45 protein-coding genes, 4 tRNA genes, 3 rRNA genes and 1 riboswitch (2 of these 53 running past the window's edge) are annotated in these 57,671 nt (G+C 56.2%); of the genes, 33 read left to right on the forward strand and 19 right to left on the reverse strand.

Annotated features, from left to right (window positions below; all coding sequences use genetic code 11):
- From argC to oxyR, 4 genes are all read left to right on the forward strand, one after another.
- A protein-coding gene (argC, locus tag AC4OVS_RS22785; protein ID WP_063135888.1) for an N-acetyl-gamma-glutamyl-phosphate reductase crosses the window boundary here: on the forward strand, positions 1 to 823 show its 3' portion. 182 nt of this gene lie to the left of the window's left edge; the window shows 823 of its 1,005 coding nt (coding positions 183-1,005); its start codon lies beyond the left edge, outside the window; it ends in the stop codon at positions 821 to 823.
- Positions 824 to 829: 6 nt separating this feature from the next.
- A complete protein-coding gene (gene argB / locus AC4OVS_RS22790) occupies positions 830 to 1,606 on the forward strand; it encodes an acetylglutamate kinase (protein ID WP_115504209.1) in 777 nt (258 codons plus the stop codon).
- Between the two features lie 105 nt (positions 1,607 to 1,711).
- Positions 1,712 to 3,085 carry an argininosuccinate lyase gene (argH, locus tag AC4OVS_RS22795; RefSeq protein WP_063850080.1) on the forward strand — a complete coding sequence of 458 codons (1,374 nt, stop codon included), beginning with the start codon at positions 1,712 to 1,714 and terminating at the stop codon, positions 3,083 to 3,085.
- Positions 3,086 to 3,390: 305 nt separating this feature from the next.
- Positions 3,391 to 4,308, forward strand: coding sequence for a DNA-binding transcriptional regulator OxyR (gene oxyR / locus AC4OVS_RS22800; protein WP_022649783.1), 918 nt, complete (start codon positions 3,391 to 3,393; stop codon positions 4,306 to 4,308).
- Here oxyR and sthA read toward each other — a convergent pair.
- Positions 4,291 to 5,691, reverse strand: coding sequence for a Si-specific NAD(P)(+) transhydrogenase (sthA, locus tag AC4OVS_RS22805; RefSeq protein ID WP_003862057.1), 1,401 nt, complete (start codon positions 5,689 to 5,691; stop codon positions 4,291 to 4,293). The two genes, oxyR and sthA, sit on opposite strands and share 18 nt — an antisense overlap.
- Before the next feature lie 196 nt (positions 5,692 to 5,887).
- Between sthA and fabR the strand changes: the two genes are divergently transcribed.
- Together fabR and AC4OVS_RS22815 are read left to right on the forward strand one after the other, a co-directional pair.
- Positions 5,888 to 6,526, forward strand: a complete 639-nt coding sequence (fabR, locus tag AC4OVS_RS22810; protein ID WP_003862059.1) for an HTH-type transcriptional repressor FabR — start codon at positions 5,888 to 5,890, stop codon at positions 6,524 to 6,526.
- Positions 6,527 to 6,535: 9 nt separating this feature from the next.
- Positions 6,536 to 6,895 carry a YijD family membrane protein gene (locus AC4OVS_RS22815; RefSeq protein WP_017383113.1) on the forward strand — a complete coding sequence of 120 codons (360 nt, stop codon included), beginning with the start codon at positions 6,536 to 6,538 and terminating at the stop codon, positions 6,893 to 6,895.
- Between the two features lie 90 nt (positions 6,896 to 6,985).
- Here AC4OVS_RS22815 and trmA read toward each other — a convergent pair whose 3' ends face one another.
- Complete coding sequence (gene trmA / locus AC4OVS_RS22820; protein ID WP_023298887.1) at positions 6,986 to 8,086, reverse strand: tRNA (uridine(54)-C5)-methyltransferase TrmA; 1,101 nt, start codon at positions 8,084 to 8,086, stop codon at positions 6,986 to 6,988.
- A gap of 104 nt (positions 8,087 to 8,190) precedes the next feature.
- Positions 8,191 to 8,366, forward strand: a riboswitch (cobalamin riboswitch).
- Positions 8,367 to 8,432: 66 nt separating this feature from the next.
- Between trmA and btuB the strand changes: the two genes are divergently transcribed.
- The 9 genes from btuB to AC4OVS_RS22865 all read left to right on the forward strand — a co-directional run bounded on the left by btuB (position 8,433) and on the right by AC4OVS_RS22865 (position 16,851).
- Positions 8,433 to 10,280 carry a TonB-dependent vitamin B12 receptor BtuB gene (btuB, locus tag AC4OVS_RS22825; protein WP_491922736.1) on the forward strand — a complete coding sequence of 616 codons (1,848 nt, stop codon included), beginning with the start codon at positions 8,433 to 8,435 and terminating at the stop codon, positions 10,278 to 10,280.
- Positions 10,225 to 11,076, forward strand: a complete 852-nt coding sequence (gene murI, locus AC4OVS_RS22830) for a glutamate racemase (protein ID WP_155019622.1) — start codon at positions 10,225 to 10,227, stop codon at positions 11,074 to 11,076. Before btuB ends, murI begins: the two co-directional genes overlap by 56 nt.
- Positions 11,077 to 11,458: 382 nt before the next feature.
- Positions 11,459 to 13,000 (forward strand): 16S ribosomal RNA (locus AC4OVS_RS22835).
- 70 nt (positions 13,001 to 13,070) lie between these two features.
- Positions 13,071 to 13,147, forward strand: a tRNA-Ile gene (locus tag AC4OVS_RS22840).
- A gap of 105 nt (positions 13,148 to 13,252) precedes the next feature.
- Positions 13,253 to 13,328: transfer RNA gene (locus AC4OVS_RS22845), tRNA-Ala, on the forward strand.
- A gap of 172 nt (positions 13,329 to 13,500) precedes the next feature.
- Positions 13,501 to 16,405 (forward strand): 23S ribosomal RNA (locus AC4OVS_RS22850).
- A gap of 69 nt (positions 16,406 to 16,474) precedes the next feature.
- Positions 16,475 to 16,590, forward strand: a 5S ribosomal RNA gene (gene rrf / locus AC4OVS_RS22855).
- The 16S, 23S and 5S rRNA genes sit together here with 4 tRNA genes alongside, the layout of an rRNA operon.
- A gap of 55 nt (positions 16,591 to 16,645) precedes the next feature.
- Positions 16,646 to 16,722: transfer RNA gene (locus tag AC4OVS_RS22860), tRNA-Asp, on the forward strand.
- Positions 16,723 to 16,775: 53 nt separating this feature from the next.
- Positions 16,776 to 16,851 (forward strand) — tRNA-Trp (locus AC4OVS_RS22865).
- Positions 16,852 to 16,951: 100 nt separating this feature from the next.
- On the opposite strand, the gene hdfR is transcribed toward AC4OVS_RS22865, so the two are convergent.
- Complete coding sequence (gene hdfR / locus AC4OVS_RS22870) at positions 16,952 to 17,773, reverse strand: HTH-type transcriptional regulator HdfR (protein ID WP_022649779.1); 822 nt, start codon at positions 17,771 to 17,773, stop codon at positions 16,952 to 16,954.
- Between the two features lie 118 nt (positions 17,774 to 17,891).
- On the opposite strand from hdfR, the gene AC4OVS_RS22875 reads away from it, so the two are divergent.
- A complete protein-coding gene (locus AC4OVS_RS22875) occupies positions 17,892 to 18,230 on the forward strand; it encodes a MaoP family protein (protein ID WP_006808641.1) in 339 nt (112 codons plus the stop codon).
- 27 nt (positions 18,231 to 18,257) lie between these two features.
- Here AC4OVS_RS22875 and AC4OVS_RS22880 read toward each other — a convergent pair whose 3' ends face one another.
- The gene (locus AC4OVS_RS22880; protein WP_491922737.1) at positions 18,258 to 19,778 is read right to left on the reverse strand and encodes a YifB family Mg chelatase-like AAA ATPase; all 1,521 of its coding nucleotides are present in this window, start codon (positions 19,776 to 19,778) and stop codon (positions 18,258 to 18,260) included.
- Between the two features lie 341 nt (positions 19,779 to 20,119).
- Between AC4OVS_RS22880 and ilvL the strand changes: the two genes are divergently transcribed.
- The 7 genes from ilvL to ilvA all read left to right on the forward strand — a co-directional run bounded on the left by ilvL (position 20,120) and on the right by ilvA (position 26,670).
- On the forward strand, positions 20,120 to 20,218 hold the full coding sequence (gene ilvL, locus AC4OVS_RS22885; RefSeq protein WP_001311244.1) for an ilv operon leader peptide: 99 nt from the start codon (positions 20,120 to 20,122) through the stop codon (positions 20,216 to 20,218).
- Between the two features lie 86 nt (positions 20,219 to 20,304).
- A complete protein-coding gene (ilvX, locus tag AC4OVS_RS22890; RefSeq protein WP_166792073.1) occupies positions 20,305 to 20,355 on the forward strand; it encodes a peptide IlvX in 51 nt (16 codons plus the stop codon).
- 2 nt (positions 20,356 to 20,357) lie between these two features.
- Entirely contained in the window at positions 20,358 to 22,004 is a 1,647-nt protein-coding gene (gene ilvG, locus AC4OVS_RS22895) for an acetolactate synthase 2 catalytic subunit (protein WP_023298882.1), read from the forward strand.
- Positions 22,001 to 22,264 (forward strand): acetolactate synthase 2 small subunit, encoded by a 264-nt coding sequence (gene ilvM, locus AC4OVS_RS22900; RefSeq protein WP_003860184.1) that lies wholly within the window; start codon positions 22,001 to 22,003, stop codon positions 22,262 to 22,264. Before ilvG ends, ilvM begins: the two co-directional genes overlap by 4 nt.
- An 18-nt stretch (positions 22,265 to 22,282) precedes the next feature.
- Positions 22,283 to 23,212 (forward strand): branched-chain-amino-acid transaminase, encoded by a 930-nt coding sequence (ilvE, locus tag AC4OVS_RS22905; RefSeq protein ID WP_003860182.1) that lies wholly within the window; start codon positions 22,283 to 22,285, stop codon positions 23,210 to 23,212.
- A gap of 60 nt (positions 23,213 to 23,272) precedes the next feature.
- The gene (gene ilvD / locus AC4OVS_RS22910; RefSeq protein ID WP_022649775.1) at positions 23,273 to 25,123 is read left to right on the forward strand and encodes a dihydroxy-acid dehydratase; all 1,851 of its coding nucleotides are present in this window, start codon (positions 23,273 to 23,275) and stop codon (positions 25,121 to 25,123) included.
- A 2-nt stretch (positions 25,124 to 25,125) separates the two neighbouring features.
- Complete coding sequence (gene ilvA / locus AC4OVS_RS22915) at positions 25,126 to 26,670, forward strand: threonine ammonia-lyase, biosynthetic (RefSeq protein WP_491922769.1); 1,545 nt, start codon at positions 25,126 to 25,128, stop codon at positions 26,668 to 26,670.
- 45 nt (positions 26,671 to 26,715) lie between these two features.
- Here ilvA and ilvY read toward each other — a convergent pair whose 3' ends face one another.
- On the reverse strand, positions 26,716 to 27,606 hold the full coding sequence (gene ilvY / locus AC4OVS_RS22920; protein WP_199009129.1) for an HTH-type transcriptional activator IlvY: 891 nt from the start codon (positions 27,604 to 27,606) through the stop codon (positions 26,716 to 26,718).
- 152 nt (positions 27,607 to 27,758) lie between these two features.
- On the opposite strand from ilvY, the gene ilvC reads away from it, so the two are divergent.
- Complete coding sequence (ilvC, locus tag AC4OVS_RS22925) at positions 27,759 to 29,234, forward strand: ketol-acid reductoisomerase (protein WP_022649773.1); 1,476 nt, start codon at positions 27,759 to 27,761, stop codon at positions 29,232 to 29,234.
- A gap of 36 nt (positions 29,235 to 29,270) precedes the next feature.
- Here the strand turns inward: ilvC and trmL are convergent, their stop codons facing one another.
- The 5 genes from trmL to lldP form a co-directional block, all read right to left on the reverse strand.
- On the reverse strand, positions 29,271 to 29,744 hold the full coding sequence (gene trmL / locus AC4OVS_RS22930; protein ID WP_022649772.1) for a tRNA (uridine(34)/cytosine(34)/5-carboxymethylaminomethyluridine(34)-2'-O)-methyltransferase TrmL: 474 nt from the start codon (positions 29,742 to 29,744) through the stop codon (positions 29,271 to 29,273).
- 46 nt (positions 29,745 to 29,790) lie between these two features.
- Positions 29,791 to 31,131, reverse strand: a complete 1,341-nt coding sequence (locus AC4OVS_RS22935) for an MFS transporter (RefSeq protein WP_491922738.1) — start codon at positions 31,129 to 31,131, stop codon at positions 29,791 to 29,793.
- A 179-nt stretch (positions 31,132 to 31,310) separates the two neighbouring features.
- Positions 31,311 to 32,498: an FMN-dependent L-lactate dehydrogenase LldD gene (gene lldD, locus AC4OVS_RS22940; protein WP_022649770.1), complete on the reverse strand. Its 1,188-nt coding sequence runs from the start codon at positions 32,496 to 32,498 to the stop codon at positions 31,311 to 31,313.
- Positions 32,495 to 33,268, reverse strand: coding sequence for a transcriptional regulator LldR (gene lldR / locus AC4OVS_RS22945; RefSeq protein ID WP_023298877.1), 774 nt, complete (start codon positions 33,266 to 33,268; stop codon positions 32,495 to 32,497). Before lldR ends, lldD begins: the two co-directional genes overlap by 4 nt.
- Positions 33,265 to 34,920, reverse strand: a complete 1,656-nt coding sequence (gene lldP / locus AC4OVS_RS22950; protein ID WP_003860175.1) for an L-lactate permease — start codon at positions 34,918 to 34,920, stop codon at positions 33,265 to 33,267. The genes lldR and lldP overlap by 4 nt, the downstream gene beginning before the upstream one ends.
- Positions 34,921 to 36,019: 1,099 nt before the next feature.
- Here lldP and AC4OVS_RS22955 point away from each other — a divergent pair.
- Genes AC4OVS_RS22955 through AC4OVS_RS22970 form a run of 4 tightly spaced genes read left to right on the forward strand, consistent with a single transcriptional unit; the run spans position 36,020 to position 40,895 of the window.
- Entirely contained in the window at positions 36,020 to 36,601 is a 582-nt protein-coding gene (locus AC4OVS_RS22955) for a fimbrial protein (protein WP_032621994.1), read from the forward strand.
- Positions 36,602 to 36,631: 30 nt separating this feature from the next.
- Positions 36,632 to 37,306: a fimbrial biogenesis chaperone gene (locus tag AC4OVS_RS22960; protein ID WP_022649767.1), complete on the forward strand. Its 675-nt coding sequence runs from the start codon at positions 36,632 to 36,634 to the stop codon at positions 37,304 to 37,306.
- A gap of 4 nt (positions 37,307 to 37,310) precedes the next feature.
- Positions 37,311 to 39,791, forward strand: coding sequence for a fimbria/pilus outer membrane usher protein (locus tag AC4OVS_RS22965; protein ID WP_491922770.1), 2,481 nt, complete (start codon positions 37,311 to 37,313; stop codon positions 39,789 to 39,791).
- A 9-nt stretch (positions 39,792 to 39,800) separates the two neighbouring features.
- Positions 39,801 to 40,895: a fimbrial protein gene (locus tag AC4OVS_RS22970; protein ID WP_199009121.1), complete on the forward strand. Its 1,095-nt coding sequence runs from the start codon at positions 39,801 to 39,803 to the stop codon at positions 40,893 to 40,895.
- A gap of 31 nt (positions 40,896 to 40,926) precedes the next feature.
- Here the strand turns inward: AC4OVS_RS22970 and AC4OVS_RS22975 are convergent, their stop codons facing one another.
- From AC4OVS_RS22975 to AC4OVS_RS22990, 4 genes are all read right to left on the reverse strand, one after another.
- Positions 40,927 to 41,289 (reverse strand): YibL family ribosome-associated protein, encoded by a 363-nt coding sequence (locus AC4OVS_RS22975; RefSeq protein ID WP_022649764.1) that lies wholly within the window; start codon positions 41,287 to 41,289, stop codon positions 40,927 to 40,929.
- Positions 41,290 to 41,347: 58 nt separating this feature from the next.
- The gene (gene mtlR, locus AC4OVS_RS22980) at positions 41,348 to 41,938 is read right to left on the reverse strand and encodes a mannitol operon repressor MtlR (RefSeq protein WP_023298873.1); all 591 of its coding nucleotides are present in this window, start codon (positions 41,936 to 41,938) and stop codon (positions 41,348 to 41,350) included.
- Positions 41,935 to 43,083, reverse strand: coding sequence for a mannitol-1-phosphate 5-dehydrogenase (gene mtlD / locus AC4OVS_RS22985; protein ID WP_491922739.1), 1,149 nt, complete (start codon positions 43,081 to 43,083; stop codon positions 41,935 to 41,937). Before mtlD ends, mtlR begins: the two co-directional genes overlap by 4 nt.
- Positions 43,084 to 43,185: 102 nt before the next feature.
- Positions 43,186 to 45,093 (reverse strand): PTS mannitol transporter subunit IICBA, encoded by a 1,908-nt coding sequence (locus tag AC4OVS_RS22990; RefSeq protein WP_022649761.1) that lies wholly within the window; start codon positions 45,091 to 45,093, stop codon positions 43,186 to 43,188.
- A gap of 436 nt (positions 45,094 to 45,529) precedes the next feature.
- Between AC4OVS_RS22990 and AC4OVS_RS22995 the strand changes: the two genes are divergently transcribed.
- From AC4OVS_RS22995 to selB, 3 genes are all read left to right on the forward strand, one after another.
- Positions 45,530 to 46,138, forward strand: coding sequence for a glutathione S-transferase (locus AC4OVS_RS22995; RefSeq protein ID WP_048966144.1), 609 nt, complete (start codon positions 45,530 to 45,532; stop codon positions 46,136 to 46,138).
- Positions 46,139 to 46,241: 103 nt separating this feature from the next.
- Positions 46,242 to 47,627 (forward strand): L-seryl-tRNA(Sec) selenium transferase, encoded by a 1,386-nt coding sequence (gene selA / locus AC4OVS_RS23000; protein ID WP_491922740.1) that lies wholly within the window; start codon positions 46,242 to 46,244, stop codon positions 47,625 to 47,627.
- Entirely contained in the window at positions 47,624 to 49,462 is a 1,839-nt protein-coding gene (gene selB, locus AC4OVS_RS23005; RefSeq protein ID WP_491922741.1) for a selenocysteine-specific translation elongation factor, read from the forward strand. Before selA ends, selB begins: the two co-directional genes overlap by 4 nt.
- 3 nt (positions 49,463 to 49,465) lie before the next feature.
- Here selB and AC4OVS_RS23010 read toward each other — a convergent pair whose 3' ends face one another.
- Positions 49,466 to 50,350, reverse strand: coding sequence for an ROK family protein (locus AC4OVS_RS23010; RefSeq protein ID WP_023298868.1), 885 nt, complete (start codon positions 50,348 to 50,350; stop codon positions 49,466 to 49,468).
- Between the two features lie 166 nt (positions 50,351 to 50,516).
- Here AC4OVS_RS23010 and aldB point away from each other — a divergent pair, with 166 nt between their 5' ends.
- A complete protein-coding gene (aldB, locus tag AC4OVS_RS23015) occupies positions 50,517 to 52,055 on the forward strand; it encodes an aldehyde dehydrogenase AldB (RefSeq protein WP_491922742.1) in 1,539 nt (512 codons plus the stop codon).
- A 117-nt stretch (positions 52,056 to 52,172) separates the two neighbouring features.
- Here the strand turns inward: aldB and AC4OVS_RS23020 are convergent, their stop codons facing one another.
- Positions 52,173 to 54,122 carry a glycoside hydrolase family 127 protein gene (locus AC4OVS_RS23020; RefSeq protein WP_063201718.1) on the reverse strand — a complete coding sequence of 650 codons (1,950 nt, stop codon included), beginning with the start codon at positions 54,120 to 54,122 and terminating at the stop codon, positions 52,173 to 52,175.
- A gap of 10 nt (positions 54,123 to 54,132) precedes the next feature.
- The gene (locus AC4OVS_RS23025) at positions 54,133 to 55,533 is read right to left on the reverse strand and encodes an MFS transporter (protein ID WP_022649754.1); all 1,401 of its coding nucleotides are present in this window, start codon (positions 55,531 to 55,533) and stop codon (positions 54,133 to 54,135) included.
- Positions 55,534 to 55,758: 225 nt separating this feature from the next.
- Here AC4OVS_RS23025 and AC4OVS_RS23030 point away from each other — a divergent pair, with 225 nt between their 5' ends.
- Positions 55,759 to 56,577, forward strand: coding sequence for an AraC family transcriptional regulator (locus tag AC4OVS_RS23030; RefSeq protein ID WP_022649753.1), 819 nt, complete (start codon positions 55,759 to 55,761; stop codon positions 56,575 to 56,577).
- Here the strand turns inward: AC4OVS_RS23030 and araD are convergent, their stop codons facing one another.
- Positions 56,578 to 57,273 carry an L-ribulose-5-phosphate 4-epimerase gene (gene araD, locus AC4OVS_RS23035; RefSeq protein ID WP_038416909.1) on the reverse strand — a complete coding sequence of 232 codons (696 nt, stop codon included), beginning with the start codon at positions 57,271 to 57,273 and terminating at the stop codon, positions 56,578 to 56,580. It abuts the gene before it with no gap.
- Positions 57,267 to 57,671, reverse strand: partial view of an L-ribulose-5-phosphate 3-epimerase gene (locus AC4OVS_RS23040; protein WP_023298863.1) — the 3' end only. 456 nt of this gene lie beyond the right edge of the window; 405 of the gene's 861 nt are visible here — the last part of the coding sequence; its start codon lies off the right edge, out of view; it ends in the stop codon at positions 57,267 to 57,269. Before AC4OVS_RS23040 ends, araD begins: the two co-directional genes overlap by 7 nt.

The raw sequence follows: 57,671 nt of genomic DNA on the forward strand, positions 1-57,671 counted from the left end.
GGCCATGTCTGACATCAGCGAGTTTACCGACGGCGTTGACGTGGTGTTTTTAGCCACCGCACACGAGGTCAGTCACGACCTGGCGCCGCAGTTTCTGGCAGCCGGTTGCGTGGTCTTCGATCTCTCCGGCGCGTTTCGCGTTAACGACAGCGCGTTCTACGAAAAATATTACGGTTTCACCCATCAGCACCCGGATCTGCTCGAAAAAGCGGTGTACGGCCTGGCGGAGTGGAGCGCAGATAAACTGAAAGAAGCGAATCTGATTGCCGTGCCTGGCTGTTACCCGACGGCGGCGCAGCTCTCCCTTAAGCCGCTGATCGACGCGGGTCTGCTGGATCTTGACCAGTGGCCGGTGATCAACGCCACCAGCGGCGTGAGCGGCGCCGGGCGCAAGGCCGCGATCTCCAACAGCTTCTGCGAAGTGAGCCTTCAGCCGTATGGCGTGTTTAATCACCGTCATCACCCTGAAATCACCACCCATCTGGGCGCGGAGGTGATCTTCACCCCGCACCTCGGTAGCTTCCCGCGCGGGATCCTTGAAACCATTACCTGTCGCCTGAAGCCGGGCGTGACCAAAGACCAGGTGAGCGAAGTCTTCACGCAGGCGTATGCGAATAAACCACTGGTGCGTCTGTATGACAAAGGCGTACCAGCGCTGAAAAACGTGGTCGGCCTGCCGTTCTGCGACATCGGCTTTGCCGTGCAGGGCGAGCACCTGATTGTGGTCGCCGCGGAAGATAACTTACTCAAAGGCGCTGCCGCACAGGCAATGCAGTGTGCAAATATTCGTTTCGGCTTCCCTGAAACGCAGGCTCTTATTTAAGGTGTGATGATGAATCCATTAATTATCAAACTCGGTGGTGTACTGCTGGACAGCGAAGAAGCGCTGGAGCGCCTGTTTACCGCGCTGGTGAACTATCGTGAATCACATCAACGTCCGCTGGTGATTGTCCACGGCGGCGGCTGTGTGGTGGACGAGCTGATGAAAGGGCTCAACCTGCCGGTGATTAAGAAAAATGGCCTGCGCGTCACGCCTGCCGACCAGATTGACATTATTACTGGTGCGCTGGCGGGGACGGCGAACAAAACGCTGCTGGCGTGGGCGAAGAAGCACCACATCGCGTCCGTTGGCCTCTGTCTTGGCGATGGCGATAGCGTGAAAGTGACCCAGCTCGACGAAGCGCTTGGCCATGTTGGACTGGCGCAGCCAGGTTCGCCTAAGCTGATTAACACCCTGCTGGAAGGTGGTTTTCTGCCGGTGGTGAGCTCAATCGGCGTGACCGAAGAGGGCGAGCTGATGAACGTCAATGCGGACCAGGCGGCGACGGCGCTGGCGGCCACGCTGGGCGCAGACCTGATCCTGCTCTCCGACGTGAGCGGCATTCTGGACGGCAAAGGCCAGCGTATAGCGGAAATGACCGCCACAAAAGCCGAACAGCTGATCGATCAGGGCATTATCACCGACGGCATGATCGTTAAGGTGAACGCGGCGCTGGATGCTGCGCGCACGCTGGGTCGTCCGGTGGATATCGCCTCCTGGCGTCACGCGGAGCAACTCCCGGCGCTGTTTAACGGTACGCCGATTGGTACGCGTATTCTGGCTTAAGATTCTGTGCCGGATGGCGCTTCACTTATCCGGCCTACGTGAATTTTGTAGGCCCGGTAAGCGCAGCGCCACCGGGCAAAAATATCATCATTAAGGAAATTCGTTATGGCACTTTGGGGTGGGCGTTTTACACAGGCAGCGGATCAGCGGTTCAAACAGTTCAACGACTCTTTGCGCTTCGACTACCGCCTGGCCGAACAGGATATTGTCGGCTCTGTGGCCTGGTCCAAAGCGCTGGTGACCGTGGGCGTGCTGACCGCAGAGGAACAGCAGCAGCTGGAAGAGGCGCTGAATAATCTGCTGGAAGAGGTGCGTCTGGATCCGCAGCAAATCCTCCAGAGCGATGCCGAAGATATTCACAGTTGGGTGGAAGGCAAACTGATCGACAAAGTCGGCCAGCTGGGTAAAAAGCTCCATACCGGGCGTAGCCGTAATGACCAGGTGGCGACCGACCTGAAGCTGTGGTGTAAAGAGACCGTCGGCGAACTGCTGGCGGCGAATCGTCAGCTGCAGAGCGCGCTGGTGGACACTGCGCAGAACAATCAGGATGCGGTGATGCCGGGTTATACCCACCTGCAACGCGCACAGCCGGTGACCTTTGCGCACTGGTGTCTGGCCTACGTTGAGATGCTGGCGCGTGATGAGAGCCGTTTACAGGATACCTTAACGCGTCTGGACGTCAGCCCGCTGGGCAGCGGCGCGCTGGCCGGTACGGCTTATGAAATCGACCGTGAGCAGCTGGCAGGCTGGCTGGGTTTTGCTTCCGCCACCCGCAACAGCCTGGACAGCGTCTCTGACCGTGACCACGTGCTGGAGCTGCTGTCGAATGCCTCTATCGGGATGGTGCACCTGTCGCGCTTTGCCGAAGACCTGATCTTCTTTAACTCTGGCGAAGCGGGCTTCGTCGAGCTGTCCGACCGCGTGACATCCGGCTCCTCCCTGATGCCGCAAAAGAAAAACCCGGATGCGCTGGAGCTGATCCGCGGTAAGTGTGGCCGCGTGCAGGGCGCGCTGACCGGCATGATGATGACCCTGAAAGGGCTGCCGCTGGCATACAACAAAGATATGCAGGAAGACAAAGAGGGGCTGTTCGACGCGCTCGACACCTGGCTGGACTGTCTGCATATGGGCGCGCTGGTGCTGGACGGTATTCAGGTGAAACGTCCGCGCTGTCAGGAAGCGGCGCAGCAGGGATATGCTAACTCAACTGAGCTGGCGGATTACCTGGTGGCGAAAGGCGTACCGTTCCGCGAGGCGCACCATATTGTGGGTGAAGCGGTAGTGGAAGCGATTCGTCAGGGTAAAGCCCTTGAAGAGCTGGCGCTTGCCGACCTGCAGAAATTCAGTGCGGTTATTGAGGAGGATGTCTACCCGATTCTGGCCCTGCAATCCTGCCTGGATAAGCGTGCGGCGAAAGGTGGAGTCTCGCCGAAGCAGGTAGCGCAGGCGATTGCGGACGCGAAAAACCGGTTGGTTTGATTTGTGCGGGCTGGTGCCCTCACCCCGGCCCTCTTCCACAGGGAGAGGGAGAAAAACGGAGCCTGGCTTAGTGCCGGGCTTTTTTATACGCAAAAAAAAGCGGACCACGGGGTCCGCAAAAGTTCACGTTGGCTTTAGTTTTTCGAGTTTTGAGAGAAACTCGCTGACGGTGCGGGGTCGTTTTGGGTCAAACACGTGCCGCCTCGTCTATGTGATGTATTATTCAACAGAATGCTTGATAGGGATAATCGTTCGTTGCTATGCTATCTATCGCCATGAACTATCGTGGCGACGGAGGATGAATAATGAATATTCGTGATCTTGAATACCTGGTAGCGTTAGCTGAGCATCGCCATTTTCGCCGCGCGGCAGACTCCTGCCATGTCAGCCAGCCAACGCTGAGCGGTCAGATCCGCAAGCTGGAAGATGAGCTGGGCGTGATGCTGCTGGAGCGCACCAGTCGTAAGGTACTGTTCACGCAGGCAGGTCTGCTGCTGGTGGATCAGGCGCGCACCGTACTGCGCGAGGTCAAAGTGCTCAAGGAAATGGCAAGCCAGCAGGGGGAGGCGATGTCCGGCCCGCTGCATATTGGCCTGATCCCAACCGTTGGCCCGTATCTGTTGCCGCAAATCATTCCGCTGCTGCACCAGACGTTCCCGAAACTCGAAATGTACCTGCATGAAGCGCAAACCCATCAGCTGCTGGCGCAGTTAGACAGCGGCAAGCTCGACTGCGCGATCCTGGCGCTGGTCAAAGAGAGTGAAGCCTTTATTGAAGTACCGCTGTTCGATGAGCCGATGATGCTGGCGATCTATGAAGATCACCCGTGGGCGAACCGCGATCGCGTGCCGATGGCCGATCTGGCCGGAGAAAAGCTGCTGATGCTGGAAGACGGCCACTGTCTGCGCGATCAGGCGATGGGCTTCTGCTTCGAAGCGGGTGCAGATGAAGATACCCATTTCCGCGCAACCAGCCTGGAAACGCTGCGTAACATGGTCGCGGCGGGAAGTGGCATTACGCTGCTGCCTGCGCTGGCCGTGCCGCGCGAGCGTAAGCGTGATGGCGTGGTCTATCTGCCGTGTATTAAGCCAGAGCCGCGTCGCACGATCGGCCTGGTTTATCGTCCGGGTTCACCGCTGCGCAGCCGCTATGAGCAGCTGGCAGAGGCCATCCGTGGTGCAATGGATGGCCATTTCGACAATGCGTTAAAACAGGCGGTTTAAGCCGTTCAGCGCAGCTACCCGATAGGCTTCCGCCATGGTCGGGTAGTTAAAGGTGGTGTTAACGAAGTACTCGATGGTGTTGCCACCACCTTTTTGCTCCATGATCGCCTGGCCGATATGAATGATTTCCGCGGCACGTTCACCAAAGCAGTGAATACCGAGGATCTCTTTCGTCTCGCGATGGAACAGGATCTTCAGCGTACCCACGCTCATCCCCACAATTTGTGCGCGCGCCAGGTGTTTAAACTGGGCACGACCCACCTCGTAAGGCACCTTCATGGCCGTCAACTGCTGCTCGGTTTTGCCGACAGAACTGATTTCCGGGATGGTGTAGATGCCCGTCGGGATGTCCTCGATCAGATGCGCCGTCGCTTCACCTTTCACCAGCGCCTGTGCGGCGATGCGGCCCTGATCGTAAGCAGCGGAGGCCAGACTTGGGTAACCAATAACGTCGCCGACCGCGTAAACGTGCGGCAGCGCAGTCTGGTACATGCTGTTGACCTTGAGCTGACCGCGGCTGTCGGTTTCAAGCCCGATATTCTCCAGCTGCAATGAATCCGTGTTGCCGGTACGGCCGTTGGCGTACAGCAGGCAGTCCGCCTTCAGCTTTTTACCAGATTTCAGGTGCATGATCACACCGTCGTCGCAGCCTTCGATTTTCTCGTACTCTTCGTTGTGGCGAATCACCACGCCACTGTTCCAGAAGTGGTAGGAGAGGGAATCTGACATCTCCTGATCGAGGAACGCCAGCAGCCGGTCGCGGGTGTTGATCAAATCAACTTTGACCTCCATTCCCCGGAAAATCGACGCATATTCACAGCCAATCACGCCCGCGCCATAGATGATCACATGGCGTGGCTCGTGGTGCAGGCTGAGGATGGAGTCGCTGTCGTAAATGCGTGGATGAGAGAAGTCCACGTCTGCCGGATGATATGGGCGCGATCCGCAGGCGATCACAAATTTTTCAGCGGTGAGCGTCTCAACCGAACCGTCGTGGCACTCCAGCGCCAGGGTGTGTTCATCTACAAAATGCGCGTTACCCTGCAGAATTTCACAGTGGTTGCGCTCATAGAAACCCTGACGCATGCGCGTCTGCTGGTTAATGACCGTGTCTGCGTGATTCAGGATATCGGCAAAGGAAGAACGAAGAAGTCGGGAGTGGTCGCTGTAAAGAGGGTTCTGGTTAAATTCGATAATGCGGCTAACGGCGTGGCGGAGGGCTTTCGAAGGGATGGTGCCCCAGTGGGTGCAACCGCCGCCGACATTATGGTAGCGCTCAATAACCGCTACTCTGGCTCCCTGTTTTACCAGACCCATAGCAGCACCTTCGCCGCCGGGGCCGGAACCAATAACTATTGCGTCGTAATCGTAGGAATGTGGCATGGCAAGGCTTACCTGTTCTTATACATAAAAGCAACAGAATCATAACATCATTGCCTGGGTAACCCAATTATCGTTGTGCTTTTTTCGGGCAGTGGAGCACAAACCGCGCGTAAACAATCATTCACAAAGCCAGGTAAACAGATTAATTTTATTCTCTGGTATAGTGCCAACGGGCCTTTGGAAGGATTCAACTATCGTGATGGGCGTAAGAGCACAACAAAAAGAGAAAACCCGGCGTTCGCTGGTGGAAGCCGCATTCAGTCAACTGAGTGCTGAGCGGAGTTTTGCCAGTTTAAGCCTGCGCGAAGTGGCGCGCGAGGCCGGGATTGCGCCAACGTCCTTCTATCGTCATTTCCGTGATGTGGATGAACTGGGCCTGACCATGGTCGACGAGAGCGGTTTGATGCTGCGCCAGCTTATGCGTCAGGCGCGTCAGCGTATTGCCAAAGGCGGCAGCGTGATCCGTACCTCCGTGTCGACATTTATGGAATTTATCGGCAATAACCCTAACGCGTTTCGCCTTTTGCTGCGCGAGCGCTCTGGCACGTCGGCGGCGTTTCGTGCCGCCGTCGCGCGTGAAATTCAGCATTTCATCGCGGAACTTGCCGACTATCTTGAACTCGAAAACCATATGCCGCGTGCGTTTACTGAAGCACAGGCCGAGGCGATGGTGACCATTGTTTTCAGTGCGGGTGCCGAAGCGCTGGATGTCAGCATTGAACAACGTAAGCAACTCGAAGAGCGACTGGTATTGCAACTGCGGATGATTTCTAAAGGTGCGTACTACTGGTATCGCCGTGAACAAGAGAAGTTGGCACATCAAAACGATGAGTGAAGGTGAGTAATGAAACAGTCAGGTCAGGATAAAGGAACGCTGTTGCTGGCATTGATCGCTGGCTTATCCATTAACGGTACGTTTGCGGCGGTTTTCAGCTCAATTGTACCGTTCTCGATTTTCCCGATTATCGCGCTGGTGCTGACGGTGTATTGCCTGCATCAACGTTATCTGAACCGCACCATGCCGGTTGGGTTACCGGGGCTGGCCGCAGCCTGTTTTATTCTGGGTGTATTGTTGTACAGCACCGTGGTGCGTGCAGAGTATCCGGATATCGGTTCTAACTTCCTGCCTGCGGTGCTGTCTGTGGCGCTGGTGTTCTGGATTGGCTCGCGCATGCGTAGCCGCAAGAGCCAGTTACCAGAGTAAAGGGTTTTGTCATTGTAGGCCGGATAAGCGAAGCGCCATCCGGCTTTTTTGGCAGGTGGCGCTTCGCTTACCTGCCCTACAAGGCCCACATTACTTCGCCGTGAGCAGTACGCCGCACTCCATATGGTGCGTATATGGGAACTGATCGAACAGCGCCAGACGTTCAACCTTGTGCGTCTGGCTTAATGTTTCCAGATTCTTGCACAGCGTCTCCGGGTTACAGGAGATGTACAAAATACGCGGGTACGCCTGCACCATCTTCTCGGTTTCGCTGTCCAGGCCACTGCGCGGCGGATCGACAAAAATTGTCTCACACTGGTAGCTCTTCAAATCAATCCCTTGCAGGCGGTTAAACTCACGTACGCCGTTCATCGCCTGGGTAAACTCTTCTGCCGCCATACGAATGATCTGCACATTATCAATATGGTTAGCGGCGATGTTGTACTGCGCGGCGGCCACCGACGGTTTGGCGATTTCCGTCGCCAGCACGCGTTCGAAGTTACGCGCCAGCGCCAGCGAGAAGTTGCCGTTACCGCAGTAGAGCTCCAGCAGATCGCCCGTCGACCCTTCCGTCGCATTCAGCGCCCACTCCAGCATCTGCACGTTCATTGCCGCATTCGGCTGGGTGAAGCTGTTCTCCACCTGACGGTAAACCATCTCTTTTCCTGCCACCGGCAAACGCTCGTCGATGTAATCCTGGTCCAGCATGATTTTGGTTTTGGTCGCGCGGCCAATCAGGTGCACGTTGATGTTCTGCGCGCGCAGCGCATCGCGCAGGGCTTCTGCCTGCTCGCGCCACTCGTCGGTCAGCGCTTTGTGATAGAGCAGAGAGACAATGGCCTGATTGCTTTGGGTGGTCAGGTAGTCAATCTGGAACAGCTTGTTGCGCAGCACCGGATTAGTGCGCACACCGTCGATCATCAGCGTCATTAGCTGGTTGATAAGCTCACTCGCCGCCGGGAAACTGTCTACGCGAATCCGGGATTTCGTCTGCTGATCGAAAATGATGTGGTACAGGTCATCGCCATCGTGCCAGATGCGAAACTCAGCGCGCATACGGTAGTGGCTGACCGGAGAACGAAACACCTCGGGAACGGGCGCGTTGAAAGGCGTCATCATACTTTGCAGGCGGACAACTTTTTCTGCCAGCTGTGCGTCGTACTGTTCTGTCGGGAGGTGTTCGGGGGTCATGATGCGTCCTGAGTGATAAAGAATTACGCGGGGATTGTAGGGATTGTGCAGTGGATGTCCAGATTTAATGGCTAATAGCTATCTGGACATCTATACGTGTCTAATTGTAGCATTCTGTTTCCGGTCTCCTGAGAGTGAAAAGGGAATCCAGTGCAAATCTGGAGCTGACGCGCAGCGGTAAAGACTGGCGGGATGAGAGTTGTAGACACTGTGAAAACGGGAAGTCTTCATCCGTATAACGCCACCCAGCCCGAAGACCTGCCGGGATCACGTCGCATTTGGTTTCATCATCGCGTGCTATCGATGAGGCCTGCGGCATCCTTCTTATATTGTGGATGCTTTAACAATGATTAAAAAAGTATCGCTGTTGACGGCGTTTTCCGTCACGGCATTTTCGGGCTGGGCGCAGGAAAGCGCCGACTCGTTGGTGGTGACAGCAAACCGTTTCGAACAACCTGAAAAATCTGTTCTGGCTGCGACTTCTGTCGTGACGCGGGCCGATATCGACCGCTGGCAATCCACCACGGTTCTGGATGTCATGCGTCGCCTGCCTGGCGTAGATACGGCACAAAATGGCGGGATAGGGCAGCTCTCTTCTCTCTTTATACGCGGTACGAACTCCAGCCATGTCCTGATTCTCGTCGACGGGATCCGCCTTAACCAGGCGGGCGTCACGGGGTCGTCCGATCTCAGCCAGTTTCCGATCTCCCTGGTGCAGCGCATCGAATATCTTCGTGGACCGCGTTCGGCGGTGTACGGCTCGGATGCGATCGGTGGTGTAGTCAACATTATCACTACGCGTGCGAAGGATGGCACAACGCTGAATGCTGGCGTTGGGACACACGGCTTCCAGAATTATGGTGGCAGCACCCAGCAAACATTGGGTGAAAGTACGCGCGTTACGCTGGCGGGGGATTACACCTACACAAAAGGCTTTGACGTCGTTGCTGACGGTAATAACGGCGGCCTTGCCCAGACCGATCGCGACGGCTTTATGAATAAAACGCTCTACGGCGCACTGGAGCATGCTTTCTCTGAGCAATGGAGTGGTTTCGTTCGCGGCTATGGTTACAGCAACCGTACCGCCTATGACGGCTATTACAGTTCATTTACCCCTGATGTGCTGGTTAATACCCGCCAACTCTATAGCCAGACCTGGGATGCCGGATTGCGGTTTAACCGGGATGTTTTCCATTCACAGTTGCTCTCCAGCTACAGTCACAGCAAAGACTACAATTACGATCCGCACCTTGGACGCTATGACTCCACAGCAACCCTGGATGAAATCAAACAGTACAATGTTCAGTGGACCAACTCAGTTGACGTGGGACATGGCAACATCGGCGCGGGCGTTGACTGGCAGAAACAGAGCACCGAGCCGGGTACCAACTACGTAACCAACGCCTATGACCTGCGTAACACTGGCGTCTACCTGACTGGGTTGCAGCAGTTTGGAGATTTCACTCTGGAGGCGGCGGCCCGCAGTGATGACAACTCTCAGTTTGGTCGCCATGGTACCTGGCAAAGTAGCGCAGCCTGGGAGTTCGTTGACGGTTACCGCTTCATAGCCTCTTATGGCACGGCCTATAAAGCGCCGAATCTGGGTCAGCTCTATGGCTTCTACGGCAATACCCATCTTGATCCTGAAGAGAGCAAACAGTGGGAAGGGGCGTTTGAAGGCCTGACGGCAGGCGTAAGCTGGCGCGTATCCGGCTATCGTAATGACGTTGATAATCTCATCGACTTCAACAATAACCTGCAGCAATATTACAATGTCGGCAAAGCACGCATTAAAGGTGTAGAAGCGACAGCGTCGTTTGATACGGGTCCGTTGACGCATACTGTGGGCTACGACTATGTGGATGCCCGCAATGCGGCAACCAATCAACTTCTGGACCGTCGTGCTAAACAGCAGGTGAAATATCAGCTTGATACGCAGATCTATGATGTTGACTGGAGCCTGACGTATCACTATCTCGGCACGCGCTACGACACCGACTTTGGAACCTATCCGTCAGAGAAAGTTAAAATGGGCGGCGTCAGCCTGTGGGACGTCGCGGTTTCATATCCTGTCACCTCACATCTCACAGTTCGTGGTAAAATAGCCAACCTGTTCGATAAAGATTACGAGACAGTTTATGGCTACCAAACTGCAGGACGGGAATACACCTTGTCTGGCAGCTACACCTTCTGATCCGCGTCCCACCGTGCTGGTGTTTGATTCCGGCGTCGGTGGGCTTTCGGTCTATGATGAGATTCGGCAGCTCCTGCCGGATCTCCATTACATCTACGCCTTCGATAACGTCGCGTTCCCGTATGGGGAAAAGAGTGAAGACTTTATCGTTGAGCGTGTGATTGAAATCGTCACTGCGGTACAAAAGCGCTATCCCCTGGCGCTGGCGGTTATTGCCTGTAATACGGCAAGCACGGTCTCTCTTCCTGCCCTGCGCGAAAAATTCCCGTTCCCGGTTGTGGGCGTTGTCCCGGCAATCAAACCTGCGGCGCGTCTGACGGCGAACGGTATCGTGGGGTTGCTGGCGACACGCGGTACGGTAAAACGTCCTTATACGCGTGAGCTTATTGAGCGCTTTGCCAATGAATGCCAGATCGCCATGCTCGGCTCCGCGGAGCTGGTGGAAATGGCGGAAGCGAAACTGCACGGCGAGACGGTATCGCTTGAAGAGCTGCGTCGCATTCTGCGTCCATGGCTGCGGATGCAGGAACCACCGGATACGGTTGTTCTCGGCTGCACCCATTTCCCGCTATTACAGGAAGAGATGTTAAAGGTTTTGCCTGAAGGGACCCGGCTGGTGGATTCCGGTGCTGCGATTGCGCGTCGGACCGCCTGGCTACTGGAGCACGAGGCGCCGGATGCGAAATCAGCGGATGCGAACATCGCTTTCTGTATGGCGATAACAAAAGAAACCGAACAACTTTTGCCCGTTTTACGTCGTTATGGCTTCGAAACGCTCGAAAAACTGGCGCTGTAGCACGGTTTTGAGCAAAAAAGAGACGGTTGAACGTTTTTTTTCAAAGAGGGGTTGTCAACGTCTGAGAACTCCCTATAATGCGCCTCCACTGACACGGAACAACGGCTTACAAGCCGCCGGGACAGCGGGGTTCAGAGATGAACGCCAACAGAGAAAAGTGAAAATAATTGCTTGACTCTGAATGAGGAAAACGTAATATACGGGACCTCGCAACGGTGAGCGAAAGCCGCGTTGCACTGCTCTTTAACAATTTATCAGACAATCTGTGTGGGCACTCAAAGTGACATGGATTCTTAATGTCCTCGGACACTAAATGAATACCAAGTCTCAACGAGTGAACACGTAATTCATTACGAAGTTTAATTCATTGAGCATCAAACTTAAATTGAAGAGTTTGATCATGGCTCAGATTGAACGCTGGCGGCAGGCCTAACACATGCAAGTCGAACGGTAACAGGAAGCAGCTTGCTGCTTTGCTGACGAGTGGCGGACGGGTGAGTAATGTCTGGGAAACTGCCTGATGGAGGGGGATAACTACTGGAAACGGTAGCTAATACCGCATAACGTCGCAAGACCAAAGAGGGGGACCTTCGGGCCTCTTGCCATCGGATGTGCCCAGATGGGATTAGCTAGTAGGTGGGGTAACGGCTCACCTAGGCGACGATCCCTAGCTGGTCTGAGAGGATGACCAGCCACACTGGAACTGAGACACGGTCCAGACTCCTACGGGAGGCAGCAGTGGGGAATATTGCACAATGGGCGCAAGCCTGATGCAGCCATGCCGCGTGTATGAAGAAGGCCTTCGGGTTGTAAAGTACTTTCAGCGGGGAGGAAGGCGACAGGGTTAATAACCCTGTCGATTGACGTTACCCGCAGAAGAAGCACCGGCTAACTCCGTGCCAGCAGCCGCGGTAATACGGAGGGTGCAAGCGTTAATCGGAATTACTGGGCGTAAAGCGCACGCAGGCGGTCTGTCAAGTCGGATGTGAAATCCCCGGGCTCAACCTGGGAACTGCATTCGAAACTGGCAGGCTAGAGTCTTGTAGAGGGGGGTAGAATTCCAGGTGTAGCGGTGAAATGCGTAGAGATCTGGAGGAATACCGGTGGCGAAGGCGGCCCCCTGGACAAAGACTGACGCTCAGGTGCGAAAGCGTGGGGAGCAAACAGGATTAGATACCCTGGTAGTCCACGCCGTAAACGATGTCGACTTGGAGGTTGTGCCCTTGAGGCGTGGCTTCCGGAGCTAACGCGTTAAGTCGACCGCCTGGGGAGTACGGCCGCAAGGTTAAAACTCAAATGAATTGACGGGGGCCCGCACAAGCGGTGGAGCATGTGGTTTAATTCGATGCAACGCGAAGAACCTTACCTACTCTTGACATCCAGAGAACTTAGCAGAGATGCTTTGGTGCCTTCGGGAACTCTGAGACAGGTGCTGCATGGCTGTCGTCAGCTCGTGTTGTGAAATGTTGGGTTAAGTCCCGCAACGAGCGCAACCCTTATCCTTTGTTGCCAGCGGTCCGGCCGGGAACTCAAAGGAGACTGCCAGTGATAAACTGGAGGAAGGTGGGGATGACGTCAAGTCATCATGGCCCTTACGAGTAGGGCTACACACGTGCTACAATGGCGCATACAAAGAGAAGCGACCTCGCGAGAGCAAGCGGACCTCATAAAGTGCGTCGTAGTCCGGATTGGAGTCTGCAACTCGACTCCATGAAGTCGGAATCGCTAGTAATCGTGGATCAGAATGCCACGGTGAATACGTTCCCGGGCCTTGTACACACCGCCCGTCACACCATGGGAGTGGGTTGCAAAAGAAGTAGGTAGCTTAACCTTCGGGAGGGCGCTTACCACTTTGTGATTCATGACTGGGGTGAAGTCGTAACAAGGTAACCGTAGGGGAACCTGCGGTTGGATCACCTCCTTACCTTAAAGAACCTGCCTTTGTAGTGCTCACACAGATTGTCTGATGAAAAACAGCAGTAAAAAATCTCTGCAGGCTTGTAGCTCAGGTGGTTAGAGCGCACCCCTGATAAGGGTGAGGTCGGTGGTTCAAGTCCACTCAGGCCTACCAAATTTTTGCTGATGCTGCGTTGCGGCGACACTCACATACCTGAGTATGCTTCGTGTCACCACGCCTTGCCTCAACAAAAATTACCGGTAGAGAGATAACTACGATGGGGCTATAGCTCAGCTGGGAGAGCGCCTGCCTTGCACGCAGGAGGTCTGCGGTTCGATCCCGCATAGCTCCACCATCCTTTACTGCGAACACAAGAAAACTTCAGAGTGAACCTGAAAAGGTGCACTGCGAAGTTTTGCTCTTTAAAAATCTGGATCAAGCTGAAAATTGAAACGACACATCTTTAATGGTGTGTTCGAGTCTCTCAAATTTTCGCAATCATGAAGTGAAACATCTTCGGGTTGTGAGGTTAAGCGACTAAGCGTACACGGTGGATGCCCTGGCAGTCAGAGGCGATGAAGGACGTGCTAATCTGCGAAAAGCGCCGGCGAGGTGATATGAACCTTTGACCCGGCGATGTCCGAATGGGGAAACCCAGTGCAATCCGTTGCACTATCGTTAACTGAATACATAGGTTAACGAGGCGAACCGGGGGAACTGAAACATCTAAGTACCCCGAGGAAAAGAAATCAACCGAGATTCCCCCAGTAGCGGCGAGCGAACGGGGAGCAGCCCGGAGTCTGAATCAGCTTGTGTGTTAGTGGAACGGTCTGGAAAGTCCGACGGTACAGGGTGATAGTCCCGTACACGAAAGCACACATGCTGTGAACTCGAAGAGTAGGGCGGGACACGTGGTATCCTGTCTGAATATGGGGGGACCATCCTCCAAGGCTAAATACTCCTGACTGACCGATAGTGAACCAGTACCGTGAGGGAAAGGCGAAAAGAACCCCGGCGAGGGGAGTGAAAAAGAACCTGAAACCGTGTACGTACAAGCAGTGGGAGCCTCTTTATGGGGTGACTGCGTACCTTTTGTATAATGGGTCAGCGACTTATATTCTGTAGCAAGGTTAACCGTATAGGGGAGCCGAAGGGAAACCGAGTCTTAACTGGGCGTTAAGTTGCAGGGTATAGACCCGAAACCCGGTGATCTAGCCATGGGCAGGTTGAAGGTTGGGTAACACTAACTGGAGGACCGAACCGACTAATGTTGAAAAATTAGCGGATGACCTGTGGCTGGGGGTGAAAGGCCAATCAAACCGGGAGATAGCTGGTTCTCCCCGAAAGCTATTTAGGTAGCGCCTCGTGAATTCATCTTCGGGGGTAGAGCACTGTTTCGGCTAGGGGGCCATCCCGGCTTACCAACCCGATGCAAACTACGAATACCGAAGAATGTTATCACGGGAGACACACGGCGGGTGCTAACGTCCGTCGTGAAGAGGGAAACAACCCAGACCGCCAGCTAAGGTCCCAAAGTCATGGTTAAGTGGGAAACGATGTGGGAAGGCACAGACAGCCAGGATGTTGGCTTAGAAGCAGCCATCATTTAAAGAAAGCGTAATAGCTCACTGGTCGAGTCGGCCTGCGCGGAAGATGTAACGGGGCTAAACCATGCACCGAAGCTGCGGCAGCGACACTATGTGTTGTTGGGTAGGGGAGCGTTCTGTAAGCCGTTGAAGGTGTGCTGTGAGGCATGCTGGAGGTATCAGAAGTGCGAATGCTGACATAAGTAACGATAAAGCGGGTGAAAAGCCCGCTCGCCGGAAGACCAAGGGTTCCTGTCCAACGTTAATCGGGGCAGGGTGAGTCGACCCCTAAGGCGAGGCCGAAAGGCGTAGTCGATGGGAAACAGGTTAATATTCCTGTACTTGGTGTTACTGCGAAGGGGGGACGGAGAAGGCTATGTCAGCCGGGCGACGGTTGTCCCGGTTTAAGCATGTAGGCGGAGGTTCCAGGTAAATCCGGTACCTTGTTAACGCTGAGGTGTGATGACGAGGCACTACGGTGCTGAAGTGATAAATGCCCTGCTTCCAGGAAAAGCCTCTAAGCATCAGGTAACACGAAATCGTACCCCAAACCGACACAGGTGGTCAGGTAGAGAATACCAAGGCGCTTGAGAGAACTCGGGTGAAGGAACTAGGCAAAATGGTGCCGTAACTTCGGGAGAAGGCACGCTGATATGTAGGTGAGGTCCCTGCGGACGGAGCTGAAATCAGTCGAAGATACCAGCTGGCTGCAACTGTTTATTAAAAACACAGCACTGTGCAAACACGAAAGTGGACGTATACGGTGTGACGCCTGCCCGGTGCCGGAAGGTTAATTGATGGGGTCAGCGGCAACGCGAAGCTCTTGATCGAAGCCCCGGTAAACGGCGGCCGTAACTATAACGGTCCTAAGGTAGCGAAATTCCTTGTCGGGTAAGTTCCGACCTGCACGAATGGCGTAATGATGGCCAGGCTGTCTCCACCCGAGACTCAGTGAAATTGAACTCGCTGTGAAGATGCAGTGTACCCGCGGCAAGACGGAAAGACCCCGTGAACCTTTACTATAGCTTGACACTGAACACTGGTCCTTGATGTGTAGGATAGGTGGGAGGCTTTGAAGCGTGGACGCCAGTCTGCGTGGAGCCAACCTTGAAATACCACCCTTTAATGGCTGGTGTTCTAACGTAGACCCGTAATCCGGGTTGCGGACAGTGTCTGGTGGGTAGTTTGACTGGGGCGGTCTCCTCCCAAAGAGTAACGGAGGAGCACGAAGGTTGGCTAATCCTGGTCGGACATCAGGAGGTTAGTGCAATGGCATAAGCCAGCTTGACTGCGAGCGTGACGGCGCGAGCAGGTGCGAAAGCAGGTCATAGTGATCCGGTGGTTCTGAATGGAAGGGCCATCGCTCAACGGATAAAAGGTACTCCGGGGATAACAGGCTGATACCGCCCAAGAGTTCATATCGACGGCGGTGTTTGGCACCTCGATGTCGGCTCATCACATCCTGGGGCTGAAGTAGGTCCCAAGGGTATGGCTGTTCGCCATTTAAAGTGGTACGCGAGCTGGGTTTAGAACGTCGTGAGACAGTTCGGTCCCTATCTGCCGTGGGCGCTGGAGAATTGAGGGGGGCTGCTCCTAGTACGAGAGGACCGGAGTGGACGCATCACTGGTGTTCGGGTTGTCATGCCAATGGCACTGCCCGGTAGCTAAATGCGGAAGAGATAAGTGCTGAAAGCATCTAAGCACGAAACTTGCCCCGAGATGAGTTCTCCCTGAGACCTTGAGTCTCCTGAAGGAACGTTGAAGACGACGACGTTGATAGGTCGGGTGTGTAAGCGCAGCGATGCGTTGAGCTAACCGATACTAATGAACCGTGAGGCTTAACCTTACAACGCCGAAGCTGTTTCGGCGAAGAGACAGACACGATTTTCAGCCTGATACAGATTAACAGAATTTGCCTGGCGGCTTTAGCGCGGTGGTCCCACCTGACCCCATGCCGAACTCAGAAGTGAAACGCCGTAGCGCCGATGGTAGTGTGGGGTCTCCCCATGTGAGAGTAGGGAACTGCCAGGCATCAAATTAAGTAGTAAGCCGGTGCATTAATCCGGTGGTTACAGAAGTATTCGGTGGAGCGGTAGTTCAGTCGGTTAGAATACCTGCCTGTCACGCAGGGGGTCGCGGGTTCGAGTCCCGTCCGTTCCGCCACTTATTAAGACATTAAGCCTGCCCAAAGGGCAGGCTTAATGGCAAAAAAATTTAGGGGCGTAGCTCAGTTGGTAGAGCACCGGTCTCCAAAACCGGGTGTCGCGAGTTCGAGTCTCTCCGCCCCTGCCATATAGAATCCTTTGCTTCGGCAAAGGATTTTTTTTTGCCTGCAAAACGACTCAACACCTTCCTGAAGAATAAGCAGCCTGCGTTTCCGCAGGCTTTTGCGTTAATCCAGTATGCTGGTTTTTAACAGATCTTTTATCTGCGACTGCTTATCGCTGTTTTGCAGCCAAATGGCATACAGCGGCCTGGAGAGCGTTGTTGAATCGGTGACAACATGGAGTGCAGGTTTATTATCCGCCCAGCGAACAGGTAACCATGTACAGCCTTTCAGTGTGGGAAGATGCTGGCATGCGATCTCCGCAGAGCTTGTCGTGAGTTGCGGGATATCATCGCTGGCAATTAACCCCGTCTCGTGCTGCTGAAAATCAGGCCCCCATTCCAGGCGTAAATAATTCAGGTCGGCCTTCATCATTGCAGGCTCGGATGCATAGAGCGCCAGGCTAAACTGTCCAACAATCTGGCTGCTAAATTCATCCATCTTGGGGGCTTCTGTGGTGATCAGCAGATCAAGCTGCCGCTCGTGGAGTTGCTTAACCAGCGACTGGCGTTGCGCAATCCTCGCCTCAAATTGCAGATGGTTGTGTGTGCGATATAGCCGCATAAGCCACTGGCTGAGCATGCATTCCCATAGTGAAGCGCTGGCACCGATCGAGAATTCATTATGCCGGGATGTGTGCGCAACCTCCTTTCGCGCTGCCTGCCAGGTATTCATCAGGGTTTCTGCATAAGGCAATAGCTTTTCACCGGCCGGGGTTAGACGAATATTGTTGCGATGGCGGGTAAAAAGGTTCACACCCAGTTGATTTTCCAGCTGTCGAATACGAAAACTGACTGCTGACTGCGTCAGGTAGAGGGCTTCAGCTGCTCGCCCAAAGTGTCGCGTTCTGCTCACTTCGAGGAAAGTTTTTAGCAATTCCGTATCCACATCTTTCTCCACAAAATTATTTGTCGTTATGATTTAAATGTTTTGTTTTACACTCTGTCAAGCGTAACTAATACTCCGCGCCATAAATAGCTCGGCCAAAGAATTAGGAGCGTGTAGGATGGCGGAAAGCTTTACGACGACTAATCGTTTTTTCGATAATAAACATTATCCGCGCGGGTTCTCTCGTCACGGCGATTTCACTATCAAAGAAGCTCAACTTCTTGAGCGCCATGGTTATGCCTTTAACGAGCTGGATCTGGGTAAGCGCGAACCGGCAACCGAAGATGAAAAACAATTTGTCTCTGTTTGTCGTGGTGAGCGTGAGCCGCAGTCTGATGCAGAACGTGTATGGATCAAGTATATGGCTCGCATTAAGCGTCCTAAGCGTTTCCATACGCTGTCTGGCGGCAAGCCGCAGATGGAAGGTGCAGAAGACTACACCGAGTCTGACGATTAAGAAGAGAAGGGGCTACGGCCCCTTTTTTTATGCCAGCATTTTTTGCAGATGCAACAGCAGCCGATCGATCGCACGGTAGCTTAATGCCTCCTGCAAATGTCGCCTCTCTATTCCGGGGCAGCCCTCCACGTCAGCGACCGTGCGCGCAACTTTCAACAAACGCTGCCACGCGCGAATGGATAACCCAAACCGCGTCAGTGTCTCTTCCAGCCAGCCTGCATCTTCGGCGTTGAGAGAGCAAAACTGTCGGATCCCGCTGTTATCCAGCCGGGCATTCAGCCTGTTCTGACGAGCATACTGCCGCGCCTGAGCCGCAATAACCCGTTCTCGCACCGCTGCTGAGCTTTCGCCTTTGATACCGGTTTGCCTCAGCAGACCGGGCGGTGGCAGGGGGATCTCGAGAGATAAATCAAAACGGTCGAGGAAGGGGCCGGACAGCTTACTCAGATAGCGCAGCGTCTGCTCCGGCGTACAGCGGTTATGGTTGCCCTGATAATGGCCCGTTGGGCTAGGGTTCATCGCGGCGACCAGCTGAAACTGCGCAGGGTAGCTTATTTTGGCGCGTGTACGAGACAGATGGATTTCGCCGGATTCAATCGGCTCCCGCAACGCATCCAGCACGCGGCGTTCAAACTCTGGCAATTCATCCAGGAACAGAATGCCGTTGTGTGCCAGTGAGATTTCACCAGGTCCGGGAATTGAGCCCCCGCCCACCATCGCGGTAAGAGACGCACTGTGGTGTGGCGAGCGGAAAGGACGGCGGCGCCACTGTTTATGCAGCGATATTGAACTGACCAGGCTAAATATCGCGGCGCTTTCCAGCGCTTCGTGATTATTGAGGGGGGGCAGCAGGCCGCTCAACCTGCTCGCCAGCATCGTTTTCCCCGTGCCTGGTGGACCTATCAGTAGCAGGTTATGCCCACCCGCGGCCGTTATTTCTAACGCCCGCTTACCCTGTTCCTGACCCATAATATCGCTGAGGTCATCGGGAGAATCTGACACTACCTCCTCATTCTCCTGCGGCTCGGCAAGCTCGTGTCGGCCTTCCAGCCAGGCGCAAACCTCCTGCAAATGTCCCGCGACAAGACACCCCTTTTCGGCGATAAGGCTGACTTCAGAGGCATTTTCATTGGCCACAATGATTTGCCTTCCCGCGCGTATGGCTTCAAGCGCACCCGAGATTGCTCCGGGAACGCCTCTTAACGCGCCTGTAAGCGCTAATTCACCCACGAACTCGCACGAGCTTAACCCTGGCGTATTGAGCTGTTCAGAAGCCGCGAGAAGCGCTATAGCAATAGGTAAATCATATCGCCCTCCCTCCTTTGGCAAATCGGCGGGCGCAAGGTTGATGGTGATCTTCTTCGCCGGAAAAGCATAACCGCTATTAATAATTGCGCTGCGCACGCGATCCCTGGCCTCCTTAACGGTCGTTTCGGGTAAGCCGACCAGCGTCAGTCCGGGCAGTCCATTACTTAAATGAACCTCTACAGAAATAAGCGGTGCCTTCACGCCGATGGCCGCGCGTGTATAAACAACTGACAGTGACATAAGCCCCTCCTTGGCGGTAACTATGCCAGCATCATTTTTTCCTGTTTAGCGCTAATTCACTGAAATACGGCGCTCGTTCCAGCCTTTTAGCGGCTAAATGTAATCATTACATGTCGGTGGAATCGGCCTCGCAGAAAAGAAATCATGCGCGCCTTGCCTGATGAAACAGGACAAAAAAATGAAAAATCTTCATTTCTATTTTTTCCCTATATAAAACAACGATTTTGAAAGAAATAGTTCGCCTGCTACAGAAATGGGTCATAAAAAAATCTTGTGTCAGATGAAATATCTGTGGTAACTCTTTAGGTATTCCTTCGAACAAGATGCAAAAAGAACTGAAAATGACAGCCCTTCTACGAGTGATTAGCCTGGTCGTGATTAGCGTGGTGGTGATTATTATCCCACCGTGCGGGGCTGCACTTGGACGAGGAAAGGCTTAGAAATCAAGCCTTAACGAACTAAGACCCCCGCACCGAAAGGTCCGGGGGTTTTTTTATGACTAAAAAACTTAAATGAGGAGCAGAGAATGACGACTAGCACAAAATTCTGTTTCTCCAGATTTATGACGGGGAACTAACTATGAATGGGGCACAATGGGTAGTACATGCGTTGCGCGCGCAGGGAGTCGAAACCGTATTCGGTTATCCGGGTGGCGCAATTATGCCGATTTACGATGCACTGTATGACGGCGGCGTGGAACACCTCTTGTGCCGACACGAGCAGGGCGCAGCGATGGCCGCCATCGGTTATGCCCGTGCGACCGGTAAAACCGGCGTCTGTATGGCCACCTCCGGTCCGGGCGCAACGAACCTGATCACCGGCCTGGCTGACGCGCTGCTCGATTCCGTACCCGTGGTGGCGATTACCGGCCAGGTGGCCTCTCCGTTCATCGGCACCGATGCTTTCCAGGAAGTGGATGTGCTCGGTTTATCGCTTGCCTGCACCAAACACAGCTTCCTCGTTCAGTCTCTTGAAGAGCTGCCGCGCGTGATGGCCGAAGCGTTCGAGGTTGCCAGCTCTGGCCGTCCTGGCCCGGTTCTGGTAGATATCCCGAAAGATATTCAGGTTGCACTCGGCGATCTGGAACCGCACTTCTCCACCGTTGAAAGCGACGACGTGTTTCCCCATGCGGAGGTTGAAGAGGCTCGCCAGATGCTGGCGCAGGCGAAACAGCCGATGCTGTATGTAGGCGGCGGCGTGGGCATGGCGCAGGCCGTTCCTGCCCTGCGCGAATTTATCGCAGTAACGCAAATGCCCGCCACCTGCACGCTGAAAGGATTGGGCGCGGTCGACGCGGACTATCCATACTATTTGGGCATGTTAGGGATGCACGGCACCAAAGCGGCAAACCTGGCAGTGCAGGAGTGTGACCTGCTCATCGCCGTCGGCGCCCGTTTTGACGACCGCGTCACCGGCAAGCTGAATACCTTTGCGCCGAACGCCAAAGTGATCCATATGGACATCGACCCGGCGGAGATGAACAAACTGCGTCAGGCGCATGTCGCGTTGCAGGGCGATCTCAACGCGCTGTTACCGGCGCTGGAGCAGCCGCTGGATATCAACCCATGGCGTCAGCACACCGCCGATATGCGCGCTGAACACGCCTGGCGTTACGACCACCCCGGCGAGGCCATCTATGCGCCGCTATTGTTGAAACAGTTGTCCGACCGCAAACCCGCAGACAGCGTGGTGACGACGGATGTCGGCCAGCATCAGATGTGGTCAGCCCAGCACATGACCTACACCCGCCCGGAGAACTTCATCACCTCGAGCGGCTTAGGCACGATGGGCTTCGGCCTGCCCGCTGCCGTGGGCGCACAGGTTGCCCGCCCGAACGATACCGTTATCTGTATCTCCGGTGACGGCTCCTTCATGATGAACGTCCAGGAGCTCGGCACCGTGAAGCGTAAGCAGTTACCGCTGAAAATCGTTTTGCTCGATAACCAGCGTTTGGGCATGGTTCGCCAGTGGCAGCAGCTGTTCTTCCAGGAGCGTTACAGCGAAACGACCCTGACCGACAACCCCGATTTCCTCACCCTGGCCAGCGCCTTCGGCATTCCTGGCCAGCACATCACCCGTAAAGACCAGGTTGAAGCGGCACTCGACACCATGCTGTCAAGCGAAGGGCCATACCTGCTTCATGTCTCAATCGACGAGCTTGAGAACGTCTGGCCGTTGGTACCGCCCGGTGCCAGTAACTCACAAATGCTGGAGAAATTATCATGATGCAACATCAGGTCGCCGTGCAGGCTCGCTTCAACCCGGAAACGTTAGAACGCGTATTGCGTGTGGTCCGTCACCGTGGTTTTCAGATTTGCTCTATGAATATGGAAACGGCCACGGATGCACAAAATATCAGTATCGAATTAACCGTTGCCAGCCCGCGGCCGGTCGACTTACTGTTTAGTCAGTTATCAAAACTGGTAGACGTTGCCCATGTTGCCATCTGCCAGAGCACAACCACATCACAACAAATCCGCGCTTAAGCGTGACAGGACGAAAAAATGACGACAAAAAAAGCTGATTACATTTGGTTCAATGGTGAGATGGTTCGCTGGGAAGACGCGAAAGTTCACGTGATGTCCCACGCGCTGCACTACGGCACCTCCGTGTTTGAAGGCATCCGTTGCTACGATTCTCACAAAGGACCAGTGGTGTTCCGCCATCGCGAACACATGCAGCGTCTGCATGACTCAGCCAAAATTTATCGTTTCCCGGTCTCCCAAAGCGTTGATGAGCTGATGGAAGCCTGCCGCGAGGTGATCCGCCAGAACAAACTGACCAGTGCCTATATTCGTCCGCTGGTCTTCGTGGGTGATGTCGGCATGGGTGTCAATCCGCCCGCTGGCTATAACACCGATGTGATCATTGCTGCGTTCCCGTGGGGCGCCTACCTGGGCGCGGAAGCACTGGATCAGGGGATCGACGCAATGGTTTCTTCCTGGAACCGCGTGGCACCAAACACTATCCCGACCGCGGCTAAAGCGGGCGGTAACTACCTCTCCTCACTGCTGGTTGGCAGCGAAGCGCGCCGTCACGGTTACCAGGAAGGTATCGCGCTCGATGTAAATGGCTACATCTCCGAAGGTGCGGGCGAAAACCTGTTTGAAGTGAAAGACGGCATTCTGTTCACCCCGCCGTTCACCTCGTCCGCGCTGCCGGGCATCACCCGCGACGCCATCATCAAGCTGGCAAAAGATCTGGGTATCGAAGTACGCGAGCAGGTGCTGTCCCGCGAATCCCTGTACCTGGCTGACGAAGTGTTCATGTCCGGTACCGCGGCTGAAATTACACCGGTGCGTAGCGTCGACGGCATTCAGGTGGGCGAAGGCCGCTGTGGTCCGGTCACCAAACGCATTCAGCAAGCCTTCTTCGGCCTGTTCACCGGCGAAACAGAAGACAAATACGGCTGGTTGGATCAGGTTAATCACTAAATATAAATTTGGGACGGCACGCACCGTCCCATTTAATAGTCAGACGGGAGTAAATAAAGCATGCCTAAGTATCGTTCAGCCACCACCACCCACGGCCGTAATATGGCGGGTGCCCGCGCACTGTGGCGCGCCACCGGAATGACCGACGCCGATTTCGGCAAGCCAATTATCGCCGTGGTGAACTCCTTCACCCAGTTTGTGCCGGGCCACGTGCACCTGCGCGATCTCGGTAAGCTGGTTGCCGAGCAAATCGAAGCCTCCGGCGGCGTGGCGAAAGAGTTCAACACCATTGCGGTGGATGACGGTATCGCAATGGGCCACGGGGGGATGCTCTATTCACTGCCGTCGCGCGAGCTGATCGCCGACTCGGTGGAGTACATGGTTAACGCCCACTGCGCCGATGCGATGGTCTGTATCTCCAACTGCGACAAAATCACCCCGGGGATGCTGATGGCCTCCCTGCGCCTGAACATTCCGGTGATCTTCGTTTCCGGCGGCCCGATGGAAGCGGGTAAAACCAAGCTTTCCGACAAAATCATCAAGCTCGACCTGGTCGATGCCATGATCCAGGGCGCGGACCCGAAAGTCTCTGACGAGCAGAGCGACCAGGTGGAACGCTCCGCGTGTCCGACCTGCGGCTCCTGTTCCGGGATGTTCACCGCCAACTCCATGAACTGCCTGACCGAAGCGCTGGGCCTTTCTCAGCCGGGTAACGGCTCGTTGCTGGCGACCCACGCCGACCGTAAGCAGCTGTTCCTTAACGCGGGCAAGCGCATCGTTGAGCTGACCAAACGCTACTACGAGCAGGACGACGCCAGCGCGCTGCCGCGCAACATCGCCAGTAAAGCGGCGTTCGAAAACGCCATGACGCTGGATATCGCCATGGGCGGTTCCACCAACACCGTTCTGCACCTGCTGGCCGCCGCGCAGGAAGCCGAAATCGACTTCACCATGAGCGACATCGACAAGCTCTCCCGCAAAGTGCCGCAGCTGTGTAAAGTCGCGCCGAGTACCCAGAAGTACCATATGGAAGACGTGCATCGTGCTGGTGGTGTCATCGGTATCCTCGGCGAGCTGGATCGCGCAGGGCTGCTGAACCGCAACGTGAAAAATGTGCTCGGCCTGACGCTGCCGGAGTCGCTGGACCAGTACGACGTGATGCTGACCAAAGACGACGCGGTGAAAAAGATGTTCCGCGCCGGTCCGGCAGGTATTCGCACCACGCAGGCGTTCTCGCAGGATTGCCGCTGGGACACGCTGGATGACGATCGCGCCGAAGGCTGCATCCGCTCGCTGGAACATGCCTACAGCAAAGACGGCGGTCTGGCCGTGCTGTACGGTAACTTTGCGGAAAACGGCTGCATCGTGAAAACCGCAGGCGTGGACGACAGCATTCTCAAATTCACCGGTCCGGCAAAAGTGTATGAAAGCCAGGACGAGGCGGTAGACGCTATCCTCGGTGGCAAAGTGGTGGAAGGCGACGTGGTGGTCATTCGCTACGAAGGGCCGAAAGGCGGTCCGGGCATGCAGGAGATGCTCTACCCGACTACCTTCCTGAAATCGATGGGCCTCGGCAAAGCCTGCGCGCTGATCACCGACGGTCGTTTCTCTGGCGGCACGTCAGGCCTCTCCATTGGCCACGTCTCCCCGGAAGCGGCAAGCGGCGGCAATATCGCGATCATCGAAGATGGCGACCTGATCGAAATCGACATTCCGAACCGCGGCATTCAGCTGAAGCTGAGTGACCAGGAGATTGCGGCCCGTCGTGAAGCGCAGGAAGCCCGCGGCGACAAAGCCTGGACGCCGAAAGACCGCCAGCGCGAAGTCTCCTTCGCCCTGCGTGCCTACGCGAGTCTTGCCACCAGTGCAGATAAAGGCGCGGTGCGCGATAAATCTAAACTTGGGGGCTAATGATGGCCGAGTCACAACCCTTATCCGCCGCCCCCGAGGGGGCGGAATACCTGAGAGCGGTGCTGCGCGCGCCGGTCTATGAAGCCGTGCAGGTCACGCCCCTGCAAAAAATGGACAAACTCTCCTCGCGCCTCGACAACGTCATTCTGGTGAAGCGCGAAGACAGGCAGCCGGTGCACAGCTTCAAGCTGCGCGGCGCCTACGCGATGATGGCCGGGCTGACGGATGAGGAGAAAGCGCGCGGCGTCATTACCGCGTCGGCGGGCAACCACGCGCAGGGCGTGGCGTTCTCCGCGGCCCGTTTAGGGCTGAAAGCGCTGATCGTGATGCCGGTTGCCACGGCGGATATCAAAGTCGACGCGGTGCGCGGTTTTGGCGGGGAAGTGCTGCTCCACGGCGCGAATTTTGACGAAGCGAAAGCCAAAGCGATTGAGCTGGCGCAGCAGCAGGGCTTCACCTGGGTCCCGCCGTTCGATCACCCGATGGTGATTGCCGGGCAGGGTACGCTGGCGCTGGAACTGTTGCAGCAGGATGCCCATCTCGACCGCGTTTTCGTTCCGGTGGGCGGCGGTGGCTTAGCCGCTGGTGTGGCGGTGCTGATCAAACAGCTAATGCCGCAGATCAAAGTGATTGCGGTTGAAGCGGAAGACTCCGCTTGCCTGAAGGCGGCGCTGGACGCCGGACATCCGGTGGATCTGCCGCGCGTCGGGCTGTTTGCCGAGGGCGTGGCGGTGAAGCGCATTGGCGACGAAACCTTCCGCCTGTGCCGGGAATATCTCGACGATATCGTCACCGTCGACAGCGACGCTATCTGCGCGGCGATGAAAGATCTGTTCGAAGACGTTCGGGCGGTGGCGGAACCGTCCGGCGCGCTGGCGCTGGCGGGGATGAAGAAATACATCGCCCAGCACAACATTCGCGGCGAGCGTCTGGCGCACGTGCTTTCCGGTGCCAACGTGAACTTCCACGGCCTGCGCTACGTGTCCGAGCGTTGCGAGCTCGGCGAACAGCGTGAAGCGCTGCTGGCGGTGACCATTCCGGAAGAGAAGGGCAGCTTCCTGAAGTTCTGTCAGCTGCTGGGCGGTCGTTCGGTGACGGAGTTTAACTACCGCTTTGCCGATGCCAAAGACGCCTGCATTTTTGTCGGCGTGCGTCTGAGCCGCGGCGTGGAGGAGCGCAAAGAGATCCTCAACCTGCTGCATGAGGGCGGCTATAGCGTGGTCGATCTCTCCGACGACGAGATGGCGAAGCTGCACGTGCGTTACATGGTCGGCGGCCGTCCTTCGAAGCCGCTCAGGGAACGCCTGTTCAGCTTTGAGTTCCCGGAATCGCCGGGCGCGTTGCTCAAGTTCCTGCACACGCTGGGCACGCACTGGAACATCTCCCTGTTCCACTACCGCAGCCACGGTACCGACTACGGCCGCGTGCTGGCGGCGTTTGAACTGGGCGAGCACGAGCCGGATTTCGAAACGCGGTTGAACGAGCTGGGCTATGAGTGTCACGATGAAACCCACAACCCGGCGTTCCGCTTCTTCCTGGCAGGCTAAGGGTTGAGCGGCAAGTAGGCCGGGTAAGCGCAGCGCCACCCGGCTTTAGTGGTTCGGCAATATCGTCCAGAACGCATCAATAAGCGGCTCATGCAGCCGCTTTTTTTGTGCGCACACGCCAAGCTCAAACGGCGTTTTCTCGTCGCTGCGCTCTAAAATCATCACGCGATTGCGCACCGGCTCCGGGCTGTTGTCCAGCACCACTTCCGGCAGCAGCGCCACGCCGCAGCCCAGCGCCACCATCGACACCATCGCCTCATGGCCGCTGACGGTGGCGTAAATCGACGGGTTGCTGATTTTCTGACGGCGGAACCACAGCTCTATGCGGCGACGCACCGGGCCCTGATCGGCCATGATAAACGGCACCGTCGACCAGTCCGGTTTCTCCACCGAGACCTGGTTGCGCACAGGGCAGGGCAGCGCCGGGGCAATCAGTACTACCGCCAGATTCTCCAGCATTGAGAACGCTACCGCGCCCGGCAGGGTTTCCGGCTTCCCGGCAATCGCGAGATCCGCTTCGCCCGTGACCACTTTTTCCATCGCGTCGGCGGCATCGCCGGTGGTGAGCTTAATTTCAACCGACGGATGTTCCGCGCGGAAGCGGTCGAGAATGGGGGGAAGATGGCTGTAGGCGGCGGTCACGGAGCAGAAAATATGCAGCTCGCCGGAAAGCGACGGCCCCTGCTGGTCGATGGTGTGCCGCAGCTGCTGGTACTGCAACAAGGTTTGCTGGGCAAAGATGCGCAGCTCTTCACCGGCTTCCGTGAGGGTGACGGTGCGGTTATCGCGCACGAACAGCGGCTGGCCGAGGTCTTCCTCAAGGCGCTGGATCTGGCGCGACAGCGTGGAAGGGCTGACGTGCATCGCCCGGGCGCTGCGGCCAAAGTGACGGCTTTCCGCCAGATGCAGGAACATTTTCAGATCGCGTAAATCCACCGATTCCACTCCCTCTTTTTACATTGCATAAATTGCAATGTGACGTTGTGAATATATCAATTTCCGCAATAAATTTCCTGTTGTAATGTGGGTACATTCTCGCTGAAACGCGAACCGAACAATAAGACACACAACATCACGAGGTATCACCCATGGCTAACTACTTTAATACACTGAACTTGCGCCAGCAGCTGGCGCAGCTGGGCAAATGCCGCTTCATGGCGCGCGATGAATTTGCCGATGGCGCGAGCTACCTTCAGGGTAAAAAAGTGGTCATTGTTGGCTGTGGCGCACAGGGTCTGAACCAGGGTCTGAACATGCGTGACTCCGGGCTGGATATCTCCTACGCCCTGCGCAAAGAAGCGATTGCCGAGAAGCGCGCTTCCTGGCGTAAAGCGACCGAAAACGGCTTCAAAGTAGGTACCTACGAAGAGCTGATCCCGCAGGCGGACCTGGTGGTTAACCTGACGCCAGACAAGCAGCACTCAGACGTTGTGCGTTCCGTACAGCCGCTGATGAAAGACGGCGCCGCGCTGGGTTACTCCCACGGCTTCAACATCGTTGAAGTGGGCGAGCAGATCCGTAAAGACATCACCGTAGTGATGGTGGCACCGAAGTGCCCGGGCACCGAAGTGCGCGAAGAGTACAAACGTGGTTTCGGCGTACCGACGCTGATCGCCGTTCACCCGGAAAACGATCCGAAAGGCGAAGGCATGGCGATTGCCAAAGCCTGGGCAGCGGCCACCGGCGGCCATCGTGCGGGCGTACTGGAATCTTCCTTCGTTGCGGAAGTGAAATCTGACCTGATGGGCGAGCAGACCATTCTGTGCGGCATGCTCCAGGCTGGCTCCCTGCTGTGCTTCGACAAGCTGGTGGAAGAGGGCACCGACCCGGCATACGCGGAAAAACTGATTCAGTTCGGCTGGGAAACCATCACCGAAGCGCTGAAGCAGGGCGGTATTACGCTGATGATGGACCGTCTGTCCAATCCGGCAAAACTGCGCGCGTTCGCACTCTCTGAACAGCTGAAAACCATCATGGCACCGCTGTTCCAGAAACACATGGACGACATCATCTCCGGCGAGTTCTCTTCCGGCATGATGGCGGACTGGGCGAATGACGATAAGAAACTGCTGACCTGGCGCGAAGAGACCGGTAAAACCGCGTTCGAAACGGCACCACAGTTCGAGGGTAAAATCAGCGAGCAGGAGTACTTCGATAAAGGCGTACTGATGATCGCGATGGTGAAAGCGGGCGTTGAGCTGGCGTTCGAAACCATGGTGGATTCCGGCATCATTGAAGAATCTGCGTACTACGAATCGCTGCACGAGCTGCCGCTGATCGCAAACACCATCGCCCGTAAGCGTCTGTATGAGATGAACGTGGTGATCTCCGATACCGCCGAGTACGGTAACTATCTGTTCTCTTACGCCTGCGTACCGCTGCTGAAAGAGTTCATGACTACCCTGCAAGCAGGCGATCTGGGTAAAGCGATTGCGGAAGGTGCGGTTGATAACGCGCAGCTGCGTGACGTAAACGAAGCGATTCGCAGCCACGAAATCGAGAAAGTGGGCCAGAAACTGCGTGGCTACATGACCGATATGAAACGTATCGCAGTAGCAGACTAAAAAGACAATCGGGTGGCGCAAGCCACCCGAACTGTTTTAGCTACGCAGTATCGCGCCGGGATAACCCAGCTGGCGCCACGCCTCATACACCACCACCGACACCGCATTCGACAGGTTCATGCTGCGGCTGTCCGGCATCATCGGAATACGAATTTTTTGCTCAGCGGGCAGGGCATCCAGAATGGTGGCCGGCAGGCCGCGGGTTTCCGGACCAAACATCAGATAATCCCCGTCCTGATAGCTTACGGCACTGTGCGCTGGCGTGCCTTTGGTGGTCAGGGCGAACATGCGCTGCGGCTTCTCTGCGTCCAGAAACGCGGCGTAATCGTGATGACGAACGACGGCAGTAAACTCATGGTAGTCCAGCCCCGCGCGGCGCAGACGTTTGTCGTCCCACGTAAAGCCCATCGGCTCAATGATGTGCAGACGAAAACCGGTGTTGGCGCACAGGCGGATGATATTGCCGGTATTGGGTGGGATTTCTGGTTCGAATAAGACGATGTTAAGCATGCTGCCCCCTTAATTGCGGGGGGCAGAATAGCAGAAAAGAGAGGGACTAGGCGACGCCCGGCTCCTGCGAGCGGCTATACTGCATTTTGTAGACGGTTGCCGCCGCGGCCACGAGAGCAGGCACGCTGAGGATCATCAAAATACTGTCCGCCTGCCACTGCAAGGAGAGAAGCTGGGCGCTGGTCATGGTGCCCGCCACGCCGCCGAAGCGGCCGATCCCCTGCATCCAGGCGATACCCGTCGCACGGCACTCGGTAGGGTAAAAGGTGGCGGCCAGGGTCTGCATCCCCGACTGCGCGCCGTTCATCGCGATCCCCATCAGGAAGATTAACCCGCCAAACAGGGCGATATGATTATGCTCAATGCCGAGTAAAAGAATCAGGCCCATCGTCAGCACGAAACCACACGCGACCACCTTGTGCGCTTCCCAGCGGTCCATCATCCAGCCCGCGAGCAGAATGCCAGCGGTGCCGCCGAAGGTGAACAGCGAGGTGAGCCAGGCGGATTCCGCCAGCGCATACCCCATCCCCTGCATCAGCGTTGGCATCCAGCTCAGCAGGACGTAATAAATCACCAGTCCCATAAAGTAGGTGACCCACAGCATCAGGGTGCCGGGCAGCCAGGGCATGGAAAACAGCTGCGACACGCTGCCTTTTTTCGACGCGACCTTCTCCTCCGCCAGGAAAAAGCCTGTGACGCTATCCAGCGTGCTGCGGGCGAACCGGCTGGCGATGCGGCGAACCTGCGCGACGTCTTTCCCGCGCTGCACCAGAAACTTCACCGACTCCGGCAACAGCAGCGCCAGCAGCACCGTTAAAATCAGCGGCGCAATCGCGCCGGTCAGCAGCACGCTTCGCCAGCCATGGTGAGGGATAAGCCAGGACGAGATCGCCCCGCCGCCCGCCGCACCCAGCGGAAAGCCGCAGTACATGGTGTTAATTGCCATGGCGCGGCAGCGCTGGGGGGCAAACTCTGAGATCAGCGTGATGGCGTTAGGCATCGCGGCGCCCAGCCCGAGACCGGTCAGAAATCGCCACAGCGTCAGGGTATTCAGACTTTGCGCCCAGGCCGTGCCCAGGCTCGCCAGGCCGAAGAACAGGCATGAAAAGACCAGTACGCGCTTGCGTCCCATACGGTCCGATACCGGACCTGCAATAAGAGCTCCCAGCGACAGCCCCAGTAGCGCCGCACTCAACACCGGCCCCAGATCCTGTTTATGTATTCCCCACTCCGCCGACAGCGTAGGCGCAATGTAACCCATCGCGGCGGTATCGAAACCATCGATCGCCAGCACCAGAAAGCCCAGCACAATAAGAAGCCAGTGAAACCCTGAAAAAGGACTCTCATCGATCACCTGCTGAATATCCACCCGACCTGAATACGTCATACGTTCCCCTCCGATGTGATGTTGTTTTTGTGTTCTTGTATTTGCTTGTCTATACAATTGCGGAGGGCGGATTGTGTCAAATTTTCTTATCCAAAATGTTACGCAGGTGTTATTTTCAACAAAAAAAGCGCCCGAGGGTAAAGCCGGGCGCGGAAGAAGGGGAGGCTAACCGGGGGAGATCAGGCCGCGTTTCCCTGAGAAAGGGGGGCCAGCGCCGCAGGCAGCTTACTGAGCTCCTGCACCAGAGAGTCTTTGCTGATTTCACCGATTGTTTTCGCACCGGTCAGGGTCATCGCCACCTTCATCTCTTTCTCGATCAGGTTCAGCAGATTCGCCACGCCCGCCTGGCCGCTGGTGGCCAGCGCGTACAGGTAAGCACGGCCCAGCAGCACACTGTCTGCGCCCAGGGCAATCATGCGCACCACGTCCAGCCCGTTACGGATGCCGCTGTCGGCCAGAATCGCAATATCGCCTTTCACCGCATCGGCAATGGCTGGCAGGGCGCGGGCGGAGGAGAGCACCCCGTCAAGCTGGCGGCCACCATGGTTAGAGACCACGATCCCATCGGCGCCAAAACGCACCGCGTCGCGGGCATCTTCCGGATCGAGGATCCCTTTGATCACCATCGGGCCGTCCCAGAATTCGCGGATCCACTCCAGGTCTTTCCAGGAGATGGATGGATCGAAGTTGTTCGCCAGCCAGCCGATGTAATCTTCCAGCCCGGTCGGTTTACCCAGGTAGGCCGAAATATTGCCCAGATCGTGCGGACGGCCATTCACGCCGACATCCCACGCCCACTGCGGGTGCGTCACCGCCTGCCAGTAGCGGCGCATCGCGGCGTTCGGACCGCTCATGCCGGAGTGCGCATCACGGTAGCGTGCGCCGGGCGTCGGCATATCGACGGTAAAGACCAGCGTTGAGCAGCCTGCCGCTTTGGCGCGCTCCAGCGCGTTACGCATAAAGCCGCGATCGCGCAGGACGTACAGCTGGAACCACATCGGGCGCTTGATGGTCGGCGCGACCTCTTCAATCGGGCAGACGGACACGGTGGAAAGGGTAAACGGAATGCCTTTGGCATCTGCTGCGGCGGCGGCCTGCACTTCACCCCGGCGGGCATACATGCCACATAAACCGACAGGTGCGAGCGCTACCGGCATGGAGAGCGTCTCGTTAAACAGCTTCGTCTCAAGGCTCAGGTCAGACATATTCTTCAGCACGCGCTGGCGCAGGGCCACTTCCGACAGGTCCTCCACGTTGCGGCGCAGGGTATATTCGGCGTACGCCCCGCCGTCAATGTAGTGGAACAGGAATGGCGGCAAAATGCGCTGTGCCGCGGCGCGATAGTCACTGGCTGCGGAAATAATCATGCTTTGTTCTCCCTGGAAATATCACTCTCGCCAGGCAGACGGGTAATACGCGCCTGTCGGGCCTGATCTTCATCGAATCGTTTAATGGTGGTATGCACGAAGCCGAGATGCGCCATCATCGCCTTGCGCGCGGCCTCGGCATCACCGGCCAGAATGGCGTTGAGCACCGCCTCGTGCTGTTCGGTCAGTTGGGCAAATACCGGCGGCACCAGATACATGCGCTGGCGGCTCTGCTTCACGGAGGATTGCAGCAGGTCGAAGAACCCGCGCATGGTTTGCAGCAGAACCACGTTGTGCGAGGCCTCGGCAATCGCGAGGTGAAAACGCACGTCCGCCTGGGAGGCGATGTCCGGATCGCTGCTTTGCGTGGCCTCAAAGCAGGCTTTGAGCTTCTCTTTGTCGGCCTCGGTTGCCCGCATCGCCGCATGCCACGCGGTGCTGGTTTCGATGGCGTGGCGCGCTTCGAGGATGTCAAAGCTGTAGTCCGGGTCGTTTTCCATCAGCGTCTTAAGCGGCTGCACGATGTTTTGTTCGGACCAGTCGTCATGCTGCCAGCGCACGAAGGTGCCGCCGCCTCGACGGCTCAGCAGCACCCCTTCGCTGACCAGCGTCGCCAGCGCCTCGCGCAGTGAATTGCGCGACACGCCAAGCTGGGCGGCAAGCTGACGCTCGGCGGGCAATCTCATGCCCGCTTCCAGCTGTTGTTCTTCTATCAGCGCCCGTACGCGAGTGGCAATCTCGTCGGACAGGCGTCTGGGCATCACTATCATGGAATCATCCAGGTTAAGACATAGGCCTGCAATGTGGTGATCACGCCCACCATGCAGGTAAATATCAGGCTGTGTTTAACGGTAAAGCGGAACAGATCCGACTCTTTGCCTACCAGCCCCACCGCGGCACAGGCAATGGCGATGGACTGCGGTGAGATCATCTTCCCGGTCACGCCGCCGGTGGTGTTCGCGGCGACGAGCAGCACGTCCGAGACGCCAATCTGCTGCGCGGCTGTGGCCTGTAGGGCGGCAAACAGGGCGTTAGATGACGTATCTGAACCGGTCAGGAACACCCCCAGCCAGCCGAGGAACGGCGAGAAGAAGGTAAACGCGTGGCCGGTATGCGCCAGCGCTAACGCCAGCGTCGACGACAGGCCGGAGTAGTTCGAAATAAACGCGAACGCCAGCACCATGCCGATGGAGTAAATCGGCAGCATCAGCTCTTTAATCGTCGCCGCAAAGGTCTGCACCGCGGCGGCAGGCTTCATGCGCAGCCACACTACGGAAAGGATAGCGGCAAACAGGATCGCCGTGCCGGTGGCTGAGAACCAGTCGAACTTAAACACTGCCGCATACGGCGTGGCGTCGTGTACCACCGGCGGCATACGAGCGACCATCTTGTCGAGGAACGGCACGGAGATATTAATCACCATGTCGTACAGCGCGCCGCCCGGGGCGAACAGGGCCTTAAACGGCGGAATGCTCCACAGCGTCACGGTGGCGGTCAGGAACAGGAACGGTGACCATGCGCGTACAATCTGTCCGGCGGTATAGCCGGTGCGCGCCAGCGTCTGATCCACGTGTGATGCGCCCATGTCAGCAAAGCGGAAGATACGTACCGGCTGCCAGCGTTTCAGGAACAGCGTCAGACAGACCAGCGACACCAGGGAAGAGATGATGTCCGGCAGTTCCGGGCCGAGGAAGTTGGAGCTGAGATACTGGGCAATGGCGAACGAACCGCCCGCTACCATCACCGCAGGCCAGGTCTCCTTCACGCCGCGCCAGCCGTCCATAATCGCCATGATCCAGAACAGCACGATAATGGTCAGGAACGGCAGCTGGCGGCCCACCATCTGGCCGATCTCGAAGCTGTCCAGCCCGGTCACCTGGCCCGCCACCAGAATAGGAATGCCCATCGCGCCAAACGCCACCGGGGCGGTATTCACAATCAGGCACAGGCCAGCGGCATACAGCGGGTTAAAGCCCAGACCGACCAGCAGGGCGGCGGTGATGGCCACCGGTGCGCCGAATCCTGCCGCCCCTTCCAGAAATGCTCCGAAGGAGAAGCCGACGATCAGCATCTGCAAACGCTGGTCCGGCGTGATGGAGAGAATCGACGAGCGAATAATGTCGAACTGCCCGGTTTTGACCGAGATTTTGTAGACAAAGACGGCGGCGATGATGATCCACGCAATCGGCCACAGGCCGTAGAAGAAGCCATAGACGACGGAGGCCAGCGCGCGATCGACCGGCATTTTGTAGAAAAACAGCGCCACAAGCAGGGCGATGGCAACGGTGTACGTTGCGGCAAGGTAGCCCTTCAGCTTGAGCTTAATCAGCGCAAAGAAGAAAAACAGTATCGGTAGCGATGCGATCAGGCTCGACAGCCAGATATTTCCGGCCGGATCGTAGTTTTGTTGCCAGAGGCTCATGCAGGTCTCCTGAGGACCACACAGGTGTTCGTCGGGTGAGTCTCTGCTCATCTCTGCGTCACACTTAGTGTAAAAGTGGTCCTTCCAATATTGTGATGTAGGGTTAATGACAACAAATGGTTAACCAAGTGTTGCTATTCAGCAATTGTTTTGTGAAGTGGAGCATCGAAATTGTGAACGATGGATAGCTTTGTACGTGATTGGTAGGACCAAACCCGCAAAATCAAATCACCGTGTGCGTTGGGAGCGGTGGTCAGGTGGAGAGCCTTACATTCGCCTTTTAAGCAGATACGGCGCGTAAAAGAGGTTATATAAAAAGGAGAGGTGATAATGTTTCGTGAATTTAATGAGGTTTGTTTGTTTTATTTGTGTTTTTGAGAAGCTGTATATGTGTGAGCAGAGTGATATATTTCCTATAAATAAAAATTTTTTTTGGTTAAAAATGCGAAATCTAAGCTGTAGCAAAAAATTTTAATTAAGGTAAATTTCACATATAGATTTTAACAGTGTATTACAAACGATCAATTGATGATCGATAAGGAAATATCCTGTTCAATTGCGGTTTTTCAGGATAAAGGGTAAGAATTTTGCGCTGAACAGACATTTTTTGGCTAATAATATTCTGAAATAAATTGATCAAACAATGATCAGTTAACTCTCTTGTAATTTAGTTGCGGTATTAAAAGCAGATTAATAATTATTATGGCAATCGAAACGGGTTAAATTTGTTAGTTGAGTGTTAATTTCTGAGTGTTTACAGACGCGGCATAGTGCTTTTCAATGCGTAGACGTTAAAAGGCATTTGATTTACTATTTATTCAGAAGCAACGTAACAGAAGATTTTAAATTTATTACTAACCACAACGTATTCAGTGTTATTTTCGGCCAGAAGTCATTCCTCAGTTGAAGGATATCTGTGTATGGCCTTCTGAAAATATACGGATTATCACCATGGGATGGACCCTGCTTTATTCTATAAGGTCGCGTCACCCATTCTGCTAAAAACCTTTCGGTGGCGTTTTTAAATCCTTATAGCGGTTATTGTACATGGTACAACAAGTCTATATCTGTTTAATTTACAGAGGGGAAAGTGTTCCAAATGAAAATCAAAAATGTGGCGCTGGCGATTGCCGCGGCGGGGCTGCTGTTATCTTCTCAATCAGTACTGGCAAGCAGTGATTCTGGCGTTAATGCTTCTCTGGATACCGGTGCGGGTTCGCAAAGTACGGGCGGGGTGATCAATTTTACCGGGAAGATTACCCTTATTTCCTGTGATATTACTCCGGCCTCTAAAAACAAAACGGTAGACCTTGGGGCGTGGGCAAAAAGCTACTTTGACGATCACAACGAAACGACGCCGCGCGAGTTCAAAATCAACGTGGAAAACTGCCCGGAGACGGTTGAATCGGTTGCGGTACTGTTTGACGGAACCAAAGATACGGTGAATGACACACTGCTTCAGGTTACGCCGGGTGAAGGTATGGCGACGGGTGTCGGCGTGAAGCTTTATAACAGCGATCGCAGCACCGCGATTAAACCGGGTACGGTATCTGAAACAACCGCACCGGATGATCAAGGCAATGCTGAATTAACTTTCTATGCCGCACTTGACAAAGATGGCACGGAAATCAACGCCGGCGATGTTAACGCCGTATCCAACTTCCTGATGGTTTATAACTGATTTCACTGTCAGCCACCTCCAGAGATAATAATGATGAAACGTTTATCGTATATTATGCTCACTGCATTAATGGTTAGTTCTGCGTCAGTTTCCGCTGGCGTTGTAATGGGGGGAACACGGATCGTATACCCGCAAAACAGCAAGGAGGTGGCATTTTCTGTTTCTAATATGGAAAGTGCGGTTCCCTATCTTATTCAGTCGTGGGTTGAAGGCGATGGGCCGGATAAAAATAACGCTGCGCCATTTATTGTCACACCACCTCTGTTCAGACTTGATCCGGAGCAGACCAACACGCTGCGTATTCAATATACCGGCGCTCCGCTGCCCACAGATCGTGAATCTGTATTCTGGCTCGATATTAAAGCGATAGCGCCAAAGCCAAAAGAGAGCAGCAACGAATTACAGGTAAACGTCAAATCGAAATTTAAAATATTCTACCGCCCGGACAACCTGAAAGGGGACGCCGCCACGGCCTGGCAGAAAATAACGTTTTCGCGAACGGGAAAAGGGCTTAAGGCCGCTAACCCGACGCCATACTACGTCTCTTTTTATCGTCTGACCGTTGGCGGGCATAAAATTGAGCAGCCGGGCATGATCGGTCCAGGGGAAACCCGGGAATGGCCTGTGTCCGCCTCCGGGGGCGTAAGCTGGTCGGCTATTAATGATTTTGGTGCCATCACCGCCACCCACACCCAGCCTCTTTAAGACCATGCCTTTTCGCCTGTTTCGTTACGCGCCGCTTTCGGTGTTGCTGCTTAGCTTCAGCCGCGCGGGGATGGCCGAGGATTACTTTGATCCCGCCGCGCTGGAGCTTTCCTCTACTGAACAGAAAACGGCGGATCTGCACTATTTCTCTGGAAAGGGCGGGCAGATGCCAGGCACCTGGCTCGTGACGCTGGAGATTAACGGCCGCGAGGAGCGGCATCAGGAGATCACCTTCGTCAATGAGAAAGGCAGCCTGCAACCCGTTTTTAGCGTATCGCTGCTGGAAGCGCTTGGCGTAAATGTAAGGGCCATTCCTGCATTCTCCCGGTTGCAGGAGGGAGAAACGTTCACGCACCTCGAGGATTTTATTCCGGCAGCGCGAACTTCTTATGATTTCAACCAGCAGCGTCTCTTTCTCAGCCTGCCGCAGGCGGCAATGAAACACCGCAGCCGTGGCTACGTGCCGCAGTCGCAGTGGGACGATGGTATCCCGGCGGCATTTACTGATTACAGTCTGTCGGGCGGTCAGGCCCGTCATCAGAGCGGGGTCACGACATCCAGCTATCTGAGCCTGCGTAACGGCATCAATCTGGGGGCGTGGCGGCTGCGTAACACCTCGGCCTGGAGCTACAGCGACGCGGGCGGCGACCATTTTCAGTCGCAAAGTAGCTGGCTGACCCGGGATATTCGCCGTCTTAACAGCCAGCTACGGATCGGCGATGCCTGGACCGCAGGCGACGTCTTCGATAGCGTGGCGTTTCGCGGGGTACAGCTCTCATCAAGCGAAAGCATGTTGCCCGACAGCCAGCGCGGCTTCGCACCAACCATCCGCGGCGTCGCACACAGCTTCGCTAAAGTCTCCGTTTCGCAAAATGGCTATGTGATCTATGAAACCTGGGTGGCCGCCGGGCCATTTATCATTAACGATCTGTTCCCGGGCGCACAAAGTGGCGATCTACAGGTTACGGTCACGGAAAGTGACGGCTCAACGCGCGTCTTTACCCAGCCCTATTCTGCGGTGCCGTTTATGCGACGCCAGGGCAGCCTGAAATACAGTCTCAATGCAGGACGATTTCACTCCGGCTCCGGTGATGCGCGTTCGCCCGAATTTGTTGAAGGCGCTTTCTTCTACGGTCTGCTCTCCAGGATGACGGTGTATGGCGGCTTTCGTACGGCGAGCAACTATCAGGCCGGTGCAATTGGCGTAGGCAGAGGGTTTGGCGCATTTGGCTCGCTGGGTATTGATGATACGCTGGCAAAAAGCCGTTTACCCGACGGCAAAAGCGCGATGGGGCAGGCGTGGCGCATTCAGTACCAGAAAGATTTCAGCGCTACCGGCACCGCCTTCAACCTGGCGAGCTATCGCTATGCCTCGCGCAATTACTACGAATTTAGTGAACTGAATCAGTCTGACAGCCAACAGCTGCAACTCAATAATCGCCGTAGCCGCTCGCAGGTCACTTTTTCACAGACGCTGGGTCAGTTCGGCAGCCTCAGCGTCTCGGCATGGATGCAGGATTACTGGCATACGTCCGGGCAGGATAAAACCATCCACATTGGCTGGTACACCAGCTGGCGGGGTATTTCCTGGGGCGCGGGGTATGACTACACCGACTCAGCGCTTGAGCAGCATCCCGATCGCACCGTGTCGTTTAACGTCAATGTTCCGCTTGGCAACTGGCTGCCGGGCAGTTCGGTCAGTTACTACGCCAACCACAACAATCGTGGGATGACCACGCAGCAGGTGTCACTCAACGGCAGCGCGCTGGCGAACCGCAACCTGAATTACAGCGTTCAGCAGAGTAAGACCAGTGAGGGAGAGGCCGACAGCACCAGTCTGGCGCTGCAATACAATGGTGGCTACGGCAACGTCAGCCTCGGTTATGACCACAGCCGAAACGGTAGCAACGCGAGTCTTGGACTCGCCGGAGGCGTTATCGCCACGCAGTATGGCGTCACGCTTAGCCAGCCGCTGGGCGATACCGTCGCCCTGCTGCGCGTGCCCGGCGCGGCGAACGTTGAGCCGGAGGGCTACAACGGGATCCATACCGACAGCCGCGGCTATGCGGTCATGCCAACGCTCTCGGCGTATCGCAAAAATACCGTCAGCCTTGATACGGCGACGCTGGGTGAGAACGTCGACATTGAGCAAAGCGGTCTGACGCTCATTCCCACCAGCGGCGCGGTGGTGCTGGCCAATTACACAACCCACATTGGTTATCGCGTTCTGTTTTCCCTGCGCTACCACGGCGAACCGTTGCCGTTTGGCGCGCAGGCTGAAGTGGTGGAGCAGAACCGCCATTCTGCAAACCGAAGCATGGTCGCTGACGGCGGTCAGGCCTACCTGAGTGGAGTACCAGAGCGCGGCACCCTGCGCGTCACCTGGTATGAAAACGGGGAGCAGCAGCAATGCCAGACACCTTTCAGACTGGGGAAAGCTCATATGGCCCCCGGTATCGCCACGCTGTCCGTTGAGTGCCATTAGAGGAATATCATGCGTCGTTTTATTCACTGGTTTTTCTATCTGAGCCTTCTTTCGCTTTTTGGCATGCTGAGTTTTCATGCCCATGCTCAGACTTCACCTTGCCGCACCACGCGCGATCAGTGGGTCGTTCAGGTGCCTTATGCCATTGGGTATGCGCCCGGCACGGCTGACTGGACGCCGATATCTGCGCCGATACAGTCTACCGGGGCAGATTTCTACAGCTGTGATGGCGGGAATGATGCCTGGCGTAGTATCGGCTTTGTCGACGTGGATAACCCCGTCGGCACCGTGGTGGGTGAAGACGGTGCGTCGCGGCACGTCTACAAAACCCAGATTGACGGCATCGGCTACGCGCTCGGGTTTCGCGAGCAGCAGTACTGCGGCGCCGATGTGATACGTTATATTGACGGCACAAGTCAGGTGAATGGCAATGAGTCCCGGCGCATTTGCGACGCATCGCAAAACCCCGCCTTTGCCAGCGCCTCAACGTACAAAATGCAGTTCTGGGTGGTGTTTTACAAAATCCCGACGACCAGCGCCATGCCTGACGATAACGCCAATTCCCAGGAGCAAAATGTCGGCTCGCTGATATTGCAGGCGGGAGAAAATCAAGCCAGCGCCACCAACGTGGCGACACCAGTACAGATTCATCTCGCCAGCTTCACCGTCAGGCGTACCAGCTGCTCAGTGGGCTCTCGCAGCATTCTTGTTCCCATGGGGAGCGTGAGCCAGCGTGAATTTCACGGCATCGGCTCCCGCGCCGGAGGCGGACGCTTCAGCATTCCGGTGACCTGTGAAAATAACACGGCGGTTAAGATGGGTTTCTTTGGCGATACCACGCCGGGCAACGATCGGGCGCTGGCGTTGACGAAGCAGGAGGATAGCGCCAGCGGTGTCGGGATCGAACTGCTTTACGGTGACAATACCGGTTCGGTTCAGGGGCAGGTGGTATCGTGGAACACCCCGCAGGTGTCAGCGCTTGGCCAGGTGGGGGATAACCAGACGCAGACCTTCTGGTTTGATGCGCATTACCTTCAGACGGAAGAGAACGTAACGGCGGGAAAAGCGGATGCGATGGCCACGTTTAACCTGATTTACAACTGAGTTTCCCCTGCGCAGCGGCAGGGGAGAGCGATCAGAACGCGGTCTTACTAAAACCCGTCATCTCTTTCAGGCCCATTTCGCGGCCAAGCTCAGTCATCGGGTGCACCACCACCAGGCCACGGACGCTTTTCTTCAGCTTGCCCATGTCGGCCTGCTCTTTTTTGGTGATCGCGCGGCGATGCGGCATGTTCATCAGCTTCTGCGCCTCTTTACTCAGCTTCTGGCCTTTCACATCGCGCAGGCGCTCAATTTCCGCCTCCAGCTTCACGGACTCTTTTTCCAGCTCGGCATATTTCTCGGCGGAATCAACAAGGGAGAGGCCAGCCATCTGATGGCGGATCAGATCCAGACGGTCGCTCAGGCGTTTAATTTCGTTCTTTTCGACTTCTTTCATGACAAATAACTCTGAAAACGGGGAATTTACAAGGAAGGATACACCAATGTGTGCGGGCTTACTTCTGAAACGCTTTTTTTAAGCTGATTTTAGAAATCAGCTCAGTCAGGGAAAGCACCATGGTGGAGCGGACAACTTGTTGATAACGCAGCTTTTGCATCATGTACAGCTCAGGGTCGCTGTCATCAAACTGAGGTGCGGGAGGGAGCGCGGCTACGCAGTGCAGTTCGCCGAAGGGCCCCAGGATCTCATCATCGGTGAAGGTGTACTCATTGCCGTCATGATTGAGCTCTTCGCGCAGCGCCATTAACAGCTCGGCGTCTTCATACTCCTGACGGTTGAGCACGCCAAGACCGTAAATCAGCTTCAGCCGTACCGATAAATCGCCCAGCGGTCCGTCTCCGTCCAGTAACGGTTCTACAGCATACTTTACCGCGTAGTCGTCTTTGCGAAACACCTGAAGCACCAGAATGTTCACCGCCTCGGTTAACAGCTCGACGGCGGCGATCAGGAAACTTCGTACGGTTTTGCCAGCATTCAGACGCTCAAGCACACGATTTTCAAAGGCCTGGGTTTGTTCCATTATTGCCTGCATATCTGACAATCTGTTATTCGGGCGCAGGCTAACCTGCGCCGGACTCTGCATCATTTGGTTGCGTTGTATGCGCTGACCGCCTCCGCAACCACGTCACTGTTGGCATCCAGACCGGAAATCTGCGCCAGCGCAGCCTGTGCGCCTTTGTCATCAATCAGCTGAGCCAGCTCAATCGCCTGCGGGTCCTGCTCGCTGCGGTAGTGCATCGCGGCAGCTATCCCTTTCACCAGGTTAGCGTGCGGCAGACCGTATTCCAGCGTGCCCAGCAGCGGTTTAATCAGGCGGTCGCCCGCGCTCAGTTTACGCAGCGGCTGACGACCCACGCGCTCAACGTCATCTTTCAGATACGGGTTTTCAAAACGACCGAGGATTTTCTGGATGTATGCTGCGTGTTTATCAGCATCAAAACCGTAGCGTTTGATCAGCACCGCGCCGCTCTCTTCCATTGCCCCTTTGACCACCGCACGGATGTTCTCATCGAGGATCGCGTCACGAATCGTCTGATGACCGGCCAATTTCCCGAGGTACGCGGTTATAGCATGCCCGGTGTTCAGCGTGAAGAGTTTACGTTCGACAAATGCCATCAGATTATCGGTTAATTCCATTCCCGGAATGGTCGGCAGCGCGCCTTTAAACTGAGTTTTATCAACGATCCATTCGCTGAAGGTTTCCACCGTCACTTCCAGCGGGTCGTTGGTGGCGGATTCTGATGGCGGAACGATGCGGTCAACGGCGGAATCCACAAAACCAACGTGCGCTTCAACCCAGGCTTTATCTTCCTCAGCCACAGCGGCCAGAACGTGGCCTTTCAGCTGCGTGGTGCCGCGCACCATGTTTTCACAGGCGATGATGTTCAGCGGCGTTTCAACGCCTTGTGCTTTACGCTTCGCCAGGCCTTTCGCGACCGCCGGGGCGATACGCTCAAGCACCACCGGACCCACGGCTGTGGTGACCAGATCAACGCTCGCGATGAGGTCAATCACGTCGTCGCCAATGCTGCTTACCGCGTTGACGCCAGAGACCGTTTCAACCTGTTCGTTTTCACCCACCACGTGAACCTGATAGCTATGACGGGCATTCAGGGCATCCAGAACCACCTGATTCACATCGGCGAATGTCAGGGTAATGCTCGCGTCTGCCAGCAGTTTACCGATAAAGCCACGACCGATATTACCTGCGCCAAAATGTAATGCTTTCATAGTGTTAACCTTCATCAATGTTTTTACCCGAGAGGGCTGGGGTGAGGAACGTTTTCCCCTCACCCTAGCCCTCTCCCCGGGGGGGAGAGGGAAGAGGCGCTGTTACTTGTTAAGCAGAGCCAGAACTTCTTCAACGCTGGTGGTATTGGCCAGACGCTCAATAACCGTTTCGTCATCCAGCGCGTTGGTCAGGCTGGTAATCACCTGGATATGCTCGTTATTGCGAGCGGCGATACCAATCACCAGACGGGCGATGTCGTCCTCTTCTTCACCGAAGCGCACGCCGTCAGGATACTGACAGAACACCACGCCGGTTTTCAGCACGCGGTCTTTGGCTTCAACCGTACCGTGCGGAACCGCGATGGATTCACCCAGGTAGGTTGGGGTCAGCTTTTCACGCTCCAGCATCGCCTCAACGTATTCCGGCTGAACGTAGCCGCCTTTCACCAGCTGCTCACCGGCGAAGCGAATGGCCTCTTCTTTATTGGTCGCCGTGCGGCCAAGGAAGATGTTTTCTGCGCCCAGTTTGAACAGATGCGCGTTGCTCTCGTCGAAGCTGTCTTGCAGGCTGGTGCGCACCTTCACTTCGTTATCTTCATGGCGCTGGGCCGCAACCAGACGTTCAGTCAGGCTGGTGTACAGGCCGCTGTCGAGGAAGTTGGTCAGGGAAATGTGCTGCGCCTGCGGCACCTGACGCATGGCGCGCTCGGTCAGATCGCGGTGCGTGATCACCAGGTCAACGTCCGGCGGCAGGTTGTTAATCGCGCTGTTGGTCACGGAGATGTTGGTCAGACCCGCATCCTGCACTTTCTTACGCAGCACGCCCGCACCCATTGCGCTGGAACCCATACCGGCATCACAGGCCACGATAATTTTACGCACGTGGCTCAGGTCGTTAGAGACATCACCCGCCGCCAGCGGCGTTGCGCCTTTGGATTCGGCTTTCATGTCATGCATACGACGGGTTGCCGCTTCGATATCGTCGTCTTCTTTCACCTTGCTGGTTTTCAGCAGGATAGCGGAGACCACGAAGGAGACGGCCATGGCCGCACAGATCGCCGCGATGTTCGCGAAGTAGGCGCCTTTCGGGGTCATCGCCAGCACCGCCAGAATGGAGCCTGGAGAAGCAGGAGACACCAGACCACCGCCCAGTACGCTCAGGGTGAACACGCCGGTCATACCGCCAAGGATAACGGCCAGGATCAGACGTGGGTTCATCAGCACATACGGGAAGTAAATTTCGTGAATACCGCCCAGGAAGTGAATGATCGCCGCGCCGCCAGCAGACTGTTTCGCGCTGCCGCGACCAAAGAACATGTACGCCAGCAGAACGCCCATACCCGGACCCGGGTTCGCTTCAATCAGGAAGAAGATGGACTTGCCGAGATCGTGTGACTGCTGGATACCCAGCGGTGAGAAGATACCGTGGTTGATGGCGTTGTTCAGGAACAGGATTTTCGCCGGTTCAACGAAGATAGACGCCAGCGGCAGCATGTCGTGCGCCACCATGAAGTTAACGCCCGCCGCCAGCAGCTTGGAGAGCACTTCAACCGCAGGGCCAATGCCGAGGAACGCCAGAATCGCGAGGATCATCCCGATGATGCCCGCGGAGAAGTTGTTCACCAGCATTTCGAAGCCGGATTTGATCTTGCCATCAACCCAGACGTCAAATTTCTTGATCGCCCAGCCGCCCAGAGGACCGGCAATCATCGCACCGAGGAACATCGGCATATCCGCACCGACAATCACCCCCATGGTTGTGATGGCACCCACGACACCACCACGGTCACCGCCCACCAGACGACCACCGGTATAACCGATGAGCAGCGGCAGCAGGTACGTAATCATTGGGCCAACAAGTTTCGCCAGCGTTTCGTTAGGCAACCACCCTGTCGGAATAAATAATGCGGTGATAATACCCCACGCGATAAACGCGCCGATATTTGGCATCACCATGTTGCTGAGGAAACGACCAAAGCTTTGCACTTTGATCTTGAAATCGGATGACATAAAACACCCCTTCTTATGTTTACGCTTAGGCTTGTGGCCCGAGGTTTATCGTTAATGTGCGGCGGCAGAGGTAGCCGGGCCCTGTTCTGATGCTGTGAAATCTGGCACTGAATCGTTCAACTGTCCAGACAGCGGAATTTTGTGTGATCTGAATCACATGAATGTAGGGGGTGAGGATATTAATGAAGTGATCGCGATCACATAATGGGTGTGTAAAAAAAATACATTGCTCAGAATTACGCCAAAATGAGGGCTATTTTGTGATTAATATCACAATGTTAAGTTGGCTGTTTGTTTCCAGATTGTGATTTGATTCACAAAATATTTTTATGCAGATTTCTCCCGTATCCCCTCACGGCAGGAATGCGATACGTACACCTGCCTTTTTTCACGGCTTGATCCATACTGACCTCTTTATGGGCATTAAGGATAAGCAATGAAACTCATCGGCAGTTATACCAGTCCTTTCGTGCGTAAGATTTCGATTCTCCTGCTGGAGAAAGGGATTGAATTTGAATTCGTAAATGAACAACCGTACCACGCAGAGAACGGCGTTGCGCAGTACAACCCGCTGGGGAAAGTCCCGGCGCTGGTAACGGACGAGGGCGACTACTGGTTTGATTCCCCGATCATTGCGGAGTACATCGAGCTGCTTGGCGTTGCGCCAGCCATGCTGCCGGCGGATCCAAAAGCAGCGCTGGCGATGAAGCAAATTGAAGCCCTGGCGGATGGCATTATGGATGCGGCATTAACGTCCGTACGCGAGCAGGCAAGGCCCGCCGCCCAGCAGTCAGAAAATGAGCTGCTGCGCCAGCGCGAAAAAATCAGCCGCAGCCTGGATATGTGCGAACAGCTGATCCGCGAGGGGAAAATTCAGAGCGATAGCCTGAATCTGGCGACGATCGCCATCGCCTGCGCCATTGGCTACCTTAATTTCCGCCGCGTCTCGCCGGGCTGGTGCGTGGATCGTCCGCTGCTGGTCAAACTGGCGGAGACGCTCTTCCAGCGCGAAAGTTTCGCCCGGACTGAACCACCAAAGGCTTGATGCGGGTTATAACACTTCCTGGCGGGAGGCGGTACAATCCCCCCACATGTTAACTCCCTCTCCCGTCGGGAGGGGGGAAGATATTTACTCGCCAGGCGCATTCATGACTACTCATCATTCCCTCTACAGCCAGATCCCCGCTACCGATCGTCTGCTTCGTGATCCGCGCATCACTGCGGTGCTGGAGCAGTTTGGCCATACTGCAACGGTCGACATGCTACGCCAGCTTCAGGACGATGCGCGTCGCCATATTCAGGCTGAAAACGCGCTACCCGGCTGGTGCGAGGCATGGGCGCAGGAAGTTGAATGGAGGCTGAGCAAGCACGCGCAAAGCGCGTTGCGCCCGGTTATTAACCTGACGGGCACGGTTCTGCACACCAATCTGGGCCGGGCACAGCAGGCAGAAGAAGCAATAGAGGCCGTCACCCGGGCCATGCGCTCGCCGGTGACGCTGGAGTACGATCTGGACGGCGCCGGGCGCGGGCATCGCGATCGCGCACTGGCGGATCTTCTCTGCCAGATCACCGGCGCGGAAGATGCCTGCATTGTGAATAACAACGCGGCGGCGGTGCTGTTAATGCTGGCGGCCACCGCGAGCGGAAAAGAGGTTGTCGTCTCTCGCGGCGAGCTGGTGGAGATCGGCGGGGCGTTTCGTATTCCGGATGTCATGCGCCAGGCGGGCTGCACGCTGCATGAAGTGGGCACAACCAACCGTACCCATGCAAAAGATTATCGCGCGGCGGTGAATGAAAACACCGCCCTGCTGATGAAAGTGCATACCAGCAATTACCACATTGAGGGGTTCACCAAAACGGTGGAAGAGGCCGAACTGGCCGCCATCGGGCGCGAGCTAAACGTGCCGGTGATTGCCGATCTCGGCAGCGGGTCGCTGGTGGATATGCGCCAGTACGGTCTGCCGAAAGAGCCAATGGTGCAGGAAATAGTTGCTGCGGGCGTAAGCCTGGTCAGTTTCTCCGGCGATAAACTGCTGGGCGGGCCGCAGGCGGGGATTATCGTCGGCAAGCGCGAGCTGATTGCGCAGCTACAGCAGCACCCACTGAAGCGTGCCCTGCGTGCCGATAAAATGACGCTGGCCGCGCTGGAAGCCACGCTGCGGCTCTATCTCCACCCGGAGAAACTGGCTGACCGCCTGCCCACGTTGCGTTTGCTGAGCCGTGATGAAGCCTCTGTTCGCGCGCGGGCGGAAGCGCTACTGCCGCAGGTTGCTCCTCATTACCCTGAGTTTGAAGTTCGTATCGAGCCTTGCCTGTCGCAAATTGGCAGCGGCTCGCTGCCCGTGGACAGGTTACCGAGCGAAGCGCTGACGTTCACCCCGCGCGACGGACGCGGAAGCCAGCTTGAGGCGCTGTCGGCGCGCTGGCGTGCATTACCGACGCCAGTGATTGGCCGGATCGGTGATGGTCGTATGTGGCTGGATTTACGCTGCCTGGAAGATGAAGGGCGGTTTCTGGAGATGATGTTGAAATGATTATTGCCACCGCCGGTCACGTTGACCACGGCAAAACCACGTTATTGCAGGCCATTACGGGCGTGAATGCCGATCGCCTGCCGGAAGAGAAAAAGCGCGGCATGACCATTGACCTGGGTTACGCCTACTGGCCACAGCCCGACGGTCGCGTGCTGGGCTTTATCGATGTGCCCGGCCACGAGAAGTTTCTTTCCAATATGCTCGCGGGCGTGGGCGGGATCGATCACGCTCTGCTGGTTGTCGCGTGCGATGACGGGGTGATGGCGCAAACGCGCGAGCATCTGGCGATCCTGCAACTGACGGGAAACCCGCGGTTGACCGTCGCCCTTACCAAAGCGGACCGTGTGGATGAGGCGCGTATCAACGAGGTGCGTGAAGAGGTACTGGCGGCGCTGAGTGAATATGGTTTTAAGGATGCCGCTCTGTTTGTCACCGTGGCGACAGAAGGCCGCGGTGTCGACGCTCTTCGCGACCATTTGCAGCAGATCCCGTCTCGTGAGCATGCCAGCCATCACCGCTTCCGTCTGGCGATCGACAGGGCGTTTACCGTGAAAGGGGCTGGGCTGGTGGTGACCGGTACCGCGCTGAGTGGCGAAGTTAACGTGGGCGATACCCTGTGGCTGACGGGCGTGAACAAACCGATGCGCGTGCGCGGGCTTCACGCGCAAAACCAGCCGGTGGAACAGGCCCATGCCGGGCAGCGTATCGCGCTGAATATTGCTGGTGATGCCGAAAAAGACCAGCTTAACCGCGGCGACTGGCTGCTGGCCGACGCGCCGCCGGAGCCTTCTGAACGGATTATCGTTTCTCTACAGACCCACACGCCGCTGACCCAGTGGCAGCCGCTGCATATCCATCACGCGGCCAGCCACATCACCGGACGCGTGTCGCTGCTGGAAAACGATCTCGCCGAACTGGTGTTCGACTCCCCGCTCTGGCTGGCGGATAACGACCGCCTGGTTCTGCGCGACATCTCCGCGCGCGAAACCCTGGCGGGCGCCCGCGTGGTGATGCTGAATCCGCCCCGTCGCGGCAAGCGTAAGCCCGAGTATTTAGCGTGGCTGGCCTCGCTGGCCCAGGCTCGTGACGACAAGTCTGCGTTAGATATCCACCTTGAGCGTGGTGCGGTGGATCTGGCTGCGTTCGCCTGGGCGCGCCAGCTCAGCGGTGAAGGATTGCGTCTTCTGACGCAGGAGCCGGGTTTTATTCAGGCTGGCAACAGCCTGCTGAACGCGCCGGTGGCGGCGCGCTGGCAGCGTAAAGTGTTGAGCACGCTGGCGACCTACCATGAACAGCATCAGGATGAGCCCGGTCCGGGCCGTGAACGTCTGCGGCGTATGGCGTTGCCCATGGAAGACGACGCGCTGGTGCTGTTGCTGATTGAAAACATGCGTGAAAGCGGCGTGATTGCAAGTCATCACGGCTGGCTACACCTGCCGGAACATAAGGCCGGTTTTACCGCTGAGCAGGACGCGGTCTGGCAAAAAGTGGCGGCGCTGTTTGGCGATGAACCCTGGTGGGTGCGCGATCTGGCGCGTGAAACCAATACCGATGAGCAGCTGATGCGTCAGGTACTGCGGCATGCGGCGCAGCAGGGCATGATTGTGGCGATCGTGAAAGATCGTTATTACCGCAACGATCGGATCGTGGCGTTTGCGAACCTGATCCGGGAGCTGGATCAGGCGCGCGGATCAACCTGCGCCGCAGACTTCCGCGATCGGCTGAACGTTGGACGCAAACTGGCGATTCAGATCCTGGAGTATTTCAACCGCATCGGGTTTACGCGTCGTCGTGGCAATGACCATGTGCTACGCGACGCGCAGTTATTTCCGTAAGCGTTAAGCGCTGCGCGCCTGCTTCTGCTTAGCCAGCCAGACCGCGCCCAGCCTTCCCGCCTGGTTACCCAGCTCGCAGGGAAGGATGGGCACCCGGAGCGCTTCCCACTCCTCGAATCGCTGTAAATATTTATCCAGCAGGAGATAGATTTTCTCCTGCTCACTAATGCCGCCGCCAATCAGCACCGCCTGCGGATCAAACATAGAGATCACGCTGTAAATACCGCGCGACAGACAATGCGCCCACGCTTCAATGGCCTCGCGCAGATGCACGTCGCTGTCCATGCGTTTAAACAGCTCCTCACCATCAGGCATCTCATCTTCCGACACGGCCAGCGCGCGGCGGCAGGCTTTCATCAGGCCACTGGCGGACGCCACTTCATGCATCGGTTCGCCCTCATTGCCTACGGGCAGCACGCCAAACTCACCCGCCCGGTAGTGCGACCCGCGGTAGAGATCGCCCTCCATGACGATACCGCCGCCGATGCCGGTGCCGATGGTGATGCAGACGAAATGCTCATAGTCCTTGCCCGCGCCCTGCCAGCGCTCGCCCAGCGCCGCGCAATTGGCATCGTTTTCGATTGTCACGGGGAGATCGGTCAGCTGTGCGAACAGTTCGCACAGGTTTTCGCCGTCAAGATAGTCCAGCGCCCCGGCTTTGGCCGCTTCGCCAGTATGGTGATTGATATGTCCTGGAAAACTCACGCCAATACTGGCGATCTCGTGCTCCTGGCAGTATTTATCCACTACCGCTTTCCACTTCTCTTTGAAGGTGCTTTCATCGTCCGGCGTATCATATTCATCGGATGTCAGTTCTTCGCCGTTTTCATTAATTACGCCGTGTTTGATGTGGGTTCCACCCACGTCAAAGCCGATAAATAGCTGCATTGCATCATTCCTCATGAGCCCTTGAGCTATTAAGTATGGCTGCGGCGGCAGAAACGAAACGTAAAGTACGGTAATCCGTGATGCGGCTCGTAAACCCGCTACCCGCTGGCGAGAAAATCACCAGCCGGAACTACCCTTGTTGTACAACAACAGCAAGGAGACGGTCATGACAAACAATCCTCCCTCATCGCGTATCCAGCCTGGCGAGTATGGTTTTCCCCTTAAGCTGAAGCCCCGCTATGACAACTTTATCGGCGGCGACTGGGTGGCGCCCGTCGACGGTGAATACTATTCCAACCTGACGCCCGTTACCGGCCAGCCGCTGTGTGAAATTGCCAGTTCGGGCAAACGGGATATCGATTTAGCGCTGGATGCGGCGCATAAGGCGAAAGATAAGTGGGGGCAAATGTCCGTTCAGGACAGAGCGGCCATTTTGTTCAAAATCGCCGATCGGATGGAGCAGAATCTGGAGCTGCTGGCGACCGCAGAAACGTGGGACAACGGCAAGCCGATCCGCGAAACCATGGCGGCGGACGTGCCGCTGGCGATCGACCATTTCCGCTATTTTGCGTCCTGCATTCGTGCCCAGGAGGGGGGAATAAGTGAAGTTGACAAAGATACCGTGGCGTATCACTTCCACGAGCCGCTCGGCGTGGTGGGGCAAATTATTCCGTGGAACTTCCCGCTGCTGATGGCGAGCTGGAAAATGGCGCCCGCGCTGGCGGCGGGTAACTGCGTTGTGCTGAAACCTGCACGCTTAACGCCGCTTTCGGTACTGCTGCTGATGGAGGTAATTGGCGACCTGTTGCCGCCGGGGGTCATTAACGTGGTCAACGGGGCCGGGGGAGAGATCGGCGAATATCTGGCTACTTCAAAGCGTATCGCCAAAGTGGCGTTTACCGGCTCAACGGAAGTGGGTCAGCAGATTATGCAGTACGCGACCCAGAACATCATTCCGGTCACCCTGGAGTTGGGCGGGAAATCGCCGAACATCTTCTTTGCCGACGTGATGGATGAAGAGGATGCCTTCTTCGACAAAGCGCTGGAAGGGTTTGCGCTGTTTGCGTTTAACCAGGGCGAAGTCTGCACCTGTCCGAGCCGCGCGCTGGTGCAGGAATCCATTTATGAGCGCTTTATGGAGCGGGCGATCCGGCGCGTGGAGTCGATTCGCAGCGGTAATCCGCTGGATAACGTTACCCAGATGGGGGCGCAGGTATCGTATGGCCAGCTGGAAACCATCCTCAACTATATTGATATCGGTAAAAAAGAGGGGGCCGATGTGTTGACCGGCGGTCGTCGTAAGGTGCTGGGCGGCGATTTGCAGGAGGGCTACTACCTTGAGCCGACTATCCTGTTCGGTAAGAACAACATGCGCGTTTTTCAGGAGGAAATTTTTGGACCGGTGCTGGCCGTCACCACGTTTAAAACCATGGACGAGGCGCTGGAGCTCGCTAACGACACGCAGTATGGCCTGGGGGCGGGCGTCTGGAGCCGTAACGGTAACCTTGCCTATAAAATGGGCCGCGGCATTCAGGCCGGACGCGTATGGACAAACTGCTATCACGCCTATCCGGCTCATGCGGCGTTTGGCGGCTACAAACAGTCGGGCATCGGGCGCGAAACCCATAAAATGATGCTGGAGCACTACCAGCAAACGAAATGTCTGTTAGTCAGCTACTCCGATAAACCGCTGGGGCTGTTTTAATCTCCCGGGCGGCCTGAGCCGGGTTAAAGCCGGGTGGCGGCTTCGCCTTACCCGGCCTACTTTTTACTCCCTCTCCCGTGGGAGAGGGCTGGAGTGAGGGCAACAGGCCGCAGTTATTCAGCCTTCATCCACCCATATCCGCATTTCCCCTTCTCCCCGGTTTGCCCAGCTGAACCATGGAATAAAGGTCAGCGTCTGGGGCTGACGTTCTACCGGCGAGTGGTCGTACTGCCACAGGGCATCAGTGTCCTTCGCCTGACACCCAATCCCTTCCGCCTGTATCAGCATCTTGTGCGCGAAAATGCCTTTGCCTTCAAATACCCGAAACGCGCTGTCTTGCGGCAAAGAAAGGTTATGCAGATTTGCGCCGTTATCGGCTTCTTCCAGGCAGTAAACCAGCGGCCCACGCTGCAATGCGACTTTCCCCGCCTGCTGGCGCACCTGCGGGTTGCCGTACACGCGGCGGACCGGCATCGGTAACGTCAGCGTCAGCGTGTCGCCTTCCTGCCAGTTGCGGTTTAGGTATAAGTATCCACGGGAGACCTCGCCTGTAATGGCTTGACCATTGAGCGAAACAGCCGGTTCCGCACACCAGTCCGGCAGCCTCAGGGCCAGCGTGTGAGTCACAGGAACTGGTGAGGTTATCTCGATTTTCACCTGCTCATGCCACGGATAGTTTCCGCTAATCCGCAGCTGGAGGGTGTTTTCCCCCACCGGAATGGCGACATCGTTTCCCACGTACAGGTTGATCAACAGCGCGTCCGGGCGAACGGTATAAATATAGTGCCCCAGCGAGGTCAGCACGCGCGCAATATTCGGCGGGCAACAGGCGCAGCCGAACCAGCGCTGGCGCACCGGTTTCACGTGGTCATAGATATGGTTAAAGGCCAGTGTTTTCGGGTGCACTTCCAGCGGATTCACATAAAAGAAATGCTTACCGTCCAGCGCCATGCCACCCAGCACCGTGTTGTATAGTGCGCGCTCCATCACGTCGGCGTAGTGGCCGTCCGCCTCCATCTCCAGCATCCGGCGGGCAAACATCATCAGGCCGATGGAGGCGCAGCTTTCGGCATAGACCGTATCGTTGGGCAGATCGTAATCGCTGCTGAATGCCTCGCCGCTGCTTTGCGAGCCAATCCCGCCGGTGATGTACAGCTGGCGCTGTGCCATGTTGTTCCACAGCCGCAGGCAATCCTGACGTTTCCCTTCGTCGTTGCTCAGGCGCGCCAGATGCGCCATGCCCGCCATCAGATAGACAAAACGCACGGCGTGGCCGATGGCCGTTTGTTGTTCGGCAAGGGGCTGATGCGCCTGGCTGTAGGCTTTGTCCTTGACCATCCACGCCGGGCCATAGGTGTTCCAGTATGACGTTCTGCCGCGCTTCTCATATTCGATATCGTAGAAGTGAGGCTGTGTGCCGCGTTCCTCAATAAAGTATTTCACCAGATTGAGATAGCGTGGCTCCTGCGTGACGTCGTACAGCCGCATCAGCGCCAGCTCGATTTCCGGGTGGCCCGGATAGCCGTGCAGCTGGTTTTCGCCCGGGCCAAACACGCTGTCGATATGATCCGCCAGCCTGCACACCACGTCCAGCAGGCGGCGCTTTCCGGTTCCCTGGAAATACGCCACGCCCGCTTCAATCATATGTCCGGCGCAGTACAGTTCGTGGCATTCGGCCAGATTGGTCCAGCGCTCGGCCGGTGCTTTCACCGTGAAATAGGTATTGAGATAGCCATCTTCACACTGCGCCGCTGCGACCAGCTCGATCACCTCGTCGGCGGTTTTTTCCAGTTCGGCATCCGGCTTCTGGCACAGCGACCACGCTACGGCTTCGAGCCATTTCGCCACGTCGCTGTCCTGAAAGACCATCCCGTAAAACTCCCCCTGTTCCAGACCGGCCGCGATGCGGAAGTTGGCGATGGCGTGGCTGGGTTCAGCCTCCGCCACGCGATCGTTAAGCGCATCCCACTGGTAGGGGATTACCACATCGCGGACCAGCCGTTGGTACTGACCAAGAAACGGGTCGTTGATTTTCAGCTGATGCAGGTCGGCTTCCATTATGGTCATATCGTTCTCCTCAGGACTGTACATGACGCTGGCGCAAATCGGTGGCAATGCGCGACATCACGGGATTGTTAAGCCTGCACCAGCGGATAGCGACCGCCAGCAGCAGGTGGAAAAGGGCAGGGAGCAGCGTCTCCATGGCGGTGATGCCCTGCAATGAGGCGGGTGTCTGGTTGCCCGCGCCTGGCTGATAGGCCACGGCAATAAACACCAGGCTGATGATCCCGGCGCTGGATGCCCACGCGAGCTTGATGAAAAATAGATTGAAGGCGAAATTCATCCCCGAGGAGCGCACGCCGGTTTTCCATTCGCCGTAGTCATCGGCAAAGGCCATTAGCGAGAAGTGAAGCGGCAGGGTGAAGCCCAGGATCACGCCGTTACTTAAAATCACGATAAGCCAGAGCGTCTGGTGCGCCGGGCCACCTGGCAGGAACCACATTCCCATAGCAAGCGCAGCGAGTACCAGGTTGGTGTAGTAGTAGAGTTTGACGGTATCAATCCGCCGCGACAGCGGGTTGACGATCACCGCGCCCAGAATGGCGGCAAAGGTCACCATGGTGAAAAACAACGAGGTGTACGCCGTGCTGCCCTGAAGCACGTAGGTGATGAAGTACATGTACCCGCCGCCGCGAATGTTGAAGACGTTGATCAGCAGAAACGACATTACCAGCATCAGCAGCAGCTGATCGTTTTTACGCAGGCCCGCCAGGTGCTCGCGCAGGGTGAATTTCCCCATCAACGCAAGCGGGACGCGCTCGCGCACCCAGAAGAAGCAGCACAAGAACATCACCACAGCGATGGCGCACAGTACGCCGACGCCCAGCTGATAACCCCGGGCGGTATTGCCCTGTCCCAGCTCTGACACCAGCCACGGCAGGCCAACGGAGACCAGAAAGCCCGCCACGCCGCACAGTACGAAGCGCCAGGACTGGCAGGATATTACCTCGTTGTGGCGGGTGGTCATGGTGTTGATCAGCGCGCAATACGGCACGTTGATGGCGGTATAGCCTACGGACAACAGCAAATAGGTGCCGAACGCCCAGGCGATTTTCACGCCCATGCTGGCGTCCGGGACGGTGAAGGTCAGCACGCCGACGATCCCGATGGGAAGCGCGACCCACAGCTGCCACGGACGAAAACGCCCCCAGCGGCTCTGCGTGCGGTCGGCAATCACGCCCATCACCGGATCGGAAATCGCGTCAAATACCCGAAGAGCAATAAACAGCGTGCCCACCAGCGCGGGCGTCAGGCCAAATACATCGGTATAGAAAAAGGTCAGGAAGTTCATGATCAGGCAGGTAATTACCGTGCCGCCCGCGTCGCCCAGGCCGTAGCCAATTTTCTCGCGGACTGACAGTCGGTCATCGGCTGCCTGTTTTGCAACTTCTGCGTCTGTAATCGGTGTGGAAGTCATGGGGTAACTCCTCGATAAACGATTTTTTATCGTATTTGTGCAAGGTACCCCATTTATTCTGCATTCAACGGGCAGACCAACAAGGGAAGGGAAAAGTATAAAAAGGTGACGATTCCGACCTGATGGTAAAACTGTGAGTTTGATCGAGCTGTTCTGCTGATATTTATTAATAATCAAACAATAAACGCAATATTAGCCACCATAAAAGCGGGAAATTGAATATCCATGCTTGAATTATCCATAGCACTTCCGATTAAGGTTCAAAATGGCGGGTTATTTATCTCCCGGGGCGTGGGTCGTCATCCCGCACGAAAATTATCTTCGTGGGAGATAATCTTTGTCGAAAAAGGGACATTAACGATCCAGGAGGAAAATACGCTGTTTGAGGTAAACGCCGGCGAGAGTTTATTACTTTGGCCGAAGCGGCGGCATGTCGGCGTGGAAGATTTTCCGGGCGATCTCAAATTTTACTGGCTGCATTTTGAGGTGGATGAAGGCTTGCCTGCGTTGCCAGGTGCGACGCCACTGTCGATTGAGCAACACTGTAGCGTGCGGGATCCGCAATATGTTATTGCGTTATTCCGTCAGTTTTTAAGCGAGCAGGAAAAATTACAGCGTAGCCAGGCGCTGGAGATAATTTTGCTGTTAATTTTGCAGCAGATATCGCTCTCGCCGGGATATGAAGATAAAGCGGATGATGCGGGCGCAGCAATGGCGTGGAAGGCCAAACAGCTTATCCGCACTCACTTTCATTTGCCCATATCCACTTCACAGCTGGCGAAAGAGCTGCACTGCAACGCAGATTACCTGGGGCGAGTATTTCGCCGGACGTTTCATTTAACCCTGACGGAGGCAATACACCGCCAGCGCGTCAGGGCCGCTGAAAAATTGTTGCTGAACGATGCGGCCTCATTAACTGAAGTGGCCACCCGGTGCGGTTTTAATGACGTGGGTTATTTCCGGCAGATATTCTCGAAACATACCGGGTTAACGCCCGCCGTCTGGAAACGGCGGTACTGTAAAGAGCATATTAATTCCGGATGATTACTGGCCGTAATAGGCATTTGCGCCATGCTTGCGCAGGTAATGCTTATCCAGCAATTCCTGCTGCATAACCGGAAGCTGAGGTGCAAGCTGGCGCGAGAAAAGCCCCATATAGGCGCACTCTTCCAGCACCACGGCATTGTGTACCGCATCGGCAGCGTCTTTGCCCCAGGCAAACGGGCCGTGAGAATGAACCAGCACCGCCGGGACCTGCATCGGGCTTATGTCGCGCTCCTCGAAGGTTTTGATAATGACTTCCCCCGTCTGGTATTCATATTCACCCGCGATTTCAGCCGTCGTCATCAGCCGCGTGCAGGGGATCGCACCGTAGAAATAGTCCGCGTGCGTCGTTCCCCACGCGGGTAAATCCTGCCCCGCCTGCGACCAGATGGTGGCGTGGCGGGAATGGGTATGCACAATGCCGCCAATTTCCGGGTAACGACGATACAGCGCGAGATGGGTCGGGGTGTCGGAGGAGGGTTTTTTACTCCCCTCGACCACTTTACCCGTGGCGATATTTACCACCACCATATCTTCTGCGGTCATCACGTCGTACTCCACGCCGGATGGTTTGATCACCATCATGCCGCTGTCACGGTCAACCGCGCTGACGTTGCCCCAGGTGAACGTCACCAGCTGGTGGGCGGGTAGGGCGAGATTTGCCGCCAGCACCTCGGCTTTGAGTTGTTCTAACATGTCATGCCTCCTTCCTGCATTCGGGCTTCAATCCAGCGGCGCGCCTGGATGATCTCCAGTACCGGCTCTTTGGCTTTCTCGGTCCACATTTCAATCAGAAATGCGCCGCGATAGTTAAGTTGATTCAGCGTGTTAAACACGCCAACGAAATCGACGCAGCCCTCGCCAAACGGCACATCGCGGAACTGGCCGGGGCTTTTTTCGGTTACGGGCCGGGTGTCTTTCAGATGGATAGCGGCGATGCGGTCAATGCCCAACGTCAGCTCGGCGGTGACGTCGTTGCCCCACGCGCTCAGGTTGCCGACGTCCGGGTAAACGCTGAACCACGGCGAGGCGAGCATGTCGTCCCACTTTTTCCACTTGCTGATGGAGTTCATAAACGCGGTGTCCATGATCTC

This window comes from Enterobacter sp. 4974935, from assembly GCF_058661735.1.

Bases quoted from the DNA above. Each gene is read 5' to 3' on its own strand.
- argB (WP_115504209.1), top strand. From the start codon at position 830: ATGATGAATCCATTAATTATCAAACTCGGTGGTGTACTGCTGGACAGC.
- argH (WP_063850080.1), top strand. From the start codon at position 1,712: ATGGCACTTTGGGGTGGGCGTTTTACACAGGCAGCGGATCAGCGGTTC.
- oxyR (WP_022649783.1), top strand. From the start codon at position 3,391: ATGAATATTCGTGATCTTGAATACCTGGTAGCGTTAGCTGAGCATCGC.
- sthA (WP_003862057.1), bottom strand. From the start codon at position 5,691: ATGCCACATTCCTACGATTACGACGCAATAGTTATTGGTTCCGGCCCC.
- AC4OVS_RS22815 (WP_017383113.1), top strand. From the start codon at position 6,536: ATGAAACAGTCAGGTCAGGATAAAGGAACGCTGTTGCTGGCATTGATC.
- trmA (WP_023298887.1), bottom strand. From the start codon at position 8,086: ATGACCCCCGAACACCTCCCGACAGAACAGTACGACGCACAGCTGGCA.
- btuB (WP_491922736.1), top strand. From the start codon at position 8,433: ATGATTAAAAAAGTATCGCTGTTGACGGCGTTTTCCGTCACGGCATTT.
- murI (WP_155019622.1), top strand. From the start codon at position 10,225: ATGGCTACCAAACTGCAGGACGGGAATACACCTTGTCTGGCAGCTACA.
- AC4OVS_RS22875 (WP_006808641.1), top strand. From the start codon at position 17,892: ATGGCGGAAAGCTTTACGACGACTAATCGTTTTTTCGATAATAAACAT.
- AC4OVS_RS22880 (WP_491922737.1), bottom strand. From the start codon at position 19,778: ATGTCACTGTCAGTTGTTTATACACGCGCGGCCATCGGCGTGAAGGCA.
- ilvL (WP_001311244.1), top strand. From the start codon at position 20,120: ATGACAGCCCTTCTACGAGTGATTAGCCTGGTCGTGATTAGCGTGGTG.
- ilvG (WP_023298882.1), top strand. From the start codon at position 20,358: ATGAATGGGGCACAATGGGTAGTACATGCGTTGCGCGCGCAGGGAGTC.
- ilvM (WP_003860184.1), top strand. From the start codon at position 22,001: ATGATGCAACATCAGGTCGCCGTGCAGGCTCGCTTCAACCCGGAAACG.
- ilvE (WP_003860182.1), top strand. From the start codon at position 22,283: ATGACGACAAAAAAAGCTGATTACATTTGGTTCAATGGTGAGATGGTT.
- ilvD (WP_022649775.1), top strand. From the start codon at position 23,273: ATGCCTAAGTATCGTTCAGCCACCACCACCCACGGCCGTAATATGGCG.
- ilvA (WP_491922769.1), top strand. From the start codon at position 25,126: ATGGCCGAGTCACAACCCTTATCCGCCGCCCCCGAGGGGGCGGAATAC.
- ilvC (WP_022649773.1), top strand. From the start codon at position 27,759: ATGGCTAACTACTTTAATACACTGAACTTGCGCCAGCAGCTGGCGCAG.
- trmL (WP_022649772.1), bottom strand. From the start codon at position 29,744: ATGCTTAACATCGTCTTATTCGAACCAGAAATCCCACCCAATACCGGC.
- AC4OVS_RS22935 (WP_491922738.1), bottom strand. From the start codon at position 31,131: ATGACGTATTCAGGTCGGGTGGATATTCAGCAGGTGATCGATGAGAGT.
- lldD (WP_022649770.1), bottom strand. From the start codon at position 32,498: ATGATTATTTCCGCAGCCAGTGACTATCGCGCCGCGGCACAGCGCATT.
- lldR (WP_023298877.1), bottom strand. From the start codon at position 33,268: ATGATAGTGATGCCCAGACGCCTGTCCGACGAGATTGCCACTCGCGTA.
- lldP (WP_003860175.1), bottom strand. From the start codon at position 34,920: ATGAGCCTCTGGCAACAAAACTACGATCCGGCCGGAAATATCTGGCTG.
- AC4OVS_RS22955 (WP_032621994.1), top strand. From the start codon at position 36,020: ATGAAAATCAAAAATGTGGCGCTGGCGATTGCCGCGGCGGGGCTGCTG.
- AC4OVS_RS22960 (WP_022649767.1), top strand. From the start codon at position 36,632: ATGATGAAACGTTTATCGTATATTATGCTCACTGCATTAATGGTTAGT.
- AC4OVS_RS22965 (WP_491922770.1), top strand. From the start codon at position 37,311: ATGCCTTTTCGCCTGTTTCGTTACGCGCCGCTTTCGGTGTTGCTGCTT.
- AC4OVS_RS22970 (WP_199009121.1), top strand. From the start codon at position 39,801: ATGCGTCGTTTTATTCACTGGTTTTTCTATCTGAGCCTTCTTTCGCTT.
- AC4OVS_RS22975 (WP_022649764.1), bottom strand. From the start codon at position 41,289: ATGAAAGAAGTCGAAAAGAACGAAATTAAACGCCTGAGCGACCGTCTG.
- mtlR (WP_023298873.1), bottom strand. From the start codon at position 41,938: ATGATGCAGAGTCCGGCGCAGGTTAGCCTGCGCCCGAATAACAGATTG.
- mtlD (WP_491922739.1), bottom strand. From the start codon at position 43,083: ATGAAAGCATTACATTTTGGCGCAGGTAATATCGGTCGTGGCTTTATC.
- AC4OVS_RS22990 (WP_022649761.1), bottom strand. From the start codon at position 45,093: ATGTCATCCGATTTCAAGATCAAAGTGCAAAGCTTTGGTCGTTTCCTC.
- AC4OVS_RS22995 (WP_048966144.1), top strand. From the start codon at position 45,530: ATGAAACTCATCGGCAGTTATACCAGTCCTTTCGTGCGTAAGATTTCG.
- selA (WP_491922740.1), top strand. From the start codon at position 46,242: ATGACTACTCATCATTCCCTCTACAGCCAGATCCCCGCTACCGATCGT.
- selB (WP_491922741.1), top strand. From the start codon at position 47,624: ATGATTATTGCCACCGCCGGTCACGTTGACCACGGCAAAACCACGTTA.
- AC4OVS_RS23010 (WP_023298868.1), bottom strand. From the start codon at position 50,350: ATGCAGCTATTTATCGGCTTTGACGTGGGTGGAACCCACATCAAACAC.
- aldB (WP_491922742.1), top strand. From the start codon at position 50,517: ATGACAAACAATCCTCCCTCATCGCGTATCCAGCCTGGCGAGTATGGT.
- AC4OVS_RS23020 (WP_063201718.1), bottom strand. From the start codon at position 54,122: ATGACCATAATGGAAGCCGACCTGCATCAGCTGAAAATCAACGACCCG.
- AC4OVS_RS23025 (WP_022649754.1), bottom strand. From the start codon at position 55,533: ATGACTTCCACACCGATTACAGACGCAGAAGTTGCAAAACAGGCAGCC.
- AC4OVS_RS23030 (WP_022649753.1), top strand. From the start codon at position 55,759: ATGCTTGAATTATCCATAGCACTTCCGATTAAGGTTCAAAATGGCGGG.
- araD (WP_038416909.1), bottom strand. From the start codon at position 57,273: ATGTTAGAACAACTCAAAGCCGAGGTGCTGGCGGCAAATCTCGCCCTA.